Source organism: Streptomyces sp. NPDC093261, from assembly GCF_044753645.1.
GTDB lineage: Bacteria > Actinomycetota > Actinomycetes > Streptomycetales > Streptomycetaceae > Streptomyces.
The window spans coordinates 414,872-472,542 of the sequence record NZ_JBIVNO010000004.1 but is presented as its reverse complement, the minus strand read 5'-3'; the positions used below and the strand labels follow the sequence as shown (position 1 = coordinate 472,542).

The window sequence follows — 57,671 nt, the reverse complement described above, 5'->3', positions numbered from 1 at the left end:
GCCTCACGAAGCCGTGTGGCGATCGCCGAGATCCGGGCGTCCAGACGTTGCAGCTCACTGGCGCGCTGCAACTCGTCGGCCTCGTCGGCGCGGTCGCCCACTGCTGTGTCGGCGTCCCGGAGCGTCGCCGCGACCATCGTGCGTTCGGCGCGGAGGTCGGCAAGCTCTTGTTCGAGGGCGCGACGGGCGGCCTGGCTGATCGGCGCTGGTTCGCTGGGCATGCCTGCTCCTCAGGGTGCGGAGGGAGGGCCCCCAAACAATGCATTATGCATAATATCAGCCCATTTTCAGCACGATGTCGCGCCGGGTCATGCCCCCTTGCGCGTGCGGACGCGCAGTCTTACACGCGTCGAGGCGCTGTATTGAGCGGGCGAAGGCGCTGTCCTGTGCGGGCCGACGCGCCCGCTTGCGCGTGCCGACGTGTCGCCCCGTGCTGAAAACCGCGGCCGACCGGCCGCTCGGCGGGCACGGGAAGCCCCGCCGCGGGGGCGTCAGCCGTCGCGTGGCAGCGTCTGATTCCCCGGCCTAGCCTGAGGGAAGTACCGAGCCCGACCCACGCCCGGACGGGTGAAGGGGCAGATTCGTGAACGCCTCACACGACGACCAGGAACGGCTCGAGCCCCGAGGAGGGCCCGACCCGACGGGTGAACCGTCCTTCCACCCCTCCGGCACGACGCGTTCGAGCTGGTCGGCCGGGCCCTGCGCGAACCGGACAGCCCCCGTCAGGCGTCGTTCTACACCTCCGGCCGCCTCGGCAACGAAGCCGCCTTCCTCTACCAGTTGACGGCCCGCGAACTGCGCACGGACAACCTTCCGGACTCTCCGACATGTGCCACGAGGCAAGCGGTACGCGCGCTGGCGGCATCCCTCGGGACCGGCAAGGGGACCGTCGACCTCAAGGACTGGGAGACCAGCGACGCCCTGTTCATCATGGGCGTCAACGCAGCCTCCAACGCTCCCCGGATGCTGACGGCCCTGGCCGAGGCATACCACCGAGGCACCCAGATCGTGCGCATCAACCCGATGGTCGAGGCGGCCGCCACGCGTACCATCGTGCCGCACGACTTCACGGACATGGCCCTTTTCAAGACGACGCGGACCAGCACCCTGAACCTGCAACCGCGGATCGGCGGGGACATGGCGCTCATGCGCGGCGTCCCAAGGCGGTCCTGGCGCAGGCCAACACCGACCCCAAGGCGCTGGACCGGGAGTGCGTCGACCGTCACACCTCGGGGTTCGACGAGTACCGGGCCCTGTGCGAGGACACCCCCTGGGAGGAGATCGAGCGCCAGTCCGGGGTCGATCGCGACGACATCCTCAAGGCGGCGCGTGTACCGGGGCGCCGACCGGACCGTCATCAGCCGGTGTCTGGGCATCAGCCAGCACGAACACGGCGTCGACACCGCCCGGGAGATCATCAACCTCCTGCTGCTGCGCGGCAAATGCCCCGCGCCGGCCGGGCCTCTCACCCCTGTTCGGCGGCCGCTTCCTGGAGGTCCCTGCGGCTGTGATCCATCAGCTCGCCCAGGTCGTGCAGCCCGGGGTCGATCTCCTTGGCGCGCGGCGCGACTTGCCGGAGGCACTCCGCCATGGCGAGCGCGAGTTCGACGGCCTTGTCCTTCTCGCCCTCGCCGAGCAGTTCCTCGATGCGGAAGGCGATGCTGGCGATGGTCTCGTCGTCGGTCTCCGGCACCAGGTAACCCCTGAGGCCCGCCGGGTAGGGCGTCCGCTCCCGGAATTCGCGCAACGCGGTGACCACGGCGGGGTTCCCGCTGAGCTGGTCGAGGAGTCCCATGAACACAAACATCCGAGCCACCAGCCGGGGCAGGCCGGGGAAGCGGTCCAGCCAGACGACCAGCTCGCGCTGACCCCCCAGATGGTGGGCGACCTGCGATATCGCCGCCGCATACGTGTTGGACTGCGCCCAGTGGTACGGCAAAAGGGACGCCACCTGGCGAGCCAGTTCCGCTTCCTGCTCCGGGGAAAGGGTGTCGGAGACGAAACCGCTGAGCAGTGCAACGTCGATGCCGAAGCCGACAGGTGTCGAACGGTCCTTCGCGCTGTGCGCCACATCGTGACGCAGGCGCAGCAGCTCCTCTTCGATCTTGCCCAGCAGTTTCTCGCGCATGCGTCCTCCCAGCCGTAGCGGCTTGCCGTCCCTACCGGGCGCTCCATCACGGCCGCGCCCCATGGAGCGCGGGGAGTACGGGAGCAGTCGGCCGAAGCCCGCACCAACACCATGCCGCCGGATGCCGGGGATCGCGCGTCCGGTGGCCCATGCGGGCTATGAGGGCCCCTTCGCCGGGCGTCCCCGGCGCGGGGAAGGCCCGTAAGGATCTTGCGGCCACCCGCTTCCGCAGGCCGTTCACGTCGTTGATACGTACGGGGTGACCTGCCATTCGCGCAGGAGTCCTCGCCCCGTCCCCTCTGAACAGTGGAGGAACTGACGTCGTGACCGTGCCGGAGACTGCGGTGGTGCCGCTGGAGGGCGAATCGGAGGGGCGCGCGGGAGCGGAGGGGAAGCGCCCGGCGCGCGAAGGGGCTTGGGGGACCCGGGGACCGCGCTCGGCGCACGAGGGCATTCTGCGCCGGCAGTCGGCGCGCGAATCCGCGGCGCGCACCTACGCGCGCGCCCTGCCGATCGTGCCCGTGCGGGCGCGCGGGCTCACCATCGAGGGCGCCGACGGGCGCCGCTACCTCGACTGCCTCTCCGGCGCCGGCACACTGGCCCTCGGGCACAACCACCCCGTCGTCCTGGAGGCCATCCGCAAGGTCCTCGACTCCGGGGCACCGCTGCATGTCCTGGACCTGGCCACGCCCGTCAAGGACGCCTTCGTCACCGAGCTGTTCCGCACGCTCCCGCCGGCCTTCGCCGACCGCGCGCGTGTGCAGTTCTGCGGTCCGGCAGGGACGGACGCCGTGGAGGCTGCGCTCAAGCTGGTGCGTATCGCCACCGGCCGGAACGGCATCCTCGCCTTCACCGGGGCGTACCACGGGATGACCGCGGGAGCGCTCGAGGCCTCCGGTGGCGCGACCGACGTACGGGTGACGCGTCTGCCGTATCCGCAGGACTACCGCTGCCCCTTCGGCGTCGGCGGGGAACGCGGTGCCGAACTCGGCGCCCGCTGGACCGAGTCCGTCCTCGACGACGCCAAGTCGGGCGTGCCATTGCCCGCCGGGATGATCCTCGAACCCGTCCAGGGCGAGGGCGGGGTGAACCCCGCGCCGGACGCCTGGATGCGCCGTATGCGCCAGATCACCGAGACCCGGTCAATCCCGTTGATCGCGGACGAGGTACAGACGGGAGTGGGGCGCACCGGGCGGTACTGGGCGGTCGAGCACAGCGGGGTGGTCCCGGACGTGATGGTCCTCTCCAAGGCGATCGGCGGCAGCCTGCCGCTCGCGGTTGTCGTCTACCGCGACGACCTCGACGTGTGGCCACCCGGCGCGCACGCCGGTACATTCCGCGGCAACCAGCTTGCGATGGCCGCCGGCACCGCGACCCTCGCCTACGTCCGGAAGAACCACCTCGCCGAACGCGCCGCCTCGATCGGCACCCGCATGCTCGCCCAACTCCGCCAGCTGGCCGTGGAGTTCCCATGCATCGGAGACGTTCGCGGCCGGGGCCTGATGATCGGTATCGAGCTGGTCGACCTCGACTCCCCACCCGCACCGACGCCGCCCGACACCCCGGAAGCTGATCCCGCGGGGACGAATCCCGTGGCCGGGGCGCCCCGCCCTGCTGCTCCGGCCCTGGCCGCCGCCGTCCAACGGGAGTGCTTGCGGCGCGGCCTGATCGTCGAGCTGGGCGGACGGCACGCGAGCGTGGTCCGGCTGCTCCCACCGCTGACGATCAGCGACGAGCAGACGAGCGCGGTCCTGGACCGGTTCGCCGACGCGGTGGCAGCGGTCGCTCGGGAGCCCGTCCACGCCGCCCGGCCCTGAGCCCCGAGGCCACTCCCAGGCACCGGCCCAGAGCGCCACGGCTCCGCGCCCCCGCCCTTGCCCCCAGGGCCCGTCGCCGCACGGGCTCGAACGACTTCCCAGGAACGCCCTTGAACGGCACACCCACTTCCGGCAACACGCCACCACCCCCCGAGCCGGGGACCAGCCCCACCGAGCCCCCCACGACCGTGCTGGGGCCGGACGCCTTCCCCCGACAGAAATCAGCGATTCCGCGAACCGTCGGTCCGGCTCCGACACCCGACGGGCGTTGCGCTCCCATGGCCAGGGAGCCGCATGTCGTCGCCACCGACCTGCCGAGGCCTCCCGATCCGCTGACGGACCCCGATCCGCACACGGCGGCCCAGGCCGCGACCGTCGAGAACCTGCTGCGCTGCTGGGCACGCGAGAGAGACCTCGCCGCTCCCGCCGAGGCCACCCTCCGGATCGCTCTTCCCGCCAGCGGTTGCGCCCTCCTCGTCCCAGTCCGCTACTGGTCCGCGACCGGCTGGCACCGCTTCGGCCCACCCCGCCTGGCGGGCGCACCGCAGTGGGCACCGCCCGCCGACGCGGTGACCGTAGCGGCACTGCTGGCACGCGAGACCACCGAAACCGCGACCCCCGCCGCACCGCTTCCGGCAGCCCACTCGATCCCGGCCAGTACGAGGGGCACGGGAACGGCTGCCGCGCCCGGCTGCCCACAGGCCCGCGTGCGAGAGAGCGCCACAGAGGATACGCATGCCTTCGTGCGGAACACCGGCGCGGAGGTTGTGCAGACCTCCTTGCCGGACGCCGGCGCGGAGGCTGCCCAGACCTTCCCCTTGCCCAAGACCGGTGTGGAGGCTGCCCAGACCTTCCCCTTGCCGGACGCCGGTGTGGAGGCTGCCCAGACCTTCCCCTTGCCCAGCGCCGACGCGGAGGCTGCCCAGACCTTCTCCCTGCCGGATGCCGACGCGGAGCATGCGCAGCACAGCACACTCAGCCACACCGCTGACCTGGTGCGCCGAGTGGCCGACTCCGCGCACCGCACCGCGGCTTTCATCGCGGAGCGGCGCGCGCGCCCGGCGGACACGGCCGACTTCTTCCTCTCCACCGAGCAGGCGCTGCTGCTCGGGCATCCGCTGCACCCCACGGCGAAGAGCCGCGAGGGCCTGACCGAGGCCGAGACCCGGCTCTACTCGCCCGAACTGCGCGGCACCTTCCCGCTGCACTGGTTCGCGGTCGCACCCTCCCTTCTCGTCACCGAATCGGCCTGGACCGAACGCGGCCGGCCCGTGCCCGCAGCCCGGCTGACCGAACGCCTCGCCGGCCCGGATCTCGCCCTGCCCGACGGCTTCGCCGCACTACCGCTGCACCCCTGGCAGGCCCGCGATCTCCTGCATCGCCCCGCGGTCAGGGCCCTGCTGGACGCCGGACTGCTCCACGACCTCGGCCCGCACGGTGAACCCTGGCACCCCACCTCCTCCGTCCGTACCGTGTACCGCTCGGGCACCCCCGCGATGCTCAAGTTGTCGCTGGGCCTGCGCATCACCAACTCCCGCCGTGAGAACCTCCGCAAGGAACTCCACCGGGGCGTCGAGGTGCACCGCCTGCTGCGCAGCGGCCTCGGCGGACAGTGGCAGTCGGCCCACCCGGGTTTCGACATCGTCCGCGACCCTGCCTGGCTCGCCGTTGACGACACGGACGGCACCCCCTTGACCGGCCTGGATGTGATGATCCGCCACAACCCGTTCACCCCGGCGAACCGTGCGTCCTGTATCGCCGGACTCGTCGCACCGGGATGCCAGGCCCGGATCGAGGGACAGCAGCACCCTGCGCACTCCTCCCGGCTCGCGGAGATCATCGCGCGTATCGCCGGACGTACCGGACGCTCGCTCGGTGCCGTCGCCACCGAGTGGTTCCTGCGCTACCTCGCACAGGTGGTGCGCCCGATCCTCTGGCTGGACGGTGAAGCCGGCATCGCTCTCGAAGCGCACCAGCAGAACACCGTGCTCCTGCTGGATTCCGAGGGCTGGCCCGCGGGCGGCCGGTACCGGGACAACCAGGGCTACTACTTCCGCGAGTCCCGCCGCGCCGAACTCGACTTCCGGCTGCCCGGCATCGGCGAGCGAAGCGACACGTTCGTCTCCGACGACGTCACCGACGAACGCTTCGCCTACTACCTCGGCATCAACAACGTGCTCGGCCTCATCGGCGCGTTCGGCTCGCAACGCCTCGCCGACGAGCGGCTGTTGCTGGCCGCGTTCCGCCGCTTCCTCGCCGATGCGGCCACCGGCCCCGGCCGGCTGCGCACATCCCTGCCCGCCCGCCTGCTCGACTCACCCGTCCTGAGGTGCAAGGCCAACCTGCTGACCCGGCTGCACGGCCTCGACGAACTCGTCGGCCCGGTGGACACCCAGTCCGTCTACATCACCCTCACCAACCCCCTTCACTTCTGAGGAACATGCCCCGTCCCGTCTTCTGAGAGGAGCGTCGTCGTGTCTGCCACCGATGCCAGCACCGACGCCGGAACCGCCTCCGCGCCCCGGAGGTCCCACACCGCCACGGGTCCCGTGTCCCGCGCCGAAGCCGTCCCTGTCCCGAATCCGGGCTCGGGTACGGGCACCGACTGCGAGGACACCCTCGACCTCCGGCTGCCCGACGGGTTTGTGGCACTGTGCGCGACGGGGGAGACCGGCCGTGGCGGCCCGGCGGTGCCCACGCCGGCCGGGGGCCCGGGAGAGGCACCCGCCGCATCCTCCGCGCCCCTCGCCGCCTCGCAGGACGAAGACCTCCTCGGCAACGTCGCCGACTGGGGCCCGACCACCACCCCCGTCGGCACCTTCCATCTCGTCCCGGTCCGCCTCGACCGTGATCTCCCCCTCCTCGCCCGCTGGATGAACGACCCCACCGTCGCCGTCTTCTGGGACCTGGCGGGAGACGAGGGGGTGACCGAGCGGCACCTGCGCGCCCAACTCGCCGGTGACGGACGCAGCGTCCCCTGCCTGGGCCTCCTGGACGGCACCCCGATGAGTTACTGGGAGGTCTACCGCGCCGACCTCGACCCCCTGGCCCGCCACTATCCCGCCCGCCCCCATGACACCGGACTCCACCTCCTCATCGGGGAGGTGGCCGCCCGAGGACGCGGCCTCGGCTCCACCCTGCTGCGCGCCGTCGCCGATCTCGTCCTCGACCGGCGCCCCGCCTGCGCCCGTGTCGTCGCCGAACCCGACCTTCGCAACACACCCTCCATCGCCGCCTTTCTGAGCGCCGGCTTCCGGTTGTCCGCCGAGGTCGACCTGCCCGGCAAGCGGGCCGCCCTCATGGTCCGGGACCGGACCCTGCGCCATCTGCTGTAGTAGTTCAGTCACTCTGTGTAACGACCCTCGCTCCGTGTGAGTTCCGAGCCGAGGAGACTTTGTGCCGAACCCGCCCGATCGCCCCGCTGACTCCGCCGGTCGCACCTGCCCCGTCAGCCCCACCAGTAGCGCTGGTCGCGGCTGTCGTGCTTGCCCCACCGGTCGTGCTTGCCCCGCCTGCCGTGTCTGCCCCACCGGTCGTGCTTGCCCCGCCGGGCGAGCCGGCCCCGCTCACCTCGGCGGTGGCGCTCCGACCGGCCCGAGCACCGGCCCGACCACGGCCGGCCCGACTACCGGCCCTGCACGGCTCACGGAACCTCCTCCCACCCCCGCACCACCCGTGGAAGCCTCGTGCGCCTCGGCCTTGATGCCCCTCTTGTCAGTGCGGGGCCGTAGGGTGGTCGGGCTATGACGAAGCCCTCACTCCCCGAACTCCTGCACGCAGCCGTCACAGCCGTCGGCGGCACGGAGCGCCCCGGCCAGGTGGCCATGGCCCAAGCCGTCGCGGAGGCCATCGACGACGGCACCCATCTGCTGGTCCAGGCCGGCACCGGTACGGGCAAGTCACTCGGCTATCTGGTGCCCGCGCTCGCGCACGGGGAGCCTGTCGTGGTGGCGACCGCCACCCTGGCGCTGCAGCGTCAGCTCGTCGAGCGGGACCTGCCGCGCACGGTGGAGGCGCTGCATCCGCTGCTGCGCCGCCGCCCGGAGTTCGCGATGCTCAAGGGCCGGTCCAACTATCTGTGCCTGCACCGACTGCATGAGGGCATGCCCCAGGACGAGGAGGAAGGCCTCTTCGACCAGTTCGAGGCCGCCGCCCCCAGCAGCAAGCTGGGCCAGGACCTGCTGCGGCTGCGCGACTGGTCGCAGGAGACGGAGAGCGGCGACCGCGACGACCTCACCCCGGGAGTCTCCGACCGCGCGTGGGCCCAGGTGTCGGTGTCGTCCCGGGAATGCCTCGGCGCTTCGAAGTGCGCCTATGGTGCCGAGTGCTTCGCCGAGACGGCCCGTGAGCGCGCCAAGCTCGCCGAGGTGGTCGTCACGAACCACGCGCTGCTCGCGATCGACGCCATCGAGGGCGCGCCGGTCCTCCCGCAGCACGAGGTGCTGATCGTCGATGAGGCCCATGAACTGGTCTCCCGGGTGACGGGGGCCGCCACCGGTGAGCTCACCCCCGGCCAGGTCAACCGCGCGGTGCGTCGCGCCGCCCGGCTCGTCGACGAGAAGGCCGCGGACCAGCTCCAGACGGCCGCCGAGGGCTTCGAGCGGCTTATGGAGCTGGCCTTGCCGGGCCGCCTCGAGGAGATCCCGGAGGATCTCGGGTACGCCCTGATGGCGTTGCGTGACGCCGCCCGCACCGTGATCTCGGCGCTCGGCACCACCCGGGACAGATCCGTCCAGGACGAGGACGCCGTCCGCAAACAGGCGTTGGCCTCCGTGGAGACCGTGCACGAGGTGGCGGAGCGGATCACCAACGGCTCCGAGTGGGACGTCGTCTGGTACGAGCGCCACGACCGCTTCGGCGCGTCCCTGCGGGTCGCCCCGCTGAAGGTATCGGGGCTCCTGAGGGAGAAGCTCTTCGCGGACCGCTCGGTGATCCTGGCCTCCGCCACATTGAAGCTGGGCGGCGACTTCAACGGCGTGGGCGCCTCCATGGGCCTCGCCCCCGAGGGCACGGAGGGGGAGGACCTGCCGAAGTGGAAGGGCATTGACGTCGGCTCCCCCTTCGACTACCGGAAGCAGGGCATCCTGTATGTCGCGAAGCACCTGTCACGCCCCGCACGGGACGGCGACCGCGCGGACATGCTGGATGAGCTGACGGAGCTGGTCCAGGCGGCGGGCGGTCGCACACTGGGCCTGTTCTCGTCGATGCGGGCCGCCCAGCTCGCCGCCGAGGAGCTGCGCACCCGCATCCCGGAGTTCCCGATCCTGCTCCAGGGCGAGGAGACGCTCGGCGAGCTGATCAAGAACTTCGCGGCCGACCCGAAGGTCTCGCTCTTCGGCACGCTCTCGCTCTGGCAGGGGGTCGACGTCCCCGGACCCAGCTGTCAGCTGGTCGTCATGGACAAGATCCCCTTCCCCCGCCCCGACGATCCGCTGATGAGCGCCCGCCAGAAGTCGGTGGAGGACGACGGGGGCAACGGCTTCATGGCGGTGGCCGCGACGCACGCCGCGCTGCTGATGGCGCAGGGCGCCGGCCGCCTCGTACGAGCCACCGGGGACCGCGGTGTGGTGGCCGTGCTGGACCAGCGGCTCGCAACGGCCCGCTACGGCGGCTTTCTGAAGGCGTCACTTCCCGGCTTCTGGTACACGACGGACCGTAACCAGGTGCGCAAGTCGCTGGCGGCGATCGACGCGGCGGCGAAGGCACAGGGCGCATAGCAGCGGGCCGGGGCCGGACCGCCACACCCAGCCGGGTCGGGGCCGGACCGCCACACCCAGCCGGGTCGGGGCCGGACCGCCACACCCAGCCGGGTCGGGCTCGGCGGTTCGATACGCGTCCCGTGGCGCGACCCGGTCCGTCCCGCCTAGTGCGCCGGCGGAAGTCGTAGACGCGCCCGCGTGCCCCGGATCCTGCGAGGACGACGAGAGACATAAGTCGCCCCGGGACAGCACAGGGCCCCGGAACCGGCGCAGGGGTCCCGGGGCCCGGATCAGGGGGGCGCCCGAAGGTCCGCCCGCCGCGACGGTGTCACACGCGCCGCAGCACCGCCACCACCTTGCCGAGGATCGTCGCCTCGTCGCCCGGGATCGGCTGGTAGGCGGAGTTGTGGGGGAGGAGCCAGACATGGCCGTCCTCGCGCTTGAAGCGCTTGACCGTGGCCTCGCCGTCGAGCATCGCGGCGACGATGTCGCCGTTCTCCGCCACGGGCTGGCGGCGGACCGTGACCCAGTCGCCGTCGCAGATCGCGGCCTCGATCATGGAGTCGCCGACGACCTTCAGAACGAAGAGCTCACCGTCACCCACGAGCTGTCGCGGAAGCGGGAATACGTCCTCGACCGACTCCTCGGCGAGGATGGGGCCACCGGCGGCGATGCGGCCGACGAGCGGGACGTAGGACGCAGCGGGCTTGCCCGCGGTGTCCGTGGGCTGGACGGAGGACGACTGGTCGGAGCCGCGTACCTCGTATGCGCGGGGGCGGTGCGGGTCGCGGCGCAGGAAGCCCTTGCGCTCCAGAGCCATCAGCTGATGTGCCACCGAGGAGGTGCTGGAAAGGCCCACGGCCTGGCCGATCTCGCGCATCGACGGCGGGTAGCCGCGCCGCTGCACGGAGTCCCGGATGACCTCGATCACCCGGCGCTGCCGGTCGGTCAGCCCGGAGCTGTCCGCCCGGATGCCTGGAGGTCGGCCCGGCAAGGACCTCTTGGGTCCCTCTGGGTTCGTGGCTTCGTTCATGGCGTGCACCGGCTCGAGTCGGCCCTGGGAGCGGTCCTGGCCAGTGATGGTGGCACTGTCTGCGGTGGTGGTCACGTCGGCCCCTCTCGATGGTCTCCCGTGCAGCACAACGGTAGTTGCTTTCGAAAGGTTGCGCCAAACACACGTTCGAGTGAAAAACGGCGAATTACCTGACGTAATCCAGTCTCGGGGTGTATGGGCGATGCCGTTCTCCGCGGGGGTCTCCCTGCCTGGGCGGGCCGGAAGCGGGGGAGGGTGAAAGTGCTCGTTGCTGTACTCTTCACCGCCGGGGCCAAGGCCTTGTGGGCCGCCGCCGCAGGTGCCCAGTCTGCCATCCGGCAGCCCGTCCGCCGCGTACCGGCCCCCCTTCTTCATGTGGCGTCACGGTATCCGCGCATGGCCTGATCCGGCGCGGGCCCGTGGCATGTGCCAATCCGCCCGTGAGGGGCGTGTCGCCGCCAAATGTGCGAGCCGATCGCTACATGTAGTGGTTGGATTGCAGCAGCAGCCTAGAAGTTGTGGTCCCCCCGGTCTCCCGGCCTCGGGAGATCGCCTATGCTTGGGGCTGCTTCGAGGGGCCTGTGAGGCCCACGAGGACAATGAGTCGTGCTGAAAAGGAGGGTTGGAGCCATGCACTGCCCCTTCTGCAGGCACCCCGACAGCCGCGTTGTCGACAGCCGTACGACCGATGACGGCACGTCCATCCGCAGGCGCCGCCAGTGCCCCGACTGCTCCCGTCGTTTCACGACCGTGGAGACGTGTTCGCTCATGGTGGTGAAGCGGTCCGGAGTCACCGAGCCCTTCAGTCGCACCAAGGTCATCAATGGCGTGCGCAAGGCGTGCCAGGGGCGGCCTGTCACCGAGGACGCCCTCGCCCAGCTCGGCCAGCGGGTCGAGGAGGCGGTGCGGGCCACCGGGAGCGCCGAGCTGACCACCCACGACGTGGGGCTGGCCATACTCGGCCCCCTGCAGGAACTCGACCTCGTCGCCTACCTGCGGTTCGCGAGCGTCTACCGGGCGTTCGACTCGCTGGAGGACTTCGAGGCCGCCATCACGGAACTCAGGGAGCAGCAGCGAGAGCGCCCGGCCGTGGACGACGGCCACGAGAAGCCTGCCGCGGAGCGCCGAGAAACCGACCGCGGGTCCGGAAGGACGGCCGACGTCCCCGTGCCCGCCACCGCCGCCGACTGACGGGCGGGCCGGGGGGTACCGGCCTCGTCGGCGGCGCACACAGACCCGTCACGCGCGCCCGCGTACGACGCGCGTGACAAGCAGACACCACACCGTGCCCGGGAAGAAAAAGGGCACTTCAGGGCGTTTTGCCCGATACAGGGAGGCGGCATGACAGAGACGGCGAGCGGTCCGGCACGAGGTTCCCGAGCGAAGGGCGCCAAGGCCACCAAGGGACTGCGTATCGAGCGCATCCACACGACCCCCGGCGTGCACCCGTACGACGAGGTCGAGTGGGCGCGCCGTGACGTCGTCATGACCAACTGGCGCGACGGCTCGGTCAACTTCGAGCAGCGTGGCGTCGAGTTCCCCGAGTTCTGGTCGGTGAACGCGGTCAACATCGTCACCAGCAAGTACTTCCGCGGTGCCGTCGGCACCCCGCAGCGCGAGACCAGCCTCAAGCAGCTGATCGACCGCATCGTGAAGACGTACCGGAAGGCCGGCGAGGACTACACGTACTTCGCCTCGCCCGCCGACGCGGAGATCTTCGAGCACGAACTGGCGTACGCCCTCCTGCACCAGATCTTCAGCTTCAACAGCCCCGTCTGGTTCAACGTCGGCACCCCGCAGCCCCAGCAGGTCTCCGCCTGCTTCATCCTGTCCGTCGACGACTCGATGGAGTCGATCCTCGACTGGTACAAGGAAGAGGGCATGATCTTCAAGGGCGGCTCCGGCGCCGGCCTGAACCTCTCCCGGATCCGTTCCTCCAAGGAACTGCTCTCCTCCGGCGGCAACGCCTCCGGCCCGGTCTCCTTCATGCGCGGCGCGGACGCCTCCGCAGGAACGATCAAGTCGGGCGGTGCCACCCGCCGCGCCGCCAAGATGGTCATCCTGGACGTCGACCACCCGGACGTCGAGGACTTCATCGAGACCAAGGTCAAGGAGGAGGAGAAGATCCGCGCGCTGCGCGACGCGGGCTTCGACATGGACCTCGGCGGCGAGGACATCACCTCCGTCCAGTACCAGAACGCCAACAACTCGGTCCGCGTCAACGACACCTTCATGAAGGCCGTCGAGAGCGGCGGCAACTTCGGCCTGCGCGCCCGTATGACCGGCGAGGTCATCGAGGAGGTCGACGCCAAGGCGCTGTTCCGCAAGATGGCCGAGGCCGCCTGGGCCTGCGCCGACCCCGGCATCCAGTACGACGACACGATCAACCACTGGCACACGTGCCCGGAGTCCGGCCGAATCAACGGCTCGAACCCGTGCAGCGAGTACATGCACCTGGACAACACGTCCTGCAACCTCGCCTCGCTGAACCTCATGAAGTTCCTGAAGGACGACGGCAAGGGCAACCAGTCCTTCGAGGTCGAGCGCTTCGCCAAGGTCGTCGAGCTGGTCATCACCGCGATGGACATCTCGATCTGCTTCGCGGACTTCCCGACCCAGAAGATCGGTGAGAACACCCGCGCCTTCCGCCAGCTCGGCATCGGCTACGCCAACCTCGGCGCCCTCCTCATGGCGACGGGCCACGCCTACGACTCCGACGGCGGCCGTGCCCTCGCCGGTGCCATCACCTCCCTGATGACCGGCACGGCGTACAAGCGCTCCGCCGAACTGGCCGCGGTCGTCGGCCCGTACGACGGCTACGCCCGCAACGAGCAGCCGCACCTGCGCGTCATGAAGCAGCACGCCGACGCCAACGCCACGGCCGTCCGCATGGACGACCTGGACACCCCGGTGTGGGCCGCCGCCACCGAGGCCTGGCAGGACGTGCTCCGCCTCGGCGAGAAGAACGGCTTCCGCAACTCCCAGGCGTCCGTCCTCGCGCCGACCGGCACCATCGGTCTCGCGATGTCCTGCGACACCACCGGTGTCGAGCCGGACCTCGCGCTGGTCAAGTTCAAGAAGCTGGTCGGCGGCGGCTCGATGCAGATCGTCAACGGCACCGTGCCGCAGGCGCTGCGCCGCCTGGGCTACCAGGAGGAGCAGATCGAGGCGATCGTCGCCCACATCGCCGAGCACGGCAATGTGATCGACGCGCCGGGCCTCAAGCACGAGCACTACGAGGTCTTCGACTGCGCCATGGGCGAGCGCGCCATCTCCCCGATGGGCCACGTCCGCATGATGGCCGCGATCCAGCCGTGGATCTCCGGCGCCATCTCCAAGACGGTCAACATGCCGGAGTCGGCGACTGTCGAGGAGGTCGAGGAGATCTACTTCGAGGCCTGGAAGCTGGGTATCAAGGCGCTCGCGATCTACCGCGACAACTGCAAGGTCGGCCAGCCGCTCTCCGCCAAGAAGAAGGAGACCGCGCAGGAGAAGGCCGAGGAGCCCGCCGTCGCCGAGCCGAAGGTCGAGAAGGTCGTCGAGTACCGCCCGGTCCGCAAGCGCCTCCCGAAGGGGCGTCCCGGGATCACCACCTCCTTCACCGTCGGCGGCGCCGAGGGTTACATGACCGCCAACTCCTACCCGGACGACGGTCTCGGCGAGGTCTTCCTGAAGATGTCCAAGCAGGGTTCGACCCTCGCGGGCATGATGGACGCCTTCTCCATCGCCGTCTCGGTGGGTCTGCAGTACGGCGTGCCGCTGGAGACGTACGTCTCGAAGTTCACCAACATGCGCTTCGAGCCGGCCGGTATGACGGACGACCCGGATGTGCGGATGGCGCAGTCGATCGTCGACTACATCTTCCGCCGTCTCGCGCTGGACTTCCTGCCCTTCGAGACGCGCTCCGCGCTCGGCATCCACTCCGCCGAGGAGCGTCAGCGCCACCTGGAGACCGGCTCCTACGAGTCCTCCGAGGACGAGGTCGACGTCGAGGGCCTGGCCCAGTCGGCCCCACGCGCCCAGGAGCTGAAGGCGGTCGCCACTCCCAAGGCGGAGGCCGCGACGGCCAAGCCGGCCCCGAAGCAGGCGCACACCAGCGCCGAGCTGGTGGAGATGCAGCTGGGCATCCAGGCGGACGCCCCGCTGTGCTTCTCCTGCGGCACGAAGATGCAGCGGGCGGGTTCCTGCTACATCTGCGAGGGCTGCGGCTCGACGAGCGGCTGCAGCTGATTTCGGGCACCGCCCAGGTGTGAATCTGCGGTGAGGGCGGTGGAGCTGGTTTGCGGCTCCACCGCCCTCGGCCTTCGTCAGGTCTGGCTTCGTGTCTGCTGCAACAGGACGCCCGCGGAAGAGGCCTGGCGTAGCGGATGCCGTGATGGCGGGCTCTGGGTGGTGATCAAGGGAACCGAGTCCTCCGTAGGCCTGTGAGCGACATGCCCGGGACCGGAGCGTCCGAACCCGGACCACGCTGTTCCGCCATGCACTCCGGCTGCGTCAGCAGACGCCGGACAAGCCCCTGCCCCCCGACGGCGAGCCATACCGCGACGAGGAACGGCGTTCGCCGGGGAGGCGCCGGAACGCCGTGGCCCCCGGGGAGGCGCCGGGCGACTCAGGACGGGCGGGATCCGCCCATGACGCGGGCGAAGCCCTCCGGATCCGTGTCGTATCCGTGCAGCCCCGGGTGGAACACCCACTCGCCCGAGCCGTCGCGGACGAACTCGGCCACCGTTGCCGCCGTCGATCCGAGGACGCCCGCGAAGTCGTCCTCGGCGAGGACGGTGTACCCCTCGCGCAGCCGCATCGCCGGGTTGAGGACGTCGACGAACGTCTTGCGGCCGGTGCGCTGCTGGATGACGACCCCGGCCACCACACGCGAGTACCGGCCGTCGAGCCGGTACAGCTCGAGCGTCATGACCTCGTCCCAGCCGAAGCCCTTGCCGTCCAGGCTGTCGCGGTTGAGATAGATCGTGCCGTCGGGCGAGCGGCTGTCGAAGTGCACCACATAGGCGGGCGCACCATAGGGATCGTCCGCCAAGTAGGTCGCGGCAACGAGGTCGAGATCGGTGGGCGAGTGACCGTTCGGACTGGGGTCCCACTTCAGTGCCAGCTCGACCTTGTCGATGCCCTTGTTGAGACCGCTCATCTCTCTCATCCCTCCCCGTCAACACGGCCCCGCGCGAACTCCGCTGCGGCAAGGCCCAGTTGTCCATTGTGCCTCGTGCGCCGGGGCGCTCGGTGGGGTGCACTCGACCGGAGAGTGACCGGCGCCACGCGATCGGGCCTTACGATGGCGCGGTGCTGGTCAAGTGGACTCGCTGCACCGTGGTGGACCGCCGCGGTTTCGAACGGGGGCAGCGGAAGTGGGCGGGGCTGCCGGGGGAGCCCGGCTTCCGGGGGCAGGGCGGCGGCTTCAGCCGGATCAGGCCCGGTGTGGCGCATGTCTTCGCGTTCTGGGAGAGCCGCGCCTTCTACGACTCCTTCATGGCGCGCTCCCACGACCGGCTGGCCGCGTCGCAGTCGGGTACGTTCAAGGACCAGCAGGTCCGGCTCTTCGACCACCGCTTCGATGTGAAGACCGGCTTCGAGCCCCGCTTCTCGGACGCCGATCTGGTGCGCGTGGCCCATTGCCGGGTCCATGAGGAGCGGGCCGAGCACTTCGCCCTGATGCAGGAGAAGGTCTGGAACCCGGCCATGGCGGGCTCACCGGGCATGATCCGCGGACTGTTCGGTGAGGCGCCGGGGCATGAGTTCCTCGTCCTGTCCATGTGGCAGTCGGCGGCGGAGCACGGCAAGTACCGCGAGGAGCGTGTGGAGCGCCTGGCGCTGAGGGCACAGACGGAGGCGGACGTCGCGGCGCTCACCGGCGACATCGTGGAACTGGAGCCGAGCTGGACGGTATGAGGCCCGTCGCGCGTCATCCCGGGGGCCGGCCTCGCCGACGACGCCGGTCAGTTTGAGATCCGGACCGAGAGTGTGGCGAAGTCCCTGGTGTGACCTGTGCCGTATGGGGGCTCTTCGGGTGCCCTATCGGCCGTCACTCGATCTAGGGTTTTGGCATGGCACGACCACGGCGCATCGTCCTTGTCCGACACGGCGAGTCGGTGGGCAATGCCGATGACACCGTGTACGAACGCGAGCCCGACCACGCGCTGCCCCTCACCGAGAGGGGGTGGCGGCAGGCGGAGGAGACGGGCAAACGGCTGCGGGAGCTCTTCGGCAGGGAGCAGGTCAGCGTGTACGTCTCCCCGTACCGTCGCACCCACGAGACGCTCCGCGCCTTCCACCTGGACCCCGACCTCGTCCGCGTCCGTGAGGAGCCCCGGCTGCGCGAGCAGGACTGGGGCAACTGGCAGGACCGCGACGACGTACGGCTGCAGAAGGCGTACCGGGACGCGTACGGGCACTTCTTCTACCGCTTCGCGCAGGGGGAGTCCGGCGCCGACGTCTACGACCGGGTCGGCGGCTTCCTGGAGAGCCTGTTCCGGAGCTTCGAGGCCCCCGACCACCCACCGAACGTGCTCCTGGTGACGCACGGCCTGGCCATGCGGCTGTTCTGTATGCGCTGGTTCCACTGGACGGTCGCCGAATTCGAGTCGCTCTCCAACCCCGGGAACGGCGAGACACGCATGCTGCTCCTCGGCGACGACGGCCGGTACACGCTCGACCGGCCGTTCGACCGCTGGCGAGATCCGGACCCGTACTGGATCACGGGATAGACCTCTACTTGATCACGGGACAGACCTGTGTCGGACTACGGGACAGGCCTGTGTCGGAGCGCGGGACAGACCTGTACCGGACCCACGGGATGGACCGGTTCGGGTATGGGACGGGCTCCGTTCTGGATCATGGCACGGACCCGTACCGGATGACGGGCCGGAACTGGATCACGGGATAGAGTGGCAGAGAGATGACCGCTGACTCCTCTCCCGAAGGCCGTCTGGGACGCGCCCTGGCAGCCCTGCGCGGACTGGCGGTGGGAGACGCGCTGGGCGCACAGTTCTTCCTCCCCGCGAACTACCCCCTGCTCCAGCGCCGCGAGCTGCCGCCCGGACCCTGGCCATGGACGGACGACACGGAGATGGCCGCTTCCGTGGTCGCCGTGCTGGTCCCGCACCGCAGGGTGGACCAGGACGCGCTGGCGCGCTCCCTCGCCGAGCACCACGGTGCCGCCCGGCGGCACGAACCGGCCATCGACCGGCTGCTGGAGCGGATCGCCGCCGGCGGCGACTGGCGGGAGCTGGCCGCCTCGATGTTCAGAGGCCACGGCTCATGGGGCAGCGGCGCGGCGGTACGGGCCGCCCCCATCGGCGCCTGGTACGCGGACGACCCCGAGCAGGCCACGCACCAGGCGGAGATCTCCGCCTATCCGACGCATCAGCACCGCGAGGCCGTGGTCGGAGCGATGGCCGTCGCCGCGGCCGCCGCCCTCTCCGCCGATCCGGCGGGACCGCCGAGCCCCGGGGCACTCCTTGACGGGGTCGTCGCGCTCGTACCGAAAAGCGCCGTCGGCATGGGACTGCGACGCGCCCGGGACATGCTCGACTACGGCGACGCGGCGACCGTCGCGGCCGTCCTGGGCTGCGGGCGACGCACGACCGCGCACGACACGGTGCCCTTCGCGCTCTGGTCCGCCGCGCGCGCCCTCGGCGACTACCAGCAGGGCTTCTGGACCACCGCCCAGGCGGGCGGCGACATGGACACGACCTGCGCCATCGTCGGCTCGGTGGTCGCCTCCGCGAAGACCGGCGCACCGCCCGGGGAGTGGCTGAACCGGGTCGAGCCGCTGCCGGACTGGGTTCCGGCGCCCGCATAGACGGGCCGGGCCGCTGACCGCACTCGCCCCTGTCGCAGCTTGCCGTGCCGCCCGCGACGGGATGTGACGCCGTGCCGCGGGCGGTGGGATGCGACGCCGTGCCGCCCGCGGCGGGACGCGACGCCGTGCCGCCCGCCGCGGGACGCGACGCCGTGCCGCGGGCAGCCGGACCTGCGCCCTCGCCGTCGTGCCACCGGACGGCTCCGGCCGCCGTCCGCTCCTGCCCCCGGTGGGTGGCGAGGCGGGAGCGGACGGGAGCCCTCAGCCCGCGGCGGGACCCGCCGCGCCGGAGAGGGCCTCCAGGTCGCTCTTGCGTACGCGGATCACCACCGCGGCCGTGACCAGCGCCAGCAGCGCCATCCCGGTGGCCGGGAGGAACGCCGTCCCGATCCCGTGGGCCAGTACCTCGTGCCCCCAGGGAGCGGGCAGCTGGTGGGTCTTCGCGAACGCCGCCTTCTGCTCTGCCGAGCCGTTCGCGAGGAACTTCGGCAACTGCTTCTCCGCCTCGTTCCGGCCGGCCGTGCCGAAGACCGTGGTCAGGATCGACAGGCCGAGGGAGCCGCCCACCTGCTGTGTGGCGTTGAGCAGACCGGAGGCCGCGCCCGCCTCGTGCGGGGCGACGCCCGAGACCGCGGTGAGCGTCAGTGTCACGAAGTTCAGCCCCATGCCCAGGCCGAACATCAGCATCGGGCCGAGCACGCCGGAGACGTACGAGCTGCCGGGGCTGATCAACGTCAGCCAGCCGAGCCCGGTCGCGACCAGCGTCGCCCCGCTCAGCATGAACGGCTTGGGGCCGAGCACCGGGAGGAACCGCTGCGACAGACCCGCGCCGGTCACGATCGCCACGGTCACCGGGAGGAAGGCCACGCCGGCCGAGATCGGCGAGTAGCCCAGCACGTTCTGCACGAACAGCACGATGTAGAAGAACATGCCGAACATCGCCGCGGCCAGGCTCAGCATGATCATGTACGTGCCCGAGCGGTTGCGGTCGGCGAACATCCTCAGCGGCGTGATCGGCTCCTTCGCCCGCGCCTCGATGAGGGCGAACGCCAGCAGCAGCACCACGGCCGCCCCGAACGAGCCGATCGTGACCCGGTCCCGCCAGCCGTCCTCGGAGGCCCGGATGAAGCCGTACACCAGCGACGCCATGCCTGTCGTCGAGGTGAGCGCGCCCGTGATGTCGAAGCGTCCCGGGTGGCGCTCCGACTCGTTGATGTAGAGGGGCGCTAGCACGGCGATCAGAACGCCGATGGGCACGTTGACGAAGAGAACCCAGCGCCAGTCGAGCCACTCCGTGAGCATGCCACCGGCCAGCAGACCGATCGCGCCACCGCCGGCCGAGACCGCGGCGAAGACTCCGAACGCCCGGTTCCGCTCGGGGCCCTCGGGGAAGGTGGTGGTGATGAGCGCCAGCGAGGTGGGCGACGCTATCGCGCCACCCATGCCCTGCAGGGCGCGCGCGGCCAGCAACTGCCAGGGTTCCTGGGCGAGTCCACCGAGCAGCGAGGCGAAGGTGAACAGCAGGATGCCCGTCATGAAGACCCGGCGACGGCCGAGGATGTCCCCGGCCCGGCCGCCGAGAAGCAGCAGCCCGCCGAAGGTGAGCGTGTACGCGCTGACCACCCATGTCAGGTCGGTCGTGCTGAACTTCAGAGCGTCTTGAATGTGCGGGAGTGCGATGTTCACAATCGTCGCGTCGAGGACCACCATGAGTTGGCAGGCCGCGATGACGGTCAGCGCGATGCCGGGACGCCCCTCCCGGCGGGCGGCTTTCGGCTGGTCTTCCTGAATCAATGGAGAGGTTGTCACGATGGGTCCCCCACAAGTGCGTTAGTGAACGCTGGCGTTCACTGTCGCGTCAAACGGTAGTGAGTCCCCGTCAGTGAACGCAAGCGTTCACTGAATTCGTTGCCGCGTGGCGCGTACCCGTCCCCTGTCCGCCCCCGCCCCTGCCCCGGAACTCCCGCTTCCTCTTGCTCAACGGAGAATCACAGATGGGTACTTCGCCCTGGACGGAAACCTCCGCCCAGCCGGTCTCCCCCCGCCGACGCGGCGCCGTACTGGAGCGCGCGATCCTCGACGCCGCTCTGGAGCAGCTCAGTACGGTCGGCTGGAACGGCCTCACCATGGAGGGCGTCGCCGCCGGCGCCCAGACCGGGAAGGCCGCGGTCTACCGCCGCTGGCCGTCCAAGGAGGACCTCGTCGCCGACGCGCTCCAGGCCGGACTGCCGCGCTTCGATGTGGCGCCCGACCTCGGAAGCGTGCGTGAGGACCTGCTGGCGTTGTGCCGGCAGGCGCGTGCGGCGCTGTACTCACGTCCCGGGTTCGCGCTTCGCTCCGTGATTCACGAGTGCGACACCATGCAGGCTGAGCGCTTCCATGGAGTGATCTTCGACGGGGTCGTGGAGCCGATCATCAAGTTGCTGCACGAGGTCATCAGCCGGGGAATTGAGCGAGGCGATGTACGCGCCGACGCCGCGAACGGATATGTTTTCGACGCTATCCCGGCCATGATGATGTACCGCTCAAAGATGTGCGGAAGTGAATGGGGGGAGCGGGATATCGAGGAGATGATCGATCAACTGATGATCCCGCTGCTGCGGCCGGTGCGAGGCTGAGCCGCGTTCCGAGGGTGCGTCCGGCGGTGCTACGGCCGGGCGGTGAGGGTCGTCGCGGACGGTTGGCGGCGGGTGCGCCGTTGCCTCGGGAAACCTGGGTGTCGCGCGGGGATCCGGGCGGCGTACGCTAAGGGCGCCATGCCGTACGAACCACCTACTCACACCGTCGAGCGCTCCCTTCGCGCAACGACCGGAGCGAAGGTCATCGCCGGTGTCGACGAGGTGGGGCGCGGCGCCTGGGCCGGTCCCGTCACCGTCTGCGCCGCGGTCACGGGCCTACGCCGACCGCCCCTGGGTCTCACCGACTCCAAGCTGCTCACCGTCAAGCGGCGTACCGAGCTCGCCCAGGAGTTGGAGCGATGGGTGACAGCCTTCACCCTCGGCCATGCCTCCCCCGAGGAGATCGACGAGCTCGGGATGACGGCCGCGCTCCGGCTGGCGGCGGTACGCGCCCTCGAGGCGCTGCCCATCCGGCCCGACGCGATCATCCTCGACGGGAAGCACGACTATCTGGGGGCGCCCTGGAGGGTGCGGACGGTGATCAAGGGTGACCGGTCCTGCGTGGCGGTCGCGGCGGCCTCGGTGATCGCCAAGGTTCACCGCGACAAAATGATGGCCGAACTGGGTATCGACCATGCAGACTTCGGTTTTGCGGCCAACGCCGGGTATCCCTCGCCGGTGCACAAGGCCGCGCTGGAGGAGCGGGGCCCCACCCCGTACCACCGCTTGTCGTGGGCGTATCTTGATGCGCTGCCCCGGTGGCGGCATCTCAAGAAGGTCCGCGCCTGGGCGGACGGACACGTGCCGGAGATCGAAGGCCAGCTCGGCTTCGACTTCTGACCCGTGCCGATCGCACTCATGTGCCACCCGCCGACGCGAGTAGCACCGGCGTTTGATAAATATCAGCTCATGCCTCTCATTCCCGAGGAGCCTCAGATTCACGAGAGTGCCCAGGGTCCCCGCGCCATGCCGGCCGCCGGCCGTACCGCGCCGACCCCCCGTCCTGTACCCGGCCCCCGTCCCGCGGCCCCCGCGCGTCCCGGCCGTCCGGGGCCTGTCCGGCCGATGCCGGCACAGCGCAGCACGCGCGAGCCGGCCGCGGCCAAGCCCGGGCCGTCCACTCCGGCCGGCACACCGCAGATCCAGCTGATTCCGGCCTCGGCCGAGGGCGCGCTGGACGCTGCCGAGGAAGCCGTCGACCTGTTGCTGGAGACCGGCCGTGCCCCCGGCGACGTGCTGGTGATCACCACCGGCGAGTCGCACCCATGGGCCGCGCACGAGATGTCGTTCGGCGAAGCCTCGTACTGGGCGCAGCACGAGGCCCGTGACGACGTGTTCTACGCCGACGCCTCCGTCGCGTCCCGTGCCGCCGCCCGCCCGGTGGTCGTGGTCGCGGTCAACGGCGGCTCCGACGCCACTGTCGCCACCGCGCTTCCGCTGGCGCTCGGCCGGGCCGGTGCCCTGCTGATCGTCTGCGGCGACCCGAAGCAGATCAACTCGGTGCTGGGCGTAGGCGTCTGAGCTGTCCGGGCCCGGCCCGCTCCGTTCGCACGCCGCGCGTCCCGCCCCGACGGCCCGGAGCCGGGCCGCCCCCGATCGTGGGGAGCCGAGCGGTGCGGTGGCGCGTAGGCGGCGTCTGCACGGCGGTCGCTTCGCCATGCGTGGAATCGGGGCGTGGCCGCCTGTGCGCCGGTCCGGAAGGGCGGCCTGCGGCCTTCGACCGGGGCCGGCGCGCCGTGGACGCGCAGGCAAGGGAGTACTCGCCGTCCGGAGTAGCCGAGTACCAAGTACCCGAGCACCCGGCGTATCCATGGCAGGTATGCCCGGCTGTGCGCACGGCGTCCGGTACGGACGCTTTTCTGTGAACGCGGGGCCCGGCTGCCCCTTCCCCGAGGCACGGCGATTTCCGTGGTCCTACTGCAGCGGGTCACGGCCCGGCGCTCACGGCGGCGTGGCGTTCCTCAGGGGTGCCTCAGCGGGCGGCGGCTCGGCGGAGCACCTCAGAGGCGACGCCTCCGGTGCGCGGCAGTGGAGGCGTCCCGCCGGTCAGGCCGTATGTCTCCGGCGGTGACTCCGCGTTGGGCCGGCGTCCACCGCGCCCCTCGCCGAGGACCTGCCAGCCGTCACGCGTCAGCGTGATGTACGCACCGCAGCGCAGCCCATGCAAGGTGCATGCGTCGCGCAGGCCCCACATCCACGCCCCGTCCTCCTCCGTCCAACGCCCGTCACCCTCACGGCAGTAGAGCAGCACGGCCGTCCGCACGGGCGTACGGCGGCGCAGGTCGTGTGGGATGACCCGACGCAGCTGTGAGAGCAGCGCGTTGCGGAACACCCAGCCGTCCGCAGGGACCGGACGCCTGCTGAACGAGGCGCTCGCCCGCAGCCGTTCGTCCGGGTCGAGGACGGCCACGACGGCCGTGGAGAGCCGTGGCCGGTGGAGGGCGTGCAGTTCGCCGACGACTTCCCGGGGGTTGCGCAGCAGAGGTATCCCGGCGGCTGCCCATTCTGCGGGCTCGAGCATCCGGGCCAGGGGATTGGCGGAGGCGGCGGACGGTTCGGCGGAGGCCGACATGGATGCCGCCGAGGACGGAGCGAATCCGAAGGTCACGATCCTCCCTTCGGCTACGCGCCCACACTGCGGGCGGGGTCGGACTCGGGGGGCGCACACCGCAGCAGAGCCCTGTCGGATCACATACGAGCCGTGCGGGGAGCGGACCCCTAATTCTTCCCGTCGAACTGGAATGCGGCAACGAGCAATTGGGGCCACCGGCCGGTTTGTGGTGATCTGTGGCCTATATCCCTGCTAGGGGTTTGCTCAGTGCGTTCCCAGGCAGAGGGCGGCTCACGCCTGCACGGCGAGAACCAGTGGCAACACCCCCTCGGCACCGGCTCGTCGCAACATGCGCGCGGCCACCGCCAGGGTCCAGCCCGTCTCCGTCATGTCGTCCACGAGCAGCACGGGGCCGCCGGCCGCCTGGAGGGCCGTGGCCAGGGCGGGCGGCACGGTCAGCGCCCCGTCGAGTGCCTTCAGCCGCTGCGCGCTGTTGCTGCGAGGCAGCCGCGGGACTTCGCCTGCGTAGGCGAGGTGGCCCAGCAGAGGCAGCCGCCCTGTCTGCGCGATGTGCGCCCCGAGGGAGTGGATCAGCTGCGGACGCGTGCGCGACGCCATGGTGACCACCCCTACGGGGCGCGGCTGTGCGTCCGGACCTCCCGAGGCCCAGCCGCCGGGCCCCTTCGCCCAGTCGGCCAGCACACCCACCACGGCCCGCGCCACGTCCTCCGGCACGGGGCCGTCCGGGGTCTGGGGCGCCAGCATCGGCCGCAACCGGTTGCCCCAGCCGATGTCCGACAATCGCCCGAGGGCGCGCCCCGGTGCCGCCTGCTCGCCGGCCGGGATGCGTCCCTTCAGCTCGACGCCGACCGCCGGAAGGCCTGTCGGCCACATCTTGCGCGGCTCGACCTCGACGCCCGCCCGGCCGAGTTCACCGCGCGCCGCGTCCAGAGCGGCCGGGGAGACGGAGTCCGCGAAGCGCGGTCCGGCGCAGTTGTCGCAGCGTCCGCAGGGCCTTGCACCCTCGTCGTCCAGCTGCCGGCGCAGGAACTCCATCCGGCAGTCCGTCGTCGTCACGTAGTCGCGCATCGCCTGCTGCTCGGTTTCCCGCTGTTTGGCGACCCAGGCGTAGCGCTCGGTGTCATACGTCCATGGAACGCCCGTCGCGACCCAGCCGCCCTGGACGCGGCGCACCGCGCCGTCCACGTCGAGCACCTTGAGCATCGTCTCCAGCCGGGACCGGCGCAGGTCGACCAGTGGCTCGAGAGCGGGCAGTGACAGGGGCCGCTCCGCGCGTGCCAGGACGTCGAGCGTGTGCCGCACCTGCTCCTCCGGAGGAAAGGCGACCGAGGCGAAGTACTCCCAGATCGCCTGGTCCTCCCGGCCCGGCAGCAGCAGCACCTCGGCGTGCTCCACACCGCGGCCGGCGCGCCCGACCTGCTGGTAGTACGCGATCGGGGACGAAGGCGAGCCGAGGTGCACCACGAACCCCAGGTCCGGTTTGTCGAAGCCCATCCCGAGGGCGGACGTGGCGACCAGCGCCTTGACCCGGTTGGCCAGCAGATCCTCCTCGGCCTGCTGCCGGTCGGCGTTCTCCGTCTTCCCGGTGTATGACGCCACCGGGTGCCCGCACTGCCGCAGGAACGCGGTGACCTCCTCGGCCGCCGCGACCGTGAGCGTGTAGATGATCCCGGATCCCGGCAGCTCTCCGAGGTGGTCGGCGAGCCAGGCCATGCGGTGGGCGGCGTCCGGGAGCTGGAGCACGCCCAGGCTCAGGCTTTCCCGGTCCAGTGGCCCCCGCAGGACCAGGGCGTCCGTGCCGGCTCCGGTACCCAGCTGCTCGGCCACGTCGGCCGTCACCCGTGCGTTGGCCGTGGCCGTCGTCGCCAGCACCGGGACACCGGGGGGCAGGTCCGCCAGCATCGTGCGCAGTCGGCGGTAGTCGGGGCGGAAGTCGTGGCCCCAGTCGGAGATGCAGTGGGCCTCGTCGACCACCAGCAGACCGGTCGCGGCCGCCAGCCGGGGAAGGACCCGATCGCGGAAGTCGGGGTTGTTCAGCCGCTCCGGACTGACGAGCAGGACGTCCACCTCGCCCGCGGTCACCTCCGCCTGGATGGTGTCCCACTCCTCGGTGTTCGACGAGTTGATGGTCCGCGCGCGGATTCCGGCCCGGGCGGCAGCCTCGACCTGGTTGCGCATGAGGGCGAGGAGCGGCGAGACGATCACCGTTGGGCCCGCTCCACGCTCGCGCAGCAGCGCGGTCGCGACGAAATACACCGCGGACTTGCCCCAGCCCGTGCGCTGTACGACCAGGGCTCTGCGTCCGTCCGCCACCAGGGCCTCGATGGCCCGCCACTGGTCCCCACGCAGCCGGGCCCCGCCCGCCGGCGCGCCGACGAGCCGGGCGAGCACGGCGTCCGCGGCAGTGCGCAGACCGCCGTCGGCGGGGGCCGGGGCGTCTGCGGCGTCGGCGGCGGTGCGCGGATTGTCCGGCATTGCCGGGGTGGCTTGGTGCGTCGTGGAACGCGGGTGTTCGTCGGTCATGGCGTCCATGCAACCCGATCGACCGGGCATCGTGCGAACGGGCCCCATGACCTGTGGACAACCCCTGACGTGCCCATGGCGGCGGTTATCCACAGCTCAACCGGAACTTCAAGATCCGCGAGATGGTCGCGGCATGACGAACCACGACGAAGCGGCCGGCTACTCCGGCATCGGTGACACGGGCGGACCCTCCCCCCGCGGCGGCGAGACCACGGCCTACAGGGGGCACGGGCGCTCGGGGCCGCACAGCGAGCCCCAGGTCACCCTGCGCACCCCGGCCGAGCTGGCCGACGCCCTGCCCTATCTGCTCGGGTACCGCCCAGAGGACAGCATCGTGCTGGCCGCGTTGCACGACCGGGAAAGGAGAGGGAGGTTCGGCGGGCGGGCACGGCTCGGTATCCCCGCCCACCCAGACGACTGGCCGTCCGTGGCCCAGCAACTGGCCCACGGACTGGTGACCGGCAGCGAGCGCAGGGGCGCCCGGCCCGAGAGCATGGTCGCCTACCTCGTCCAGGAACCCACGGGCGGCGAAACGGGACGCGACGTGATGGAGCGTCTCCGGCCGCTCGCCCAGTCGCTGCGCACGGCCTGCGGCAGCCTCGACGTCCCGGTAGTGGAGGCCCTGTGCATCTCCGACGGACGTTTCTGGTCCTACTGCTGCCCGAGCCCCGACTGCTGTCCGCCCCAGGGGCGGCCGATGGGTCTGCCGGGCACCTCGGTCCTGGCCGCCGCGGCGACCTATGCCGGCCTGCAAGTGCGCGGCAGTCTCAGGGAGTTCAGGGCGAGGCTGATGCCGTGGGAGACGCGGGCCGACCGTGGGCAGGAGATCGCGTTGGACAGCGCGAGCCGTGCCCTCGTCCCGCGCATCCTCGACGGCGACACCCGCGAGGACGTGGCCGCGGACACGCTCGCACTGGCGGAGCGGGTGATGGCCCGGCTGGGCGAGGCGCCACCCGCGCCGGGTACGGAGGCGGCGGACCTGCGCGACGACGGACTCCTGGGCCACGACGAGGCCGCGGCCCTGATCCTCGGTCTGCAGGACCGCACGACCCGCGACCGGGCCGCGGAGTGGATGGAGGGCGCCGAAGCCGCCGTGGCACTGCGGCTGTGGCGCGCCCTGGCCCGCCGCTGCGTCGGCCCGTACGGTGAGCACGCCGCGGCTCCGCTGACGCTCGCCGGTTGGGTCGCCTGGTCGACCGGCGACGAACTGGAGGCCCGCGAAGCCTTCGCCATGGCCCTGGGCGCGGACCCGGACTATCTCTTCGCACGCCTGCTGCACCAGGCGTGCAACGAAGGCCTGGATGCGGAGACCGTCCGTCGCTGTCTGCGGTCGGAGCGAGCGGGCCGAGCCGGACCGGATGAGGATGCCCCGGTGACGCCGGACTCCATCGCCACGCCGGCCCACGATGCGTCCAACCCGTCCCGGGAGACGGCCCAGGAGCGCCTTGCAGGCGAGGAGCCCTCCGCGCCGCAGCATGTCCCTGTCCGAAGGCGGCGCAGGGCGCGACCCGTGAGCGGCAGCAGGCCGAGCCGTCGTTCCCCACGGTCGTTCGACGCCCGCCGACGGCGCTCTGGCGACACCCCCGCCGGCGACGGTGCATATCGCGACCGTCCACCGCGGGCGGCCGAAGGCGCGGACAGCGGGCTCAAGGGAGGCCCTGGCTCCGGTCGGAGTACGGGGGAGGGGCCACATGAGTGAGTCCCGCCGTCCCCGGCACCACCGTTCGGCGGGCTTCACCTCCCACGGGCGTGACCCGGGGCAGGTCCGTGCCGTTCACCTGAGTGGCGGAGCCCGTGCCCGGGTTGCGCCATCCACCACCGCTCACGATCCTCCGGAGCCCCTCACCCGGCGCCGGCCGCGCCCGGGGCGCACCGAGCGCACAGGAAGCCGCCTAATGTCCCTTCCCACACCGCCCTCCGCCCACCACGGCACCCCGCTCGGCCGCGGTCCCTCGGCGCCCCCGGCGCCCGGGGGTGCCTCACCGGCCGGTCGCGGAGGGCCGGTCGGAAAGCCGGCTTCCGTGCCGCGCGCCGACGGGCATGTCCACGGTCCGCCCCGTCCCCCGGCCGCCCCGGCCCGTCGCATCGCCGACCTGCCGCCCGCACACACCGCGCTGATCTGCGTAGCCCTGCCCGGGCTGGTGATCTCCACGCACGAGGGTCAGTTGACGGGGCAAGGTCTGGAGGGGTTCTACCGGGCGGGCCGACGCGTGCTCTCCCGCTGCCGACTGCGCGTGGCGGGGCGGGAGCCGCTTCCGGTGCAGGCCCGGATGGTAGGTGCCGACCGCGCCCGCTTCGTCGGGACCGTGCACGCGTCCCCGGACGCCGGGCCCGACCCTGATGTCGTCGTGGAGCGCATCCGGTCCGCGGACGGCACCGAGCGGATCACCCTGCACAACGCGGCGCCACGACCCCTGCGTCTGCCGGTGGAGGTGGCCCTCGCCGCGGACCTCGCCGAGCTGGGCACCATCGCCTCGGGCAACCCGGGGCCCGAACTTACCGCCAGTGTGCACGACTCGGCGCTGCGCTGGTCCGGTCCGAAGGGCGACTGCGCGATCACCGCCGACCCGCCGCCCGACGACGCGCTCGCCTCCGCAGGACTCCTGCGCTGGGAGTGGGTGCTGCCGCCCGGCGGCACACGGAGTCTGGAACTGAGGGTACGGCCGGACACCACGGGCCAGGTCAGAGCCGTGGGGCACACCGCGACGAGCCCTTTCGCGCAGGCCCGGGCCGAGGGAGACGACCCCAGAGTCGAGCCGCTGCTGCGCACCTGTGTCGAGGACCTGCAGGCCCTTCTCCTCCGCGACCCCCTGGGCCCACCCGACACCCATCTCGCGGCGGGCGCACCCTGGCGCTGCGGACCGGCGCCCGCCGAGTCCCTGGCGGCGGCCCGGATGACGCTGCCGCTCGGCACTCGGCTCGCCGCGGGCACCCTGCGCATCCTGGCCCGCACCCAACTCGGCGGCCCGGGCCTGCGCTCGGGCATGATCCCGGGCCCCCGGCGCGACGCGGGACCGCACCTTCCGCCGAGCTGCACGGGGACCGAGGCCACCCTGCTGTTCCCCGTGCTCCTCGCGGAGGCCCGGCGCTGGGGGCTTCCGGACCGGGAGACGGCAGAACTGCTGCCCGCGGCCGAGCACTGTCTGCGGTGGCTGCGCACCACCGTCGGCGACGACGTCTACCTCCCCGACCCCCAGCCGGGCGGCCTGCTGCGCTGCGAGACCCAGGCCTACGCGCACCGGGCCGCGGTGCTCGGTGCCGATCTGCTGGAGGCGTATGGGCGTCCCGGCGGGCCGCACCTGCGTCAGTGGGCCGAGGAACTGCGTGGCGCGTTCCGTGAGGACTTCTGGATCGAGGACCGGTCGGGCGGCAGACCGGCGGCCGCGCGCGCCCGCGACGGACGGCTGGTTCCGCACCTCGCCGCGAGCGCCGTCCATCTCCTGGACACCGGCCTGCTCGGTTCCGGCACACCGGCGCCCGGACTGCTCGACAAGGTCAGGACCGAGCAACTGGCCCGACTGCTCGCCGGTCCGGCCATGGACTCGGGCTGGGGACTGCGCGGCCTGGCCGCCACGGAGGCGGCGTACAACCCGTTCGGGCATCGCGGCGGAGCCGTGCGGGTCCCGGAGACCGCGATCGCCGCCGCCGGATTGGCCGCCGCCGGTTACGAGAAGGAGGCGAGCGGGCTGCTGCACGGGCTGCTGGCGGCGGCGGAGGCATTCGGATACCGGCTGCCCGAGATGTTCGCCGGAGAACCGCGCGTGGAAGGGGGCGCGCCCCTGCCGCATCCGGCTGCCTGCCGCCCGGCCGCCACGGCTGCCGCTGCCGGAGTGCTGCTCCTGACAGCGCTCGCCGGCATCCGGCCGGACGCCCCGGCCGCAACCGTGACCTTGAGCCCCCTCCGCAGCGCGCCGCTCGGAGAGATCGTGCTGAGCGGACTGAGACTCGCCGGAGCCCCGTTCTCCGTGCGTGTCGGGCGCCTCGGCCTCGCGATGGTGGAGGAGGCGGCCGACGGATTGCAGCTGGGGGTGTGACCTCGGCAGACGTGTCCGTGAACGGTGAACGGCGGCGGCCGGCGACAGCCGTACCGGAAAGATGTGAATGTGGCGCCGAAGCGGTCGGCGAAGGGAGTGTTTATCGTCAGGCAGACGACTATGATCGCGGCATGCCCTACGACCCGTCAGCCTTTCCGCCCTTCGCCGTCACCGTGGACCTGGTCGTGCTGACCGTGCGCCGTCATGCCCTGTGTGCGCTGGCGGTGCGGAGGGGGGAGCCGCCCTTTCAGGGCCGGTGGGCGCTCCCGGGCGGCTTCGTCAGGGCGGACGAGGACCTGGCGCAGGCGGCGGCGCGAGAACTGGCCGAGGAGACGGGACTGCGGGCACACGACCCGGCCGTACCGGCGCAGGACAACGGCGCCCACCTGGAGCAGCTGGCCACATACGGCGACCCCAAGCGCGACCCGCGGATGCGAGTGGTGAGCGTGGCCCATCTCGCGCTCGCCCCCGATCTGCCCGCGCCCCGGGCCGGCGGAGACGCCAACAGCGCACGCTGGGCGCCCGTGGAAGAGTTGTTGCAGCAGGGCGGCTACGGCAGGGACGGCGAACAGGCGGCGCCGCTCGCCTTCGACCACGCGCAGATCCTGGCGGACGGGGTCGAGCGTGCCCGGTCGAAGATCGAGTACTCCTCGCTGGCCACCGCCTTCTGCCCGCCCGAGTTCACCGTCGGCGAGCTGCGACGGGTCTACGAGGCCGTCTGGGGCGTGGCTCTGGACCCGCGCAATTTCCACCGCAAGGTGACCGGCACGCCCGGCTTCCTCGTCCCCACGGGCGGGACGACGACCCGGCAGGGCGGCCGCCCTGCGCAACTGTTCCGCGCGGGCGGTGCCACGCTGCTCAACCCGCCCATGCTGCGGCCCGAGGTCTGATCACCGTGCGGTCCCCGCCCCCGGCACGGCTCGCACGGAACGGGAGCCGACGCCCCCCTGTCAGGGTGACCGAAAAAACAGACATATCGCGCTATCTTGCTTCGAGTGATCCAGGCGATCGGACTGACCGGCGATCCCCGCAATGACCTCTCGCCCGTCGTCGACGACGTGTCCTTCGAGGCGCGCGCAGGTCAGGTGACGGCGCTCCTCGGAGCCTCCGGTGCCGGCAAGACGACCGTGCTGAGGCTCATGCTCGAACTCCGGCCGGGCCGCGGCATCACCTACTTCCGGGGTCGTCCGCTGCACCGCCTCGCCCAACCCGCGCGCGAAGTGGGGGTCCTCCTCGGAGACGTCCCCGGCCATCCAGCGCGCACGGTCCGCGGACACCTGCGCATGCTGTGCGCCGCCGTGGGCGTGCCGGCGCGCCGCGCCGACGAGGTTCTCGAAGCGGTCGGACTCCTCGGCGTGCAGGACGAGCGCCTGGACACCCTCTCGCGCGGCATGGACCGCCACCTAGGCCTCGCCTGCGCCCTGCTCGCCGATCCACACAGCCTCGTGCTCGATGATCCGGCCGCCGGGCTCTCCGCACGGGAGAGCCGCTGGCTGCACGGCGTTCTACGGGCGCACGCCGCCCGGGGCGGCACCGTCCTGTTCACCACGGCCGACCTCAAGGAGGCCGCGCTCACCGCCGACCGCGTCATCACGCTCGATGAGGGCCGACTCGTCGCCGACCAGGAGGCCGCCGACTTCGCCCACACCCGGCTGCGGCCCCGCGTGACCGTCCGCAGCCCGCACGCCCCCCGGCTCGGTGACCTGCTCGTCAAGGAGGCCAGAACCGCCCGACGTTCCGTGGAGATCGTCCACGAGGACGGCAACCGGCTGTCCGTGTACGGCAGTACGTGCGCCGACGTCGGCGAGACCGCCTTCCGGCACGGCATCCTCGTACATGAACTGGCCGACGAGATCGCGGACATGGGACCGACCGCGGGCGCCAACGAGCCCCGGTCTCGGTCGGCGGAGGCATCGGAGCAGGGTGACGGGCCCCCGCTGCCGCCACCCATCACCATCCGCTCCATCCCCAGCCCTCAGCACCCGCTCCGTTACGAACTGCGCCGCGCCACCGGGATCGGCACCAGCTCCCTCGCCGCGGCCGCCGTACTCGTCGCCTCCGCCCTGATCTCCCTGCTCCTCGCCCGCGCCGGACACGCCTCGCAAGCCCGACTGCTGGCCGCCTGGCCGCAGCTGCTCCCGCTGCCGCCCGCCGCGCTCGGTGCCGGACTCCTCGGTGCCCTCGCCTTCGGCGACGAGTTCCGTCATCCCGCCCTGGCGGCGGACCGCGACGGCGTCCCCCGCCGACTGGGGCTGCTCGCCGCGAAGCTCCTCGTCGCCGGGGTCACGGCGGTGGCGCTGGCCTTCCTCACCGTCGGCTTCGACTTCGAGGTGCTCTATCTCGTCTACGGACGTAAGGCGGCCGAGGTTCCCGCTGACTGGCTCTCCGCCGCAGTGAGTTGGGCCGGGATGGTCGTCGGGTGCGCCTGGGCCGGTGTGCTGGCGGCCGGCATCTTCCGGTCCACGACCGCCGGCCTCGCCGCCGTGCTCGCGGTGCCCGTGGTCGTCGTACCCGTGGTGCGGAACGTACTGGAGGCGGGTTCCGTACGGATCGCGGCCGGGTTTGCCGCGCGGATGCGTGAGCTGGCGCTGCTCCCGTGGCCGTTCGGCGGGCAACGGTATCTAGCCGCCATGGTGCGGATGATCACCCAACCCGTGGGCGGCGCACTGGCCTTGTCCCTGGCCGCGCTGCTCGGCGCCTACCTGCTCACCACGCTGCGCGGCAGGGCCCGATGAACACCGTCCGTGTCGATCTGTACCTTCCCTGTGCGTAAGTTCCTCGAAGAACGCCCATTTCTTTCCGATAAGGCGTCAATTGCGACAGGGTGAGCGATCACCCTTTCGTGTGCTTTTCACCAAAGACCTCAAGGGAGTTGGAGAGGGCGCCGACAAAGGATCCGTGAGTACCCTTGCGCACACCATGATGACCGCCGCCCGTTCAGCAGACTCCGGCCTGGCCGGACCGGGCGAACTCGACCGCTACCCCTATGCCGAGGCGCCCTCGCCCGACCGCGTCGGCACGCCCTCCTGGGAGGGCGCGGACCCGGAACTGGGCCGCGTCGGCCGGCGCGCCGCGGGCAGCCGCGGGCGCGGCCTGCACGGCCAACTCGTCCAGCAGCTCGGCCAGATGATCGTCTCCGGTGACCTCGGCGCGGACCGCCCGCTCGTGCCCGAGGAGATCGGCCAGCGCTTCGAGGTCTCCCGCACCGTCGTCCGCGAGTCGCTGCGTGTCCTGGAGGCCAAGGGTCTGGTCAGCGCGCGCCCGAACGTCGGCACGCGCGTGCGCCCGGTGAGCGACTGGAACCTCCTCGACCCGGACATCATCGAGTGGCGGGCCTTCGGGCCCCAGCGCGACGACCAGCGCCGCGAGCTGAGCGAGCTGCGCTGGACCATCGAGCCGCTCGCGGCGCGCCTCGCCGCCGGGCACGGGCGCGAGGAGGTGCAGCAGCGGCTCGGCGACATGGTCGAGATCATGGGCCACGCCATGGGGCAGGGCGACTCCCTGACCTTCTCGCGCGCCGACGCGGAATTCCACTCGCTGCTCATCCAGGTCGCCGGCAACCGCATGCTGGAACACCTCTCGGGCATCGTCTCGGCCGCCCTCCAGGTCTCCGGCGGCCCGGTCACCGGCTGCGACCGCCCGAACGACGCGGCCCTGGCCCAGCACGGCCGGATCGTGGACGCGCTGGCGTCGGGCGACGGCGCGGCCGCCGAGGGCGCGATGCGTCAACTGCTCACCGTCCACCCCGAGGTGGAGCGCGTGGTGCCCGCGCCCCGCGAGCACTGACGACGTCCGCGGCCCGGTGTGAACGGGACCGGGCTCCTCGCCGGGCAGCACCCGGCCCCGCCACGAACGGGCGTCGATCTCCCGCCGTCGGGCTCCGTCGGACCCTTCCAGGGCCCGGCGGAGCCCGACGGAGACCAGTGGTGGCGGGCGGCAGCCGGGGCCGGTGGCGCCGTGGCGGATGTCCACCGCGGGTGCCGCGCGCCGGTGGGTTCGGGGCGCTCCCGGCCGTGGACTCCGGCCGCCGGTCATGGACTTCACGGCCCGGCACGGGGGACCCGCAGGGGATGGGTCGGGAGTCGCGAGGGCCGAGCGTCGATCGCGACACTTGTCGATCAGCTCTGCCCGTATCTGGGCGTTTTTGAGCGGTTACGGGGTGTGACTCGGGCCACGCAGATTGGGCGTAACGCTCTTCGGCACCGCGCGATGACCTAAGAGGTGACAGTCGAGGAAGGAATACGGACGCCGTTCACGGCGCTGTGCATCTTCCCGGCCCCCGCCCGCCCCGTCGGCCCATCCCCAGGCCGGCGGTCGGCTCCTGTCCGTCGTGGACGGGGCCGGAAGCCGTTTTCCAACGTTCCGAGAGGTTGTTCGTGTCGGCCAGCACATCCCGTACGCTCCCGCCGGAGATCGCCGAGTCCGTCTCTGTCATGGCTCTCATTGAGCGGGGAAAGGCTGAGGGGCAGATCGCCGGCGACGATGTGCGTCGGGCCTTCGAAGCTGACCAGATTCCGGCCACTCAGTGGAAGAACGTACTGCGCAGCCTCAACCAGATCCTCGAGGAAGAGGGTGTGACGCTGATGGTCAGTGCCGCAGAGCCCAAGCGCACCCGCAAGAGCGTCGCAGCGAAGAGTCCGGCGAAGCGCACCGCGACCAAGACCGTCGCGGCGAAGACGGTGACCACCAAGAAGGCCGCCGCCCCCGCCGCTCCGGCCGCGCCGGTCGCCGACGACCCGGCTGAGGACGCGCCCGTCAAGAAGACCGCTGCCAAGAAGGCGGCCGCCAAGAAGACCGTGGCGAAGAAGGCCGTCGCCAAGAAGACGGCCGCCAAGAAGACGACCGCCAAGAAGGACGACGTCGAACTCCTCGAAGAGGAGGTTCTCGAGGAGGCCAAGGGCGGCGAGGAGCCCGAGGGCGCCGAGAGCGCCGGGTTCGTGCTCTCCGACGAGGACGAGGACGACGCGCCCGCGCAGCAGGTCGCCGCCGCCGGTGCCACCGCCGACCCGGTCAAGGACTACCTCAAGCAGATCGGCAAGGTCCCCCTGCTCAACGCGGAGCAGGAGGTCGAGCTGGCCAAGCGCATCGAGGCGGGTCTCTTCGCCGAGGACAAGCTGGCCAACGCCGACAAGCTCGCCCCCAAGCTGAAGCGCGAGCTGGAGATCATCGCCGAGGACGGCCGCCGCGCCAAGAACCACCTCCTCGAGGCCAACCTCCGTCTCGTGGTCTCCCTGGCCAAGCGCTACACCGGCCGCGGCATGCTCTTCCTGGACCTCATCCAGGAAGGCAACCTCGGTCTGATCCGCGCGGTCGAGAAGTTCGACTACACCAAGGGCTACAAGTTCTCCACGTACGCCACCTGGTGGATCCGTCAGGCGATCACCCGCGCGATGGCCGACCAGGCCCGCACCATCCGAATCCCGGTGCACATGGTCGAGGTCATCAACAAGCTCGCGCGCGTGCAGCGCCAGATGCTCCAGGACCTGGGCCGCGAGCCCACGCCGGAGGAGCTGGCCAAGGAACTGGACATGACCCCGGAGAAGGTCATCGAGGTTCAGAAGTACGGCCGCGAGCCGATCTCCCTGCACACCCCGCTGGGTGAGGACGGCGACAGCGAGTTCGGTGACCTCATCGAGGACTCCGAGGCGGTCGTCCCGGCCGACGCGGTCAGCTTCACGCTCCTCCAGGAGCAGCTGCATTCCGTGCTCGACACCCTGTCGGAGCGCGAGGCGGGCGTCGTCTCGATGCGCTTCGGTCTCACCGACGGTCAGCCGAAGACCCTCGACGAGATCGGCAAGGTGTACGGCGTCACCCGCGAGCGCATCCGCCAGATCGAGTCCAAGACGATGTCGAAGCTACGTCACCCGTCGCGCTCCCAGGTGCTGCGCGACTACCTCGACTAGGCCTCGGCCGACAGCGACGACGGGCCGGTTCCCCAGCGGAACCGGCCCCTCTGCGTATGCGCGATCCGGCGAGCTGGATCACTGTGGGTGTTCCATCGATACGTCACAGTGAGGAGTGCACATGCGCCGCCACTTCACCCGAGCACTGGTCCTGTCGGCCGCGGCCGCCTTGATACAGCTGGGATCCCCTGCGCCTGCCACGGCGGACAGCGTTGTCATCGGGGGCTTTCCGGTGGACATCTCCCAGAGCCCGTGGACGGTCGCCGTCTCCAGCCGTGACCGGTTCGGAGGTACGCGGGCCGGACAGTTCTGCGGAGGCGTGGCGGTGGGCCGGACCACGGTTCTGACCGCGGCTCACTGTATGAGCGCGGCCGTTCTCGGCGCGCCACCAGGACGCGTACGAGATCTCAGAGTCATCGCGGGGCGCACGGATCTGCTGTCCGGCAAGGGCGCGGAGATCCCGGTACAGGCCACCTGGGTCAATCCCCGGTACAACGGGGACACGAACGCCGGCGACTTCGCCGTGCTCACCCTGGCCTCTCCGCTACCCGCGAGTTCGGCGATCGGGATGGCGGCAGCCGGTGACCCCGGCTACGAGCCCGGTACGACCGCGACGGTGTACGGCTGGGGCGATGTGACCGGGGATGCCGACTACGCGCACACCCTGCGTGCCGCGAACCTTCAGGTGCTTCCGGACACGGACTGTGCACGGGCCTACCCGGGCGATGCGGACGGGAAGTACGACGCCCGCTCCATGCTGTGTGCCGGGGAGCCCAATGGCGGGCGCGACGCCTGCCAGGGGGACAGCGGAGGTCCGCTCGTCGCCAAGGGGCGGCTCATCGGCCTGGTGTCATGGGGCAATGGCTGCGGGCGAGCGGGGAGCCCAGGGGTCTATACGCGCATCTCCGAGGTCGTCAGGACGCTGGGTGGCGTCCACTGAACGCGGTGTTCCGCTTGCTGGACGTCATGTCCCCGGTGGTCGCCACGCGTGGTGCCCCGGCCCGCGGTGTGTGCGCTGTCGGCTGCCTCGAAGGAGCGGCGGGCGCCGCGGATGACACGGCTCCGGACGTGCCCCTACGAGTACGGGCGGCCCCTCCCGTGTGACCGGGATGGCCGCCCGTTCACCGGCTTCGGTGCCGGTGTCGGCTCGTCGTGACGCGAGGTGTCAGCGTTCCTCGTCGGAGGCGCTCCCCGGAACAGAGGTAAGCCGCTCCGTCTCGTCCTGTATCTCAGCGGCGATCTTCTTGAGTTCCGGCTCGAACTTGCGGCCATGGTGGGCGCAGAAGAGCAGTTCTCCACCGCTCAGGAGGACGACGCGCACGTACGCCTGGGCGCCGCAGCGGTCGCAGCGGTCAGCGGCCGTCAGCGGGCTCGCGGGGGTCAGAACAGTAGTCACGTCGCCTCTTCTCTAGCTCGACGAGCTGTCGTACCAGGGTCAACATCCAACCAGGCCGAAAACGTTCCCGCTCGCGGCTTGTCCTCGAAAATTTCTTCCGGGCCGGCTGTCTGTTGCCGGTTGGCGGCGAATGTGCCGTATTGCATGTCTTGTGTAGTACGGATTCGCGCTGTCTGTCGATTGTCCCGTCCTCCCGGCGGGGTTGCCGGTTGTTCATGAGGACGTGCCCGGAGCCTAAATGGTTCATGCCTCGAAGGGAACGTGATATACGCTTCACCTCCCACTGTGTATCGAACGTCCGTACGACTCTGGACTAGTCTGGGTCCAGACGAGGGTGGCGTTACAACGGCTCTACCAGGCCTCGGTACCCTCGGACCGATGACCGAAGCCGGCCCCTTACCCAAATGGGCCCCATCCAAAATTCAGCGAGGAGCGAACCGCGTGACCGCCGAGACGTCCGTGCCGTCCACAGCGCTGCTGACCGGAGCAGACCGGGACGGTTCCAACTACACCGCGCGGCACCTGCTCGTCCTCGAAGGCCTCGAGGCCGTTCGCAAGCGCCCGGGCATGTACATCGGCTCGACCGACAGCCGTGGCCTGATGCACTGCCTCTGGGAGATCATCGACAACTCCGTCGACGAGGCCCTGGGTGGCTACTGCGACCACATCGAGGTGATCCTGCACGACGACGCCTCGGTGGAGGTGAGGGACAACGGGCGAGGCATCCCGGTCGACGTGGAGCCCAAGACCCGCATGTCCGGTGTCGAGGTCGTGATGACCAAGCTGCACGCGGGCGGCAAGTTCGGCGGCGGCTCCTATGCAGCGTCCGGCGGTCTGCACGGTGTCGGTGCGTCCGTGGTCAACGCGCTCTCCGCGCGCCTGGACGTCGAGGTCGACCGCAACGGCCACACGCACGCGATCAGCTTCCGGCGCGGTGTGCCGGGTGCCTTCGCCGGTGAGGGCCCGGACGCGAAGTTCGAGGCCAAGGGCGGCCTGCGCAAGGCGAAGAAGATCCCCAAGACGCGCACCGGCACGCGAGTGCGCTACTGGGCCGACCGCCAGATCTTCCTCAAGGACGCCAAGCTCTCCCTGGAGACGCTGCACCAGCGCGCCCGCCAGACCGCGTTCCTGGTGCCCGGCCTGACCATCGTCGTCCGCGACGAGCTCGGCCTCGGCGAGGGCGGCAGCAAGGGTGAGGAGTCCTTCCGCTTCGACGGCGGAATCAGCGAGTTCTGTGAGTATCTGGCCACCGACAAGCCGGTCTGCGACGTCCTCCGCTTCTCGGGACAGGGCACCTTCAAGGAGACCGTCCCCGTCCTGGACGATCATGGCCAGATGACGCCCACCGAGGTCACCCGGGAACTGGGCGTCGACGTCGCGCTGCGCTGGGGCACCGGCTACGACACGACGCTCAGGTCGTTCGTCAACATCATCGCCACCCCCAAGGGGGGCACGCATGTCGCGGGCTTCGAGCAGGCCGTCACCAGGACGATGAACGAGGTGCTGCGCACCAAGAAGCTGCTGCGCGTCGCCGAGGACGACATCGTCAAGGACGATGCCCTGGAAGGCCTCACCGCGGTCGTGACCGTGCGCCTCGCCGAACCTCAGTTCGAGGGACAGACGAAGGAGGTCCTCGGCACCTCCGCGGCGCGCCGCATCGTCACGAACGTGGTGTCCAAAGAGCTGAAGGCCTTCCTGACGTCCACGAAGCGTGACGCGGCCCAGCAGGCCCGCACGGTCCTGGAGAAGGCCGTCGCGGCCGCCCGCACGCGCATCGCCGCCCGCCAGCACAAGGACGCGCAGCGCCGCAAGACGGCCCTCGAGTCGTCCTCGCTGCCGGCCAAGCTCGCCGACTGCCGCAGCGACGATGTCGAGCGCAGCGAGCTGTTCATCGTCGAGGGTGACTCCGCGCTCGGTACGGCCAAGCTCGCCCGGAACTCCGAGTTCCAGGCGCTGCTGCCGATCCGTGGCAAGATCCTCAATGTCCAGAAGTCGTCCGTGACGGACATGCTGAAGAACGCCGAGTGCGGCGCCATCATCCAGGTGATAGGGGCCGGGTCGGGCCGGACCTTCGATCTGGACGCGGCCCGCTACGGCAAGATCATCATGATGACCGACGCCGACGTGGACGGCTCCCACATCCGGACCCTGCTCCTGACGCTGTTCCACCGCTACATGCGGCCGATGGTCGAGGCGGGCCGGGTGTTCGCCGCGGTGCCGCCGCTGCACCGCGTCGAGATCGTCCAGCCGAAGAAGGGCCAGGACAAGTACGTCTACACGTACTCGGACCGCGAGCTGCGCGACAAGCTTCTGGAGCTGCAGAGCAAGAACATCCGGTACAAGGACTCGATCCAGCGCTACAAGGGTCTGGGTGAGATGGACGCCGACCAGCTGGCCGAGACGACGATGGACCCGCGCCACCGCACCCTGCGCCGGATCAACCTCTCCGACCTGGAGGCCGCCGAGCAGGTCTTCGATCTGCTGATGGGCAACGACGTGGCACCGCGCAAGGAGTTCATCTCCGGCTCGGCGGCGACGCTGGACCGGTCGCGCATCGACGCCTAGCCGCTGCTCCGGGAGAGCGGTCAGGGGGAGGCGTCGCGTTCGGATCGACCGGCCTGCGGGACTGCTCCCTGGCGGAGCGGAGTCGCCGGAGCCGGGGCGGGTCGGGGCAGGGCGATCGGACCATCCCTCCACCCCTGGGTGGAGACGGAGGGCATTCCGGGTTCCACCCACGATCCACCCGGGCTCCGATCTGCCGGCCTGCGGATGTCCGTAGCGTCGAAGGCGTCGGCAGCACTCGCCGTCGACAGCTCCTTTTCCGCTCACGGAGGCTGTGATGTCCGGGCTTGTCAACGCGTTGGTGATCGCGGCGGTGGCCGCCTTGGTGATTGTGCGGCAGTTCCGCGCCCGCCGGGTCGACGCCGACCGGCGCTGGTGGCTCCTGCCCGTGATCCTGATAGTCGTGGCGCTGCGCGGGTCCGGGCTGCTCGATCCCCACCACTCCACGGAGTCCGCCTTGCTGCTCGGCACCGAGCTGCTCATCGGACTGGCCACCGGGTCCGGCTGGGCGTGGACGACTCGTCTATGGGTCGGGGCGGACGGTGCCGTGTGGAGCAAGAGCACCAAGGCGAGCGTGGCTGTCTGGATCGGCGGCATCGCCCTACGCGTCGGTCTCTTCGCGTTCGGGGCGTCGCTGGGTGTCCACCAGGACAGTTCCGCCCTGCTGCCGGCCCTCGCGGGCACGCTGCTGGTCCGCTCCGGGATCCTGGTCTGGCGTGCGCGGTCCCTCACTTCCTCGGCCCGGCCGGCCGCGGCGTACGGTGACGGCATGTCCCGGCCCTTTCGGAGGGAGCGCGTATGACCGGGAACGCGTGGATGCGGTGGCCCTCCCGTGAGGCGCTCAGCCGCGAGGGAATCTCGCAGCCCCGGCGACTGCTCGCCTGGACCGTGCGGATGCTGGTACTCGGCATGCTGCTGTGGGGCGTCTTCCGGAGCAGCCACGTGCACGGCTGGGGTGTGGCCGGAGCGGTGGCGGGCCTCATCATGGCAGCCCTGGTCTCCTGGGCCTTCTTCCGCACCACGCTGGCGCACAGACTCTGGCCGTCCCTGGCGCTCGTCGCCGTGCTGCTCGGGCTGGCGGTCGCGGCACAGGTCACCGGCTTCCGGGTCCCGGCCCTCGTGCTCTGGTGCGGCTGCGGTATCGCCGCCCTGGAGCGGTTGCCGCTCGCGGCCGCTGTGCCCGTGACCTCGGTGGCGCTTGCCTCGTACTCCACGGTCAACAACGACGTGTGGCTGACCACCGCCGCCACGGTCGGGGGCATGGCACTCGCCGGCTATGTGCTGCGCCTGGACGCCGAGGCTCGGGGCAACGCCCAGCGGCTCCTCGCCCAGGAGCGAGCCGCCCGGACGGCCGAGACGGAGTCGGCCGCGCTGGCGGAGCGGGCCCGGATCGCCCGGGAGATCCACGATGTGCTGGCGCACAGTCTCTCGGCCCAGCTGGTGCATCTGGAGGCGGCCCGGTTGCTGATCGAGGGCGGAGCCGAGCGGGACAAGGTCCTCGACCGGGTAGTGGCGGCACGGGGCATGGCCCGGGAGGGACTTGCCGAGACCCGGCAGGCGCTCTCCGCGCTTCGGGGCGAGATGTCCCCGGTCGAGGACTTCCTCAGCGATCTCGTCGCCGCGACGGACGGTGCGGACGTCACCGTCTCGGGTGATCGCAGGACGCTGCCCGCCGAGGCCTCGCAAGCGGTCCGCAGGGTCGCCCAGGAGGCCCTGACCAACGTTCGCAAGCACGCGCCGGGCGCCAAGGTGCACCTGCGGCTGGAGTACGCCGAGCACCACGTGACCCTGGACGTCAGGGACTCGGGCGGTTCGCCGGGCGAGCTGACCGGATCGGGGGCCGGGTACGGTCTCCTGGGCATGCGGGAGCGTGCCGAGCTGCTGGGCGGCTCGCTGGAGGCCGGTCCGGACGAGGAGGGATTCGTGGTGACGCTGAAGGTGCCGGTATGACGGAGGAGGAGACCGGCAAGCCCGCCCGGGTCGTGGTGGCGGATGACCAGACGGTGGTGCGCGAGGGCATTGTGATGCTGCTCGGGCTGCTTCCCGGGATCGAGGTCGTCGGCGCCGCCGGGGATGGTGACGAGGCGGTGAAGCTCGTCGCCGAACTCGCGCCGGACGTCGTGCTGATGGATCTGCGCATGCCGCGCTGCGACGGTGTCGAGGCGACCCGGCGCATCCGCGCGGAGCACCCCGGCACCCAGGTCGTGGTGCTCACCACTTTCGGGGACGACGAGTCGCTGTTCCCCGCGCTGAGAGCGGGTGCGCGCGGCTACCTCACCAAGGACGCGGGCGGGGAGGAGATCGTGCGGGCCGTACGGAACGTGCTCTCCGGGGACGCGGGTCTGTCACCGGGTGTCCAACGGCGCCTGCTCGAGCGGCTGTCGCAGCCGGAGCCGGCCGCGCCCGCGGTCGCGCCGGACGGGCTCACGGCACGGGAGACGGAGGTGCTGATGCTGATCGCCGAGGGGCTGACCAACCAGGAGATCGCCCGCAGACTGCATGTCTCCACGGCCACCGTGAAGACCCACATCAACAATCTCTTCGCCAAGTCGGGGCTCAAGGACCGTGCCCAGGCGGTCCGTTACGCCTATGCGCAGGGGCTGGTGCGGCCCCCGTCGAAGTGAGTCACCTGATGGGGTGAAGAGATCTGAGAAGAAGAGTCGGGGATCTTCCCGTTCTGTCCATCCTTGTGGCATGAAGTCAAGCAATGGCCATTCCCGCGGATGCGGGGAAGGCCCCGAGAGTTCGGTTGAGCAGCACGAAGGCCGCGTCCCGGCTCCGACGGTCGAGGGCACGGACGGCCGGGCGAGCTACGACGATCCTTGGTACGACGCACTCACACCCGGCTGGTGCGAGTTGGACGGGACGGGTGCTCCCGCTCCCGGTGTGCCGCACACGCGCACAGAACAGGAGGGAACCGGCCGGGTGGCGGACGTCTACCTCGAGGTTCAGCGCAGCGCGGCATTCCAGGAGGTGCGCCGCAGGTACCGGCGGTTTGTGATCCCTGGATTCGCTGTCTTCTTCACCTGGTACGTGGGTTATGTGGTGGCGGCGCAGACGGCGCCCGGGCTGATGGGCCGGACGGTGGCGGGAGCCGTGAACGTGGCGATGCTCGCGGGGCTGGGGCAGTTTCTCACCACGTTCCTCCTTACCTGGGCGTATGCGCGGCACGCGCGGCTGCGCAGGGACCGGGCGGCGCTCGATCTGCGCTGGGACACCCAGGAGCTGACGCGGGGGCTCAGGGGTGGCGAGCGGTGAGCGGACACCATCAGGCGCTGGCGCTGGTGCTCTTCAGTGCCTTCGTCGCGATCACACTGGCCATCACGACCTGGGTGAGCCGCAACCGGCATGGGTCGGCGGAGGAGTTCTATGCGGGCGGACGGCTTTTCTCGCCCATGGAGAATGGTTTTGCCATCGCGGGCGACTACATGTCGGCGGCCTCCTTCCTGGGCGTCACCGGGCTGATCGCGCTCTTCGGGTACGACGGGATGCTGTACGTCGTGGGCTTCCTGGTGGCCTGGCTCGTGGTGCTCTTCTTCGTGGCCGAACTCGTGCGCAACTGCGGTCGGTTCACGCTCGCGGATGTGATCGCGGCCCGGATGAGGGAACGGCAGGTGCGGATCGCCGCGGGTATGTCCTCGGTGACGGTGTCCGTGCTGTACCTGGTGGCGCAGATGGTGGGAGCCGGAAGCCTGGTCGCGCTGCTGTTCGGGGGGACGAGCGCGGCCGCGCGCGCCTGGACGGTGATCGTCGTCGGCGCGCTCATGGTGATCTATGTGTCGCTGGGCGGGATGCGGGCCACGACCTGGATCCAGATCGTCAAGGCCGTGCTTCTGCTCGGCGGCACGATCGCGCTGACCGTGCTCGTCCTGGTGCGCTTCCACGGGGACATCGATGCGCTGCTGCGCACGGCGGCGGAGCGCAGCGGGCACGGCCAGGCGTTTCTCGCGCCGGGACTGAAGTACGGCGGGGACTGGACCGCGCGGATCGACTTCATCAGCCTGGGCCTGGCACTGGTGCTGGGCACTGCCGGGTTGCCGCACATCCTGTCCCGCTTCTACACGGTGCCGACCGCGCGGGCCGCCCGGCGCTCGGTCGTCTGGTCGGTCGTGCTCATCGGTGGCTTCTATCTGATGACGATCGTGCTCGGCTTCGGCGCCGCCGCCGTCGTCGGACCGGGCGCGGTGCGGGAGTCCAACGCGGCCGGGAACACCGCGGTGGCGCTGCTGGCACAGAAGCTGGGCGGCGGAGCGAACTCCACCGGGGGAACGGTCCTGTTCGCCATGGTCGCCGCGATCGCCTTCGCCACCATCCTCGCGGTCGTCGCCGGAATCACCCTCGCGTCCTCGGCCGCCGTCGCCCACGACCTGTACTCATCGCTGCGGCGCAGGCGTTCCAAGGCGCGCAGCGAGGTGGCGGTGGCGCGGGCCGCCGCCGTCGGGATCGGCGGGCTCGCGATCGCGCTCGGGCTGCTCGCCCGCGACCTCAACGTGGCCTTCCTGGTGGGACTCGCCTTCGCGGTCTCCGCGTCCGCGAACCTGCCGGTCCTGATGTACGCGCTCTTCTGGCGCGACTTCACGACCCGGGGCGCCGTGTGGGCGGTCTACGGCGGTCTCGTGCCCGCGCTGGGACTCGTGGTGCTGTCCCCGGTCGTCTCGGGAAGCCCCGAATCACTCTTCCCGAGCGTGGATTTCCAGTACTTCCCGTTGCAGAACCCGGGCATCGTCTCGATCCCGCTCGGCTTCCTCGCGGGCTGGCTCGGCACCGTCACCTCGGCGGAGCCGGCCGACGAGGCCAGGCACGCCGAGACCGAGGTGCGGTCCCTCACGGGTGCCGGGGCGGTCTGACGGCCCCGGGCGCCGGGACGGCATGGGGGGCGCGCCCGCTGACGTACGCGACGAGCCGGGGCGCCCCCAAAGGCCCACCGCGGCCATGAACCACCCGCACGGGCAAGGCCCGCGGCCCCGTCGCCGGGTCTGGGTCCTACGGCGCCACCCACGTGTACTGGTGTTCCGGCCGTCCCGTGTCGCCGTACTTCAGCGAGAGCCGCAGTCGCCCGGCCTGTTCCAGGTGGCGCAGGTAGCGCTGGGCGGTGGAACGGCTCAGCCCCGTCCTGGTGGCCACCTCATGGGCCGAGAGCGGCTGGTCGGCGTGGTGCAGGACGTCGCAGATCAGGTCCGTCGTGGGCTCCGAGTGACCACTGGGCAGCCTGGGCGACGAGGACCCGGGAGCGGTGCGCAGGGCGCCGAAGATGCGGTCGACCTGCTCCTGGCCCGTCACCCCTCGGCCACCGACCCGGTCGACGGTGCGGCGCAGGGCGGCGTACGAGTGAAGGCGGGTCCGCAGGGCCGCGAAGGTGAACGGTTTCACCAGGTAGTGCAGGGCGCCCAGACGCATCGCGTTCTGTACGGTCGCCACATCGCCGGCCGCCGTGATCATGATGACGTCCGTGCCGTGCCCGCGTTCCCGCATGCGATGGACCAGTTCCAGGCCCGTCTGGTCGGGCAGATAGTGGTCGAGCAGCACCAGGTCGATCGGGGCACGCTCCACCGCGGCCAGCGCCTGGGCAGCGCTGTGCGCGCGGGCGGCAACCCGGAAGCCGGGAACCTTCCCCACGTACTTCGCGTTGATCTCAGCGACACGGAAGTCGTCGTCCACGACCAGGACGTCAATCATCGGGCTCCTCTCCCTCAAGCCCAGGCGAGCGTTAAGCCCGTGTTTCGGCTCCGCTGTTGTAGCGCGAGCAAAAAGAGCACAACAGACTCTTGCAAGCAGAAGACGGGGTTGTGCTCACAAGACTGCTGTTGTGGCCCGCACCACATCTACGGTCCCGGCCATGAGCACAGACACCAGCCCCGCCATCGAGCTACGGGGCGCGAGCAAGACCTTCAAGACCCCGTCGGGGGGTCTGCACACGGCCGTCCGTGACCTGAACCTGACGGTGGGGCGTGGCGAGTTCGTCGCCGTCGTGGGGCCCACCGGGTGCGGCAAGTCGACGACCCTGACCCTGGTCAGCGGTCTGGAGGAGCCCACCGAGGGCGAGGTCCTGGTGGCGGGCGAGCCGGTCGCGGGCGTCGGGGACAAGGTCGGTTTCGTCTTCCAGCAGGACGCCACGTTCCCCTGGCGTACGGTGCTGTCGAACGTCATGGCGGGTCCCCGCTTCCGTGGCATGCCCAAGGCGGAGGCACGGGAGAAGGCGCGCGAGTGGCTGGGCCGGGTCGGGCTCGCCGCGTTCGAGGACCGCTACCCGCACCAGCTCTCCGGCGGCCAGCGCAAGCGGGTCGCCCTCGCCGCGACCTTCGTCAACGACCCCGGGATCCTGCTCATGGACGAGCCGTTCTCGGCGCTCGACGTGCAGACCAGGGCGCTGATGTCGGACGAGTTGCTGGAGCTGTGGGAGGGCACGGGCGCCTCCGTCGTCTTCGTCACCCACGACCTGGAGGAGTCGATCGCGCTGGCCGACAAGGTCGTCGTGATGACCGCCGGACCGGCGACCGTGAAGCGGGTCTTCGACATCGACCTGCCGCGCCCGCGCAAGGTGGAGTCGGTGCGTCTGGAGCCGCGGTTCATCGAGATCTACCGTGAGATCTGGGAGTCGCTCGGCGAAGAGGTGCGCATCACCCGCGAGAGGGGTGTCGCCCGTGTCGCCTGACGTCATCTCCGCGCCGGCCACGGTCGACACCCCCAAGCCCGACCGCGCCGGCTCACGCGCGCGTGCCGCCCGCAGGCGCAAGGCCGTCATCCTCCTGGCGCGTGTGCTGCTGCTGGTCGCCGTGCTGGGACTCTGGGAGGTGCTCTCCCGGGCCAAGGTCATCGATCCGTTCAACTTCTCGATGCCCTCGAAGATCTGGGACCAGATCCACACCTGGATCACCCACGGCACCGCGCTCGGCTCGCTCGGCGAGCAGATCTGGGTCACCCTTCAGGAGGCGCTGCTCGGCTGGATCATCGGTGTGGTGGCCGGTGTGCTCTGCGGTATCGCGCTGGGCCGGATCGCCTTTCTCGCCGATGTCCTCGGCCCCTACATCAAGGTGCTCAACTCCATCCCCAGGATCGTCCTCGCGCCGATCTTCGTGATCTGGTTCGGGCTCGGCCCGTCCTCCAAGGTGGCGTCGGCCGTCGTCCTGGTCTTCTTCCCGGTGTTCTTCAACGCCTTCCAGGGCGCCCGCGAGGTCGACCGCAACCTCGTCGCCAACGCCCGCATCCTGGGCGCGAGTGACCGGCGTGTGACCCTTCAGGTCGTCATCCCGTCGGCCACCTCGTGGATCTTCACCAGCCTCCACGTCAGCTTCGGCTTCGCCCTCATCGGCGCCATCGTCGGCGAGTACATCGGTGCCACCAAGGGCGTCGGTCTGCTGGTCGCCCAGTCCCAGGGCACCTTCAACGCGGCCGGTGTGTACGCCGCGATGGTCATCCTCGCGGTCGTCGCGCTGGTGGCCGAGGGACTGCTCACCTTCGCCGAGCGCCGCATCTTCCGCTGGAAGCCGTCGGAATCCGAGCACTGATCCGCCTGTTCCCTCCCGGTCCGCCCCCTCCTGCCGAGGGGCCCTCGCTCCGTCATCCGGGACGCGCGCTCCTTCTCCCGCACCGCCATCTCACAAGGACGTGAACCGCCATGCACAAGTCCGCCAGAATCGCCGCTCTCGCCGCGACCGGCCTGCTCGCCGTCACCTCGCTCACCGCCTGTGCCAACGACGCCTCCACCACCGCCTCCTCCGGCTCCGGCAGCAAGGGTGACGGCAAGGGCGAGAAGGTCAAGATCATGGTGGGTGGGCTGGACAAGGTCATCTACCTGCCCGCCATGCTCACCCAGCGGCTCGGCTACTTCGACGCCGAGGGCCTCGACGTGGAACTGCTCAGCGAACCGGCCGGGGTGCAGGCCGAGACGGCGCTCGTCTCCGGACAGGTCGAGGGAGCGGTCGGTTTCTACGACCACACGCTCGACCTCCAGACCAAGGGCAAGCATGTCGAGTCCGTGGTGCAGTTCTCACACGCGCCCGGCGAGGTCGAGATCGTCTCCAACAAGGCATCCAAGGACATCACCTCGCCCAAAAACTTCAAGGGTAAGAAGCTCGGCATCACGGGCCTCGGTTCCTCGACCGACTTCCTCACCAAGTACCTGGCGGTCAAGAACGGTGTACAGACGAGCGAGTTCAGCCCGGTCGCCGTCGGGGCCGGTCCGACGTTCGTCTCCGCCCTCCAGAAGGGCTCCATCGACGCCGGCATGACCACGGACCCGACGGTCGCCACGGTCGTCCGGAAGAACCTCGGGCAGGTGCTCGTCGACATGCGGACTCCCCAGGGGTCGCAGGACGCGCTCGGCGGCCCGTACCCGTCGTCCAGCCTCTACATGCAGACGGAATGGGTCGACAGCCACAAGGACACGGTCCAGAAGCTGGCCAACGCGTTCGTGGAGACCCTGAAGTGGATGTCCACGCACTCCGCGCGAGAGATCGCCGCGAAGATGCCCGCCGACTACTCCCAGGGCAACCAGACGCTCTACGCGAGCGCCATCAAGAGCACGCTGCCGATGTTCACCTCCGACGGCGTGATGCCCGCGAACGGGCCCGAGACCGTCGAGAAGGTCCTCAAGGCGTTCAACCCCAATATCAAGAACGCCACCATCGACCTCGACAAGACGTACACCACGGAGTTCGCCAAGAAGGCCGCCGGCTGAGCCCCCTCCAGCCGTGCCCTCAGGCGCGGGCCGCCCACAGGTAGCGATGCTCCGGGCGGCCCGCGTTGCCGTACTTGAGGGTCAACGTGAGCCGTCCCGTGCGCTCCAGGAGCTTCAGATAGCGCTGGGCGGTCTGGCGGCTCAGTCCCGTCCGTTCGGCGATCTCCTGGGCGGACAGCGGCCCCTCGGCGCCGACCAGGGCACGGCGTACGAGGTCCGCGGTGGTGGGGGAGTGGCTGCGGGGGAGCCCCGGCGCCGAACCGGCGGACAGAGCACCGAAGATGCGGTCGACCTCAGGCTGTTCGGTCTCACCGCCGCTGTCGAGGGTGCGGCGCAGTTCGGCGTAGGCCTCCAGCTTGGCGCGCAGGCCCGCGAACGTGAACGGCTTGACCAGGTACTGAAGGACCCCGTTCCGCATCGCCGCCCGCACGGTCTGCACATCACGGGCCGCCGTCACCATGATCACATCGGTGTCGTGACCACGCCGGCGCGTCTCCTGGACGACCGCGAGCCCCGTGTCGTCCGGCAGGTAGTGGTCCATGAGCACCAGATCCACCCGGGGCACGGCCTCCAGCCGGAGCAGTGCCTCGGCCGCGCTGTGCGCCTTCGCGGCCACCCGGAAGCCGGGGACCATCTCCACGTAAGCGGCGTTGACCCGTGCGACGCGGGTGTCGTCGTCCACGACCAGGACGTCGATCGGCCGGCTCATCGGGCCTCCTCCTCGCTTGCGCGCACAGGCGCCGCCAGGCCTGTTCCGCCGCCTCCGGGTGTCTTCTGCGTGGGAATGAGACCCCGACGGCCCCCGGCCGGCGGGCCGGGCTCCTCGAGCGCCTCCGGCAGGACGACGGTGAACTCGGCACCCCCGCCCTCCGCCTCGTCCACATGGGCCGTGCCGCCCTGGCGTTCGGCGAGACGGCGCACCAGCGACAGCCCGATCCCGCGTTTGCCGTAGGCCGGAGGCTGCTTGGTCGACCATCCGTCGGTGAACACCAACTCCCGCCGCTCGGCCGGAATCCCGGGCCCCGTGTCGCGCACCCGGAGGACCGCCGTACGCCCCTCGGCGCGCAGTTCGACCTCCACGCGCGCGTGCGGTGTGCCCGCGACGGCGTCCAGCGCGTTGTCGACCAGGTGCCCACGATCGTCACGAACCCCCTCGGATCGATCAACCGGTCCGGCAGCAGCGTGCGGTCCGCGATCCACAGGGCCACACCGCGCTCCGCGGCGACCGTGGCCTTGCCCACCAGCAGGGCCGCGAGCAGCGGATCGTGGATCTTCTCGGTGACCTGTTCCGCGGTGGCCCGGTGATCGCCGACCACCTCTCCGACGAACTCCACGGCGTCGTCGTACATCTCCAGTTCGAGCAGGCCCAGGAGCGTGTGCATCCGGTTGGCGTGCTCGTGGTCCTGTGCCCGCAGGGCGTCGATCAGGCCGCGCGTGGAGTCCAGCTCCCGGCCCAGCTGCTCCAGCTCCGTGCGGTCGCGCAGGGTGGCGACGGCGCCGCCGTCGTCGGTGGGCATGCGGTTGGCGACCAGGACCCGGTGACCGCGCACGGTGAGCAGGTCGATGCCCGTGACGCGGCCGGCGAGCACATCGGTCGTACGGCCCTCGCCGAGCGCTTCGTCGAGGGAGCGGCCGACGACCTCGTCACCGATGCCCAGCAGACGCTGTGCCTCGTCGTTGAGGAGTCGCACCCGGCCCGCGGGGTCCAGGGCGACGACACCCTCCCGGATGCCGTGCAGCATCGCCTCCCTTTCGGCCAGCAGCGCCGAGATGTCGGAGAACGCGAGGTCGCGGGTCTGCCGCTGAACCCTGCGCGAGATCAGATACGAGGCCAGCGCGCCGATGGCGAGGGCCGCGCCCGCGTACGCGAACAGGCCCGGTATCGCGTGGATCAGCCGGGCCCGCACGCTGTCGTACTCGATGCCCACGGAGACCGCGCCGATGATCCGGCCGTGCGCGTCCCGCAGCGGCACCTTGCCGCGGGCCGAGCGGCCCAGGGTGCCGCTGTCGATCTGCATGACCTCCTTGCCGGCCAGGGCCTCGCTCGGGTCGGTCGAGACCTTCCTGCCGATCTGCCTGGGGTCCGTGTGCGACCAGCGCACGTGGTCCATGTTCATCACCACGACGTACTCGGCTCCGCTGGCCTTGCGGATGCGCTCCGCCTCGGCATGCACGGGCCCGTCGACCGACGGCCGCGTCGACTGAAGATCCTTGGCGATCTGCGGCTGGGCCGCGGTGGCCTGTGCGATCGCCAGGGCCTGGCGCATCGCCTGGTCGTCCACCATGTGACCGAGCGGGGCCAGGAAGAGCCCGGTCGCGAGCACGGCGACGCCGGCGGCAATCGTCACCTGCATGAGCAGGAGCTGCGAGAACATCCGCCGCGGCAGACCGAGGCGCAGCCGTCGCGCAGGGGGAGATGGGCTCATGCGTACGACGGTACGGGGACGGGCGCGTCCTGCCGTAGGGGGGGTGTGAGGGTGGATCTTCTGGGCGCGTTCGCGGGGGCGCGTGTCTCAGCAGTGCGCGGGGTCCGCGACGACCGCGGCATGCAGCTCCCGTACCGACACGACATCCATCCGGGCCGGCGAACCCAGCCCCGAACCGCAGCTTTCCGGGCGCGGCGGCAGTGAGGCGCCCTGCGCCACGAGGACGCGCCACAGCCGGCCGTCCGTGTGGGCGACGGTGACCTCCCAGCGCGGTGCGGCACCGTCCGTGCGGACGACGGTCAGTGCGTCCGCCGCGTATTCGCGGGCCGATGTGCGCACCGCCAGTTCCGCCGCCTGCGCGGGCCGTTCCCAGGCGGAGCTGCCACGGCAGCCCTCGACCACGACCCGCCCTTCGCGAACGCCGTGGAGGACCTCCTTGACGTGCGGTGCCTGGGCCCGCCCATACGCGTACCCGAACGGAAGGACCAGGAGTGTGGGGGAGAAGCGGTGGCCGCCGAGATGGGTGACCTCCCAGACACCGTCGACCCCCGAGGCCGTCAGCTCGGCCGCGAGAGGGCGGCCGAGCAGGGCGCAGCAGCGGTCCCGCCTGCCGTTGGTGCAGACGAGCGCGAGGGGATCACCTGTGTGGGGCCGGCCCTGGAGCGACGCGTCGAAGGTATGGGGGTCGCCCAATCCGAGTGCCGTGAAGTCGAGGTCGAGCAACCGCTCCGGCTCGGCCGTCGTGGCGGAGTGCAGCCATACCTTTCCGGGAACGGTGTGGGCCGCATATAGCTGCCGTAGGGCGGGCGTGCCGCAGTCGGCGTGCCGGCCGGGACGGCGGATGAGCGCGATACGGACGCCGGTACCGTCCGCGGCCGCCTCGAGAGCACGGCCGAGGTCCGGATCCAGATGGCTCGATGTGAGCGCGTTCGGGCCCCAAGGGCCGGGCTGCTCCAGGAGCAGCCATGTCCTGGCGGTCGCCGCGGTCCCCGCGAGGGGCTCGTCGAGGTCCCGGGACGCGGTCGTGCACGTACTCACAGAGGTGAGCCTAACCTGACTTCGGCCGTGCTGACCTCCAGGCTCGCGGCCCGGGGCCCGACGGGCAGCCCCCGGAACGCGGGGGAAGCGCGCATGCGCGACGGCGAAGACCGTCTCGGGCGCACAGTCCGTCGGCGAACGAAGCAACGAACGGCCCAGCACCGTAGCCACACCCGAAGTGACGCCCCGTCGGAAGGCCGGCCGGTGAGCCGCGCCCACCGGCGCAGGGCACTTGTCGCGGCGCCACCCGGCAGTGCACTTGATCGACGCATGCGCTGCCGCGCCGCGGTCGTCCGATGCGGGGCGACCACGACTCACCCACCCACCTTGAGGCACAGGATGTCGCTTTAGCGCTCACCGGTGCTACCGCCTGACTAAGGCGCACGACTGAATCTCCGCAATTGCCCGACTTCGGATAGTGTTTCACTATCTCTTTCCTGACCGGGGTGACAGGTGGGGAGATGATGTCGGGCGAGAGCAGGCATGTCCCAGACGTACCGGTAGGCGGCGCTCCTGGCGGCGCCCCGCCACAGGATGCCCCCTCCCCGCCCTCCGCCTACAACACGGGATCGGACACTTACAGTCTGCTACGGATCGGACTGGACCGAGCGGTGGCGGCAGTCCAGGCACTGGGTGGCATGGTGCACCTCGGCGCCCCGGGGAGCCGCAGCCTCTACCTGGCGGTGGAGGCCGGCATCGAGGGGCCGACAGCGCGGCACTGGGAGGAGGTCGACCGCCGCTCGCCGGAGGCGCCTGCCTGCGCGGTCCGTATGAACGCCCCGGCGTGGACAGCACCGAGGCGCCCCGGTCTCGCCGCGTCCTCCGCGGGCCTGTCCGTGGGAACCGGCCTGCTCTCGGTTCCGATGCCGGCCCCCGGCGAGCCGCTCGGCGCGCTGTCCGTCTTCACCCCCATGCCGGAGGAGCCGGCGCTGCACCAGGAGCTGAGGACCGTGGCAGGCTGGATCGCCGACAGTCTGCCCCACAGTGCGGGACAACTCGAGGACGCGGGACGCCCCGGTGGCCACGCCGTCGCGGACTCCTCCGTCGGATTCTGGGGCTGGGACTTCCGTACCGGCATGGTGATCTGGGACGCTGCCGCGCTCGACATCCTGGGAATCGACGCGAAGAGGTTCGACGGGCGGATCCGTACATGGCGGCGACTGGTCCACCGCCAGGATCTGCCGCGGGTGCTGGCCCGGGCCGACGAGGCCATCCGGTCCCATACGCTTTACCAGGCGGAATTCCGCGTCCGCCAACCGGACGGCAGCCTGCGCCGGGTGGAGGTCCGGGGTCAGGCGTCGGGTCTCGACGACGATTCCGGCCCTCGCCTGACGGGGCTCGTGCGCGACGTCACCTCCGGCCACCTGGCCGCGGAATCGGCGGAGCAAGCCCTGCGAGGTGTGTGCGACGGGTTCCTGGCCGTCGATCGCACCTGGCGGATCACCTTTGCCAATCCGGAGGCCGAGCGTCTCCTCACTCAGTCGCGGCCGTTGCTCGGAAGCGTGCTGTGGGAAGCGGTTCCCGTGCTGCGCACGCTCGGACTGCAGGAAGCCGACCGTCAGACGGGGGCCGAGGACAGGACGACCGAGCTGGACATACACGCGGACACCGGCCGTTGGCTGCATCTGCGACTGATACCGCTGCCGGACGGCCTGGGCGTGTGCATCACCGACATCAGCAGCACCCGGCTTCGGCAGGTCCAGGAGGCTGCCGCCCAGGGCGCTGCCGTCGAGCGCACGGCCCGCATAGCGGAGTTGACCCAAGCCCTTGCCGTAGCGGTCACCGGACATGACGTGGCCGACGTCGTGGCCACCCACTTGGTGCCCCTGTTCGGCGCCAAAGGCGCCGGCGTGTGGGTTCACGAAAACGGGCGAGCGTTTCTGGTGGGCAACTCCGGCTACTCACACGAGGGCCTGCGCCGGTTCGAAGGCGCCCTCGTCTCCGACCTCCCCGCGCCCGCCCGGACCTTCATCACGGGTCCGCCGAACTTCATCTCCTCCGCGGAGGAGTTCATCGCCCGCTACCCGGAGATCGCCGACCTGGCCACCGCGAGCGGGGCCCAGTCGTGGGCGATCCTCCCGCTGGTGGCCTCCGGACACTCCGTAGGCTCCGCCTTCATCACCTACGACCGTCCGCACCTCTTCAGCAGCGAAGAGCGCACCCTGTTCACGGCGATGAGCGGCATGGTCGCCCAGGCCATGGAGCGAGCCCGGCTGTACGACGCCGAGCACCGCCAGGCTCACGAACTCCAGCGCGGCCTGCTCCCGCGCACCCTGCCCGCCCTGCCCGCGGTGAGTACGGCCGCCCGTTACCAGCCCGCCGGAGACGGCATGGAGGTCGGCGGCGACTGGTACGACGTCATCCCGTTGTCGTCCGAACGGGTCGCCCTGGTCATCGGAGACGTCATGGGCCATGGCCTGGCCGAGGCCGCCACCATGGGCCGCCTGCGCACCGCGGTCCGGACGCTCGCCGACCTCGAACAGCCGCTGGAGGAGACGTTCTTCCACCTCAACGAAATCGTCAGCGCTCTCGGGGGCGACTTCTACGCCACCTGTCTCTGCATCGTCTACGACCCGGCCGGCCGACGGTGCCGCGCCATCACCGCGGGCCATCCCCCGCCCGCCGTACTCCGACCCGATGGAACCACCCGTTTCCCCGACCTGCCCGTCAACCCGCCTCTCGGCGCGGCCGCCCCGCCCTTCGACACAGCCGAGTTCAGCCTGCCGGACGGCTCTCTGCTCGCGCTCTACACCGACGGCCTCGTCGCATCGGGCGCACTGGACATCGAGGAAGGCATGGGCCGCCTCGCCCGCCACCTCCTCCTCGCCCGCCCCGGCCCCGCACGCGCTCAGGCGACAGAGACCCTCGAGGAGCTGTGCGATCGCCTGATCAACGCCCTGGTGCCCGACCAGCGCAGCGTCCGCGACGACGGCGCGCTGCTCGTCGCCCGCACCCACGCCCTCGCTCCCGAGGACATCGCGTGCTGGCAGCTCCCGGACGACCCCCCAGCCGCCGGCCAGGCCCGCACCCATGTCCGAGCCCAGCTCACCACGTGGAACCTGGACGAGCTGATCATGACCACCGAACTGGTCGTCAGCGAACTCGTGGGCAACGTCGTCCGCCACGCAAGAGGACCGATCACCCTACGGCTGCTGCGCGGCCGAACCCTTGTCTGCGAGGTCACCGACGCAAGCCCCACGATGCCCAGGATCCGCCGAGCGGCCGAGACCGACGAGAGCGGCCGTGGGCTCCAGTTGATCGCCGCTCTCACCAGTCGCTGGGGCGCCCGCTACACCACTTCCGGCAAATGCATCTGGACCGAACAGCCCCTGCTCGCCGACACGCGATGGTGAGCCCTCCCGACCGGGCCGCACTGCGCCTTTCGGGGTCAGCGGTGTGGGGGCCATGGGGCCGCGATGCGGGACCGCCCCGAACCGGCCTTGCGGAGCCGCCCGCCTACGCGCCGAGCTCCGCCGAGACCTTGTCCGTCGCAGGTGACCGGGACGGTCCTCAATGGGCACCGGGGATCTGCGGGCGGATCTGACCCCCTCTCGTGCCCGGTCGTACCCGAGCACGTCTTGATCGTTCAGGAGGCCGAGCTCGGCGAGACGGGACCTGCACTCCGGCCGGCCGGCCCGTGGTCGAGCGCCTCCACCGCGGAAGTGGTGATCTCGGTCGCACTGCTCAGCCCCCAGGGCTCAGCCGAGCGCTCCGGAAGGCACTCGGACAGCCAACGGCGGCCACAGCCGTACGAGTTCATCGGCGGACCGGTCCGAGGCCGCGTCCGGCGGCGACGGCGGCTCTTCACCCTGGGGGCCGACTCCTCCGTATCCTGGGGCGCGGCACTGGCACGTCTATGGAACGACGCTTGGACGTCTGTGGGACGTCGCTTGGACTTCAATGGCACGTCGACGAGACGTCGATGAGAAGTCGCCTGGACGTCGATGGGAGAAAGGACGCACGTTGAGTCAGCCGTCGTCGGGTCCGCGGCAGATCCCGGTCGTCGTACTCGCCGGATTCCTGGGGTCGGGCAAGACCACCCTGCTCAACCACCTCCTGCACCACAGCGGAGGCAGCCGCATCGGCGCGATCGTCAATGACTTCGGGGCCATCGAGATCGACGCGATGGCGGTCGCCGGCGCGCTCGGGGACTCCACGGTCTCGCTCGGCAACGGATGCCTGTGCTGCGCCGTCGACGTGAGCGAACTCGACGGCTATCTCGACCGGCTCGCCCAACCGTCAGCCGATATCGACGTGATCGTCATCGAGGCCAGCGGGCTCGCCGAGCCACAGGAACTCGTCCGCATGGTGCTCGCCAGTGAGCAGCCGCGGGTCGTCTATGGCGGACTCGTGGAGGTCGTCGACGCGGTGGAGTTCGACGCCACCCGCGAGAGGCATCCCGAACTCGACCGGCATCTCGCCCTCGCGGACCTCGTCGTCGTCAACAAGACCGACCGCACCGACGACGGCGAACGGGTCCTGCGGCTCGTGCACACGCTCACCGACGGTGCCGCGGTCGTACCGGCCGTCCACGGGCGCATCGACCCCGAGCTGCTCTTCGACTGCCGTCCGGCCGAGGAGCGGATCGGGCAGCTGTCCTTCGATGACCTCCACCGGCAGCACGACCACCAGCACGGTCCGGACGGACACGGCCACGAGCACGACGACCCGCACCACACCCACCTGCATGCGGCCTACGACAGCCTCTCCTTCCGTTCGGCCGTGCCCATGGACCCCAGGCTGCTGCTGGACTTCCTGGACACCAGGCCCGAGGGGCTGTACCGGATCAAGGGCTACGTCGACTTCGGCGCCGCGGACCCGCGCAACCGGTACGCCGTGCACGCCGTCGGAAGGTTTCTGCGCTTCTACCCGGAAGCGTGGCACGCCGGCGACGACCGGCTCACCCAGCTCGTCCTGATCGGGTCCGACATCGACACCGCCGCTCTCCACAAGGAACTTCAGGCGTGCACGGACGACGCCCCACAGGCCGACGACCCCAGCATGTGGGGCGTTCTTCGCTACGTCCAGGACAGGGCGACCGGGGTCACCGAGAGCCTCGGTGACCCCGGCGACCCCGGCGAACCGGAAGGCTGACTCACACCGGTCCCGCCACCGCCGCGACCGTCTTGGCCAGCGACACACCCGAGCCGTCACGCCTCGGGTCGATCTCGGGCAGCTCGGCCGGCATGCCGTTCCTCTGCGCGGCCCGGGCCGGTGTCGCACCCGCCCACGCCAGTGACAGGCAGTCCTCGCCCTTGAGGAACCGCTGGCAGCGGACACCGCCCGTGGCCCGGCCCTTGCGTGGGAACTGGTCGAACGGGGTCAGCTTGGCGGTGGTCTGCACCGAGTCGTCGAGCGTGCCGCGCGAGCCCGCGACGGTGAAGACCACCGCGTCGACCGCCGGGTCCACCGCCGTGAAGGAGATCACCTTC

The 57,671-nt window shown here is 70.8% G+C and carries 42 protein-coding genes and 2 pseudogenes (2 of these 44 running past the window's edge); 31 read left to right on the top strand and 13 right to left on the bottom strand.

Features of this window, described 5'->3' with window-relative positions; translation table 11 throughout:
* A protein-coding gene (locus tag ACIP94_RS13655) for a GreA/GreB family elongation factor (protein WP_402424070.1) crosses the window boundary here: on the bottom strand, nt 1-221 show its start. It extends 241 nt beyond the left edge of the window; 221 of the gene's 462 nt are visible here — the first part of the coding sequence; it begins with the start codon at nt 219-221; its stop codon lies off the left edge, out of view.
* A 451-nt stretch (nt 222-672) separates the two neighbouring features.
* Here ACIP94_RS13655 and ACIP94_RS13650 point away from each other — a divergent pair.
* Nucleotides 673-1,479 (top strand): annotated as a pseudogene (locus ACIP94_RS13650) (molybdopterin-dependent oxidoreductase); the annotation flags it as partial.
* Here ACIP94_RS13650 and ACIP94_RS13645 read toward each other — a convergent pair.
* Nucleotides 1,466-2,128: a hypothetical protein gene (locus tag ACIP94_RS13645; RefSeq protein ID WP_402424068.1), complete on the bottom strand. Its 663-nt coding sequence runs from the start codon at nt 2,126-2,128 to the stop codon at nt 1,466-1,468. The pseudogene ACIP94_RS13650 and the gene ACIP94_RS13645 overlap by 14 nt on opposite strands.
* A 323-nt stretch (nt 2,129-2,451) precedes the next feature.
* On the opposite strand from ACIP94_RS13645, the gene ACIP94_RS13640 reads away from it, so the two are divergent.
* The 4 genes from ACIP94_RS13640 (at nt 2,452) to ACIP94_RS13625 (ending at nt 9,662) form a co-directional block, all read left to right on the top strand.
* Nucleotides 2,452-3,945, top strand: coding sequence for a diaminobutyrate--2-oxoglutarate transaminase family protein (locus ACIP94_RS13640; protein ID WP_402424066.1), 1,494 nt, complete (start codon nt 2,452-2,454; stop codon nt 3,943-3,945).
* Nucleotides 3,946-4,223: 278 nt separating this feature from the next.
* Nucleotides 4,224-6,380, top strand: coding sequence for an IucA/IucC family protein (locus tag ACIP94_RS13635; protein ID WP_402424063.1), 2,157 nt, complete (start codon nt 4,224-4,226; stop codon nt 6,378-6,380).
* Between the two features lie 39 nt (nt 6,381-6,419).
* The gene (locus tag ACIP94_RS13630; protein WP_402424060.1) at nt 6,420-7,280 is read left to right on the top strand and encodes a GNAT family N-acetyltransferase; all 861 of its coding nucleotides are present in this window, start codon (nt 6,420-6,422) and stop codon (nt 7,278-7,280) included.
* A 408-nt stretch (nt 7,281-7,688) separates the two neighbouring features.
* Entirely contained in the window at nt 7,689-9,662 is a 1,974-nt protein-coding gene (locus ACIP94_RS13625) for an ATP-dependent DNA helicase (RefSeq protein WP_402424058.1), read from the top strand.
* Between the two features lie 310 nt (nt 9,663-9,972).
* Here the strand turns inward: ACIP94_RS13625 and lexA are convergent, their stop codons facing one another.
* Nucleotides 9,973-10,752 carry a transcriptional repressor LexA gene (gene lexA, locus ACIP94_RS13620; RefSeq protein ID WP_365156250.1) on the bottom strand — a complete coding sequence of 260 codons (780 nt, stop codon included), beginning with the start codon at nt 10,750-10,752 and terminating at the stop codon, nt 9,973-9,975.
* A 555-nt stretch (nt 10,753-11,307) separates the two neighbouring features.
* On the opposite strand from lexA, the gene nrdR reads away from it, so the two are divergent.
* Nucleotides 11,308-11,868, top strand: a complete 561-nt coding sequence (gene nrdR / locus ACIP94_RS13615; protein WP_402424054.1) for a transcriptional regulator NrdR — start codon at nt 11,308-11,310, stop codon at nt 11,866-11,868.
* Between the two features lie 150 nt (nt 11,869-12,018).
* On the top strand, nt 12,019-14,907 hold the full coding sequence (locus tag ACIP94_RS13610; RefSeq protein WP_402424051.1) for a vitamin B12-dependent ribonucleotide reductase: 2,889 nt from the start codon (nt 12,019-12,021) through the stop codon (nt 14,905-14,907).
* Nucleotides 14,908-15,286: 379 nt separating this feature from the next.
* Here the strand turns inward: ACIP94_RS13610 and ACIP94_RS13605 are convergent, their stop codons facing one another.
* Entirely contained in the window at nt 15,287-15,820 is a 534-nt protein-coding gene (locus ACIP94_RS13605; protein ID WP_402424048.1) for a TerD family protein, read from the bottom strand.
* A 152-nt stretch (nt 15,821-15,972) separates the two neighbouring features.
* Between ACIP94_RS13605 and ACIP94_RS13600 the strand changes: the two genes are divergently transcribed.
* The 3 genes from ACIP94_RS13600 (at nt 15,973) to ACIP94_RS13590 (ending at nt 18,490) form a co-directional block, all read left to right on the top strand.
* Nucleotides 15,973-16,578, top strand: coding sequence for a YdbC family protein (locus ACIP94_RS13600; RefSeq protein WP_402424046.1), 606 nt, complete (start codon nt 15,973-15,975; stop codon nt 16,576-16,578).
* A 155-nt stretch (nt 16,579-16,733) separates the two neighbouring features.
* A complete protein-coding gene (locus ACIP94_RS13595) occupies nt 16,734-17,393 on the top strand; it encodes a histidine phosphatase family protein (protein ID WP_402424043.1) in 660 nt (219 codons plus the stop codon).
* Between the two features lie 191 nt (nt 17,394-17,584).
* Nucleotides 17,585-18,490 (top strand): ADP-ribosylglycohydrolase family protein, encoded by a 906-nt coding sequence (locus ACIP94_RS13590; RefSeq protein WP_402424040.1) that lies wholly within the window; start codon nt 17,585-17,587, stop codon nt 18,488-18,490.
* Nucleotides 18,491-18,751: 261 nt separating this feature from the next.
* Here the strand turns inward: ACIP94_RS13590 and ACIP94_RS13585 are convergent, their stop codons facing one another.
* Nucleotides 18,752-20,299 (bottom strand): MFS transporter, encoded by a 1,548-nt coding sequence (locus ACIP94_RS13585; RefSeq protein ID WP_402424037.1) that lies wholly within the window; start codon nt 20,297-20,299, stop codon nt 18,752-18,754.
* Between the two features lie 185 nt (nt 20,300-20,484).
* On the opposite strand from ACIP94_RS13585, the gene ACIP94_RS13580 reads away from it, so the two are divergent.
* The 3 genes from ACIP94_RS13580 to ACIP94_RS13570 all read left to right on the top strand — a co-directional run bounded on the left by ACIP94_RS13580 (nt 20,485) and on the right by ACIP94_RS13570 (nt 22,629).
* A complete protein-coding gene (locus ACIP94_RS13580; RefSeq protein ID WP_402424033.1) occupies nt 20,485-21,108 on the top strand; it encodes a TetR/AcrR family transcriptional regulator in 624 nt (207 codons plus the stop codon).
* Between the two features lie 138 nt (nt 21,109-21,246).
* Nucleotides 21,247-21,948, top strand: a complete 702-nt coding sequence (locus ACIP94_RS13575; RefSeq protein ID WP_402424030.1) for a ribonuclease HII — start codon at nt 21,247-21,249, stop codon at nt 21,946-21,948.
* Between the two features lie 69 nt (nt 21,949-22,017).
* The gene (locus ACIP94_RS13570; RefSeq protein ID WP_402424027.1) at nt 22,018-22,629 is read left to right on the top strand and encodes a hypothetical protein; all 612 of its coding nucleotides are present in this window, start codon (nt 22,018-22,020) and stop codon (nt 22,627-22,629) included.
* 451 nt (nt 22,630-23,080) lie between these two features.
* Here the strand turns inward: ACIP94_RS13570 and ACIP94_RS13565 are convergent, their stop codons facing one another.
* Nucleotides 23,081-23,716: a hypothetical protein gene (locus tag ACIP94_RS13565; protein ID WP_402424024.1), complete on the bottom strand. Its 636-nt coding sequence runs from the start codon at nt 23,714-23,716 to the stop codon at nt 23,081-23,083.
* 234 nt (nt 23,717-23,950) lie between these two features.
* Nucleotides 23,951-26,155 carry a RecQ family ATP-dependent DNA helicase gene (locus ACIP94_RS13560; RefSeq protein ID WP_402424287.1) on the bottom strand — a complete coding sequence of 735 codons (2,205 nt, stop codon included), beginning with the start codon at nt 26,153-26,155 and terminating at the stop codon, nt 23,951-23,953.
* Nucleotides 26,156-26,336: 181 nt separating this feature from the next.
* Between ACIP94_RS13560 and ACIP94_RS13555 the strand changes: the two genes are divergently transcribed.
* The 7 genes from ACIP94_RS13555 (at nt 26,337) to ACIP94_RS13525 (ending at nt 37,080) form a co-directional block, all read left to right on the top strand.
* A complete protein-coding gene (locus tag ACIP94_RS13555; protein WP_402424021.1) occupies nt 26,337-27,902 on the top strand; it encodes a DUF4192 domain-containing protein in 1,566 nt (521 codons plus the stop codon).
* Between the two features lie 385 nt (nt 27,903-28,287).
* The gene (locus ACIP94_RS13550) at nt 28,288-30,237 is read left to right on the top strand and encodes a glycogen debranching N-terminal domain-containing protein (protein ID WP_402424286.1); all 1,950 of its coding nucleotides are present in this window, start codon (nt 28,288-28,290) and stop codon (nt 30,235-30,237) included.
* A gap of 131 nt (nt 30,238-30,368) precedes the next feature.
* Complete coding sequence (locus tag ACIP94_RS13545; protein ID WP_402424018.1) at nt 30,369-31,127, top strand: NUDIX domain-containing protein; 759 nt, start codon at nt 30,369-30,371, stop codon at nt 31,125-31,127.
* A gap of 105 nt (nt 31,128-31,232) precedes the next feature.
* Entirely contained in the window at nt 31,233-32,972 is a 1,740-nt protein-coding gene (locus tag ACIP94_RS13540; RefSeq protein ID WP_402424015.1) for an ATP-binding cassette domain-containing protein, read from the top strand.
* Between the two features lie 163 nt (nt 32,973-33,135).
* Entirely contained in the window at nt 33,136-34,023 is an 888-nt protein-coding gene (locus tag ACIP94_RS13535) for a FadR/GntR family transcriptional regulator (protein ID WP_402424012.1), read from the top strand.
* Nucleotides 34,024-34,613: 590 nt separating this feature from the next.
* Nucleotides 34,614-36,140, top strand: coding sequence for an RNA polymerase sigma factor (locus tag ACIP94_RS13530; protein ID WP_402424010.1), 1,527 nt, complete (start codon nt 34,614-34,616; stop codon nt 36,138-36,140).
* A 121-nt stretch (nt 36,141-36,261) separates the two neighbouring features.
* On the top strand, nt 36,262-37,080 hold the full coding sequence (locus ACIP94_RS13525) for a serine protease (RefSeq protein ID WP_402424007.1): 819 nt from the start codon (nt 36,262-36,264) through the stop codon (nt 37,078-37,080).
* Nucleotides 37,081-37,305: 225 nt separating this feature from the next.
* Here the strand turns inward: ACIP94_RS13525 and ACIP94_RS13520 are convergent, their stop codons facing one another.
* Nucleotides 37,306-37,536, bottom strand: coding sequence for a hypothetical protein (locus tag ACIP94_RS13520; RefSeq protein WP_402424005.1), 231 nt, complete (start codon nt 37,534-37,536; stop codon nt 37,306-37,308).
* Nucleotides 37,537-37,977: 441 nt separating this feature from the next.
* Between ACIP94_RS13520 and ACIP94_RS13515 the strand changes: the two genes are divergently transcribed.
* The 6 genes from ACIP94_RS13515 to ACIP94_RS13490 all read left to right on the top strand — a co-directional run bounded on the left by ACIP94_RS13515 (nt 37,978) and on the right by ACIP94_RS13490 (nt 44,945).
* The gene (locus ACIP94_RS13515; RefSeq protein ID WP_402424002.1) at nt 37,978-40,101 is read left to right on the top strand and encodes a type IIA DNA topoisomerase subunit B; all 2,124 of its coding nucleotides are present in this window, start codon (nt 37,978-37,980) and stop codon (nt 40,099-40,101) included.
* Nucleotides 40,102-40,375: 274 nt separating this feature from the next.
* Nucleotides 40,376-40,900 (top strand): DUF1453 domain-containing protein, encoded by a 525-nt coding sequence (locus ACIP94_RS13510; RefSeq protein ID WP_402423999.1) that lies wholly within the window; start codon nt 40,376-40,378, stop codon nt 40,898-40,900.
* Entirely contained in the window at nt 40,897-42,048 is a 1,152-nt protein-coding gene (locus tag ACIP94_RS13505; RefSeq protein WP_402423996.1) for a sensor histidine kinase, read from the top strand. Before ACIP94_RS13510 ends, ACIP94_RS13505 begins: the two co-directional genes overlap by 4 nt.
* Nucleotides 42,045-42,722, top strand: a complete 678-nt coding sequence (locus ACIP94_RS13500; protein ID WP_402423994.1) for a response regulator — start codon at nt 42,045-42,047, stop codon at nt 42,720-42,722. Before ACIP94_RS13505 ends, ACIP94_RS13500 begins: the two co-directional genes overlap by 4 nt.
* A 70-nt stretch (nt 42,723-42,792) precedes the next feature.
* Nucleotides 42,793-43,356, top strand: coding sequence for a DUF485 domain-containing protein (locus ACIP94_RS13495; protein WP_402423991.1), 564 nt, complete (start codon nt 42,793-42,795; stop codon nt 43,354-43,356).
* Nucleotides 43,353-44,945 (top strand): cation acetate symporter, encoded by a 1,593-nt coding sequence (locus ACIP94_RS13490; RefSeq protein ID WP_402423989.1) that lies wholly within the window; start codon nt 43,353-43,355, stop codon nt 44,943-44,945. Before ACIP94_RS13495 ends, ACIP94_RS13490 begins: the two co-directional genes overlap by 4 nt.
* A gap of 136 nt (nt 44,946-45,081) precedes the next feature.
* Here ACIP94_RS13490 and ACIP94_RS13485 read toward each other — a convergent pair whose 3' ends face one another.
* Entirely contained in the window at nt 45,082-45,774 is a 693-nt protein-coding gene (locus ACIP94_RS13485) for a response regulator (RefSeq protein WP_402423987.1), read from the bottom strand.
* Between the two features lie 160 nt (nt 45,775-45,934).
* Here ACIP94_RS13485 and ACIP94_RS13480 point away from each other — a divergent pair, with 160 nt between their 5' ends.
* From ACIP94_RS13480 to ACIP94_RS13470, 3 genes are all read left to right on the top strand, one after another.
* Nucleotides 45,935-46,750, top strand: a complete 816-nt coding sequence (locus tag ACIP94_RS13480; protein WP_402423984.1) for an ABC transporter ATP-binding protein — start codon at nt 45,935-45,937, stop codon at nt 46,748-46,750.
* Entirely contained in the window at nt 46,740-47,603 is an 864-nt protein-coding gene (locus ACIP94_RS13475; protein WP_402423981.1) for an ABC transporter permease, read from the top strand. Before ACIP94_RS13480 ends, ACIP94_RS13475 begins: the two co-directional genes overlap by 11 nt.
* Nucleotides 47,604-47,713: 110 nt before the next feature.
* Nucleotides 47,714-48,775 carry an ABC transporter substrate-binding protein gene (locus ACIP94_RS13470; RefSeq protein ID WP_402423978.1) on the top strand — a complete coding sequence of 354 codons (1,062 nt, stop codon included), beginning with the start codon at nt 47,714-47,716 and terminating at the stop codon, nt 48,773-48,775.
* A 19-nt stretch (nt 48,776-48,794) separates the two neighbouring features.
* Here ACIP94_RS13470 and ACIP94_RS13465 read toward each other — a convergent pair whose 3' ends face one another.
* The 3 genes and pseudogenes from ACIP94_RS13465 to ACIP94_RS13455 form a co-directional block, all read right to left on the bottom strand.
* Nucleotides 48,795-49,484, bottom strand: coding sequence for a response regulator (locus tag ACIP94_RS13465; RefSeq protein ID WP_402423976.1), 690 nt, complete (start codon nt 49,482-49,484; stop codon nt 48,795-48,797).
* A pseudogene (locus tag ACIP94_RS13460) lies at nt 49,481-51,201 on the bottom strand (ATP-binding protein). Before ACIP94_RS13460 ends, ACIP94_RS13465 begins: the two are co-directional and overlap by 4 nt.
* A gap of 87 nt (nt 51,202-51,288) precedes the next feature.
* The gene (locus ACIP94_RS13455; protein ID WP_402423973.1) at nt 51,289-52,239 is read right to left on the bottom strand and encodes a sucrase ferredoxin; all 951 of its coding nucleotides are present in this window, start codon (nt 52,237-52,239) and stop codon (nt 51,289-51,291) included.
* Nucleotides 52,240-52,850: 611 nt separating this feature from the next.
* Between ACIP94_RS13455 and ACIP94_RS13450 the strand changes: the two genes are divergently transcribed.
* Together ACIP94_RS13450 and ACIP94_RS13445 are read left to right on the top strand one after the other, a co-directional pair.
* Nucleotides 52,851-55,592 carry a SpoIIE family protein phosphatase gene (locus ACIP94_RS13450; RefSeq protein ID WP_402423970.1) on the top strand — a complete coding sequence of 914 codons (2,742 nt, stop codon included), beginning with the start codon at nt 52,851-52,853 and terminating at the stop codon, nt 55,590-55,592.
* A gap of 610 nt (nt 55,593-56,202) precedes the next feature.
* Nucleotides 56,203-57,333 (top strand): CobW family GTP-binding protein, encoded by a 1,131-nt coding sequence (locus tag ACIP94_RS13445; protein ID WP_402423967.1) that lies wholly within the window; start codon nt 56,203-56,205, stop codon nt 57,331-57,333.
* 1 nt (nt 57,334) lies between these two features.
* Here the strand turns inward: ACIP94_RS13445 and ACIP94_RS13440 are convergent, their stop codons facing one another.
* Nucleotides 57,335-57,671, bottom strand: the 3' portion of a protein-coding gene (locus ACIP94_RS13440) for a DNA topoisomerase (ATP-hydrolyzing) subunit A (protein ID WP_402423965.1). Its footprint extends 2,120 nt past the window's final position; only the last 337 of its 2,457 coding nucleotides appear in the window; its start codon lies beyond the right edge, outside the window — the gene reads right to left on this strand; the stop codon is at nt 57,335-57,337.

Excerpts from the sequence above, each read along its gene's own strand:
- ACIP94_RS13645 (WP_402424068.1), bottom strand. The coding sequence starts at position 2,128 with ATGCGCGAGAAACTGCTGGGCAAGATCGAAGAGGAGCTGCTGCGCCTG.
- ACIP94_RS13635 (WP_402424063.1), top strand. The coding sequence starts at position 4,224 with ATGGCCAGGGAGCCGCATGTCGTCGCCACCGACCTGCCGAGGCCTCCC.
- ACIP94_RS13625 (WP_402424058.1), top strand. The coding sequence starts at position 7,689 with ATGACGAAGCCCTCACTCCCCGAACTCCTGCACGCAGCCGTCACAGCC.
- nrdR (WP_402424054.1), top strand. The coding sequence starts at position 11,308 with ATGCACTGCCCCTTCTGCAGGCACCCCGACAGCCGCGTTGTCGACAGC.
- ACIP94_RS13610 (WP_402424051.1), top strand. The coding sequence starts at position 12,019 with ATGACAGAGACGGCGAGCGGTCCGGCACGAGGTTCCCGAGCGAAGGGC.
- ACIP94_RS13605 (WP_402424048.1), bottom strand. The coding sequence starts at position 15,820 with ATGAGCGGTCTCAACAAGGGCATCGACAAGGTCGAGCTGGCACTGAAG.
- ACIP94_RS13595 (WP_402424043.1), top strand. The coding sequence starts at position 16,734 with ATGGCACGACCACGGCGCATCGTCCTTGTCCGACACGGCGAGTCGGTG.
- ACIP94_RS13590 (WP_402424040.1), top strand. The coding sequence starts at position 17,585 with ATGACCGCTGACTCCTCTCCCGAAGGCCGTCTGGGACGCGCCCTGGCA.
- ACIP94_RS13580 (WP_402424033.1), top strand. The coding sequence starts at position 20,485 with ATGGGTACTTCGCCCTGGACGGAAACCTCCGCCCAGCCGGTCTCCCCC.
- ACIP94_RS13575 (WP_402424030.1), top strand. The coding sequence starts at position 21,247 with ATGCCGTACGAACCACCTACTCACACCGTCGAGCGCTCCCTTCGCGCA.
- ACIP94_RS13570 (WP_402424027.1), top strand. The coding sequence starts at position 22,018 with ATGCCTCTCATTCCCGAGGAGCCTCAGATTCACGAGAGTGCCCAGGGT.
- ACIP94_RS13560 (WP_402424287.1), bottom strand. The coding sequence starts at position 26,155 with ATGCCGGACAATCCGCGCACCGCCGCCGACGCCGCAGACGCCCCGGCC.
- ACIP94_RS13555 (WP_402424021.1), top strand. The coding sequence starts at position 26,337 with ATGACGAACCACGACGAAGCGGCCGGCTACTCCGGCATCGGTGACACG.
- ACIP94_RS13545 (WP_402424018.1), top strand. The coding sequence starts at position 30,369 with ATGCCCTACGACCCGTCAGCCTTTCCGCCCTTCGCCGTCACCGTGGAC.
- ACIP94_RS13525 (WP_402424007.1), top strand. The coding sequence starts at position 36,262 with ATGCGCCGCCACTTCACCCGAGCACTGGTCCTGTCGGCCGCGGCCGCC.
- ACIP94_RS13510 (WP_402423999.1), top strand. The coding sequence starts at position 40,376 with ATGTCCGGGCTTGTCAACGCGTTGGTGATCGCGGCGGTGGCCGCCTTG.
- ACIP94_RS13505 (WP_402423996.1), top strand. The coding sequence starts at position 40,897 with ATGACCGGGAACGCGTGGATGCGGTGGCCCTCCCGTGAGGCGCTCAGC.
- ACIP94_RS13500 (WP_402423994.1), top strand. The coding sequence starts at position 42,045 with ATGACGGAGGAGGAGACCGGCAAGCCCGCCCGGGTCGTGGTGGCGGAT.
- ACIP94_RS13495 (WP_402423991.1), top strand. The coding sequence starts at position 42,793 with ATGAAGTCAAGCAATGGCCATTCCCGCGGATGCGGGGAAGGCCCCGAG.
- ACIP94_RS13485 (WP_402423987.1), bottom strand. The coding sequence starts at position 45,774 with ATGATTGACGTCCTGGTCGTGGACGACGACTTCCGTGTCGCTGAGATC.
- ACIP94_RS13480 (WP_402423984.1), top strand. The coding sequence starts at position 45,935 with ATGAGCACAGACACCAGCCCCGCCATCGAGCTACGGGGCGCGAGCAAG.
- ACIP94_RS13470 (WP_402423978.1), top strand. The coding sequence starts at position 47,714 with ATGCACAAGTCCGCCAGAATCGCCGCTCTCGCCGCGACCGGCCTGCTC.
- ACIP94_RS13465 (WP_402423976.1), bottom strand. The coding sequence starts at position 49,484 with ATGAGCCGGCCGATCGACGTCCTGGTCGTGGACGACGACACCCGCGTC.